The organism is Paraburkholderia lycopersici (assembly GCF_900096975.1).
Taxonomy (GTDB): Bacteria; Pseudomonadota; Gammaproteobacteria; order Burkholderiales; family Burkholderiaceae; genus Paraburkholderia; species Paraburkholderia lycopersici.
On sequence record NZ_FMYQ01000007.1, the window covers coordinates 1 to 57,671 of the forward strand.

General features: G+C 65.0%; 42 protein-coding genes (1 of these 42 running past the window's edge). 16 read left to right on the forward strand and 26 right to left on the reverse strand.

The features are described 5' to 3' along the window. From BLU17_RS33705 to BLU17_RS09800, 4 genes are all read right to left on the reverse strand, one after another. Positions 1 to 203: transposase (locus BLU17_RS33705; RefSeq protein ID WP_245746787.1), on the reverse strand; the 203-nt coding region annotated here is incomplete at its 3' end. A 166-nt stretch (positions 204 to 369) separates the two neighbouring features. Then, entirely contained in the window at positions 370 to 2,349 is a 1,980-nt protein-coding gene (gene rpoD, locus BLU17_RS09790) for an RNA polymerase sigma factor RpoD (RefSeq protein WP_091996534.1), read from the reverse strand. Between the two features lie 640 nt (positions 2,350 to 2,989). Next, a complete protein-coding gene (locus BLU17_RS09795; protein ID WP_425434080.1) occupies positions 2,990 to 3,454 on the reverse strand; it encodes a GFA family protein in 465 nt (154 codons plus the stop codon). A 239-nt stretch (positions 3,455 to 3,693) separates the two neighbouring features. After that, positions 3,694 to 4,035, reverse strand: coding sequence for a DNA-binding protein (locus BLU17_RS09800; RefSeq protein ID WP_091996719.1), 342 nt, complete (start codon positions 4,033 to 4,035; stop codon positions 3,694 to 3,696). A 79-nt stretch (positions 4,036 to 4,114) separates the two neighbouring features. On the opposite strand from BLU17_RS09800, the gene BLU17_RS09805 reads away from it, so the two are divergent. Continuing rightward, entirely contained in the window at positions 4,115 to 5,014 is a 900-nt protein-coding gene (locus tag BLU17_RS09805) for a hypothetical protein (protein WP_091996536.1), read from the forward strand. A 272-nt stretch (positions 5,015 to 5,286) separates the two neighbouring features. Here the strand turns inward: BLU17_RS09805 and bcsR are convergent, their stop codons facing one another. From bcsR to BLU17_RS09865, 12 genes are all read right to left on the reverse strand, one after another. Further along, a complete protein-coding gene (bcsR, locus tag BLU17_RS09810; RefSeq protein ID WP_245746788.1) occupies positions 5,287 to 5,496 on the reverse strand; it encodes a BcsR/BcsP family cellulose biosynthesis protein in 210 nt (69 codons plus the stop codon). Next, positions 5,496 to 7,082, reverse strand: coding sequence for a cellulose biosynthesis protein BcsG (gene bcsG, locus BLU17_RS09815; protein WP_091996537.1), 1,587 nt, complete (start codon positions 7,080 to 7,082; stop codon positions 5,496 to 5,498). The genes bcsR and bcsG overlap by 1 nt, the downstream gene beginning before the upstream one ends. A gap of 39 nt (positions 7,083 to 7,121) precedes the next feature. Continuing rightward, the gene (gene bcsA / locus BLU17_RS09820) at positions 7,122 to 9,713 is read right to left on the reverse strand and encodes a UDP-forming cellulose synthase catalytic subunit (RefSeq protein ID WP_091996538.1); all 2,592 of its coding nucleotides are present in this window, start codon (positions 9,711 to 9,713) and stop codon (positions 7,122 to 7,124) included. Then, positions 9,710 to 10,534, reverse strand: coding sequence for a cellulose biosynthesis protein BcsQ (gene bcsQ, locus BLU17_RS09825; RefSeq protein WP_091996539.1), 825 nt, complete (start codon positions 10,532 to 10,534; stop codon positions 9,710 to 9,712). Before bcsQ ends, bcsA begins: the two co-directional genes overlap by 4 nt. Then, positions 10,531 to 10,734, reverse strand: a complete 204-nt coding sequence (locus BLU17_RS09830; protein WP_091996540.1) for a hypothetical protein — start codon at positions 10,732 to 10,734, stop codon at positions 10,531 to 10,533. Before BLU17_RS09830 ends, bcsQ begins: the two co-directional genes overlap by 4 nt. A 9-nt stretch (positions 10,735 to 10,743) precedes the next feature. Continuing rightward, positions 10,744 to 12,555 (reverse strand): cellulose biosynthesis protein BcsE, encoded by a 1,812-nt coding sequence (bcsE, locus tag BLU17_RS09835; RefSeq protein ID WP_091996541.1) that lies wholly within the window; start codon positions 12,553 to 12,555, stop codon positions 10,744 to 10,746. A 71-nt stretch (positions 12,556 to 12,626) separates the two neighbouring features. Beyond that, positions 12,627 to 16,733 (reverse strand): cellulose synthase subunit BcsC-related outer membrane protein, encoded by a 4,107-nt coding sequence (locus BLU17_RS09840; protein ID WP_245746789.1) that lies wholly within the window; start codon positions 16,731 to 16,733, stop codon positions 12,627 to 12,629. Continuing rightward, positions 16,715 to 18,022 (reverse strand): cellulose synthase complex periplasmic endoglucanase BcsZ, encoded by a 1,308-nt coding sequence (bcsZ, locus tag BLU17_RS09845; RefSeq protein ID WP_091996542.1) that lies wholly within the window; start codon positions 18,020 to 18,022, stop codon positions 16,715 to 16,717. The genes BLU17_RS09840 and bcsZ overlap by 19 nt, the downstream gene beginning before the upstream one ends. Positions 18,023 to 18,024: 2 nt before the next feature. Then, on the reverse strand, positions 18,025 to 20,412 hold the full coding sequence (gene bcsB / locus BLU17_RS09850) for a cellulose biosynthesis cyclic di-GMP-binding regulatory protein BcsB (protein ID WP_091996543.1): 2,388 nt from the start codon (positions 20,410 to 20,412) through the stop codon (positions 18,025 to 18,027). 448 nt (positions 20,413 to 20,860) lie between these two features. After that, complete coding sequence (locus BLU17_RS09855) at positions 20,861 to 23,074, reverse strand: TonB-dependent receptor (protein WP_091996544.1); 2,214 nt, start codon at positions 23,072 to 23,074, stop codon at positions 20,861 to 20,863. Positions 23,075 to 23,651: 577 nt separating this feature from the next. Then, on the reverse strand, positions 23,652 to 24,911 hold the full coding sequence (locus tag BLU17_RS09860; RefSeq protein WP_091996545.1) for a LysR family transcriptional regulator: 1,260 nt from the start codon (positions 24,909 to 24,911) through the stop codon (positions 23,652 to 23,654). Positions 24,912 to 24,951: 40 nt separating this feature from the next. After that, positions 24,952 to 25,653 carry a GntR family transcriptional regulator gene (locus BLU17_RS09865; RefSeq protein ID WP_091996722.1) on the reverse strand — a complete coding sequence of 234 codons (702 nt, stop codon included), beginning with the start codon at positions 25,651 to 25,653 and terminating at the stop codon, positions 24,952 to 24,954. A 761-nt stretch (positions 25,654 to 26,414) separates the two neighbouring features. On the opposite strand from BLU17_RS09865, the gene BLU17_RS09870 reads away from it, so the two are divergent. Beyond that, a complete protein-coding gene (locus BLU17_RS09870) occupies positions 26,415 to 27,542 on the forward strand; it encodes an NAD(P)/FAD-dependent oxidoreductase (protein WP_091996546.1) in 1,128 nt (375 codons plus the stop codon). 39 nt (positions 27,543 to 27,581) lie between these two features. After that, positions 27,582 to 27,875, forward strand: coding sequence for an antibiotic biosynthesis monooxygenase family protein (locus tag BLU17_RS09875; RefSeq protein ID WP_176928994.1), 294 nt, complete (start codon positions 27,582 to 27,584; stop codon positions 27,873 to 27,875). 95 nt (positions 27,876 to 27,970) lie between these two features. Here BLU17_RS09875 and BLU17_RS09880 read toward each other — a convergent pair whose 3' ends face one another. Beyond that, a complete protein-coding gene (locus BLU17_RS09880) occupies positions 27,971 to 29,113 on the reverse strand; it encodes a CmpA/NrtA family ABC transporter substrate-binding protein (protein WP_091996547.1) in 1,143 nt (380 codons plus the stop codon). Beyond that, entirely contained in the window at positions 29,110 to 29,694 is a 585-nt protein-coding gene (locus BLU17_RS09885) for an ANTAR domain-containing response regulator (RefSeq protein WP_091996548.1), read from the reverse strand. The genes BLU17_RS09880 and BLU17_RS09885 overlap by 4 nt, the downstream gene beginning before the upstream one ends. A gap of 906 nt (positions 29,695 to 30,600) precedes the next feature. Between BLU17_RS09885 and BLU17_RS09890 the strand changes: the two genes are divergently transcribed. Then, complete coding sequence (locus tag BLU17_RS09890) at positions 30,601 to 33,747, forward strand: autotransporter family protein (RefSeq protein WP_091996549.1); 3,147 nt, start codon at positions 30,601 to 30,603, stop codon at positions 33,745 to 33,747. Positions 33,748 to 33,780: 33 nt separating this feature from the next. On the opposite strand, the gene BLU17_RS09895 is transcribed toward BLU17_RS09890, so the two are convergent. Next, positions 33,781 to 34,314, reverse strand: a complete 534-nt coding sequence (locus BLU17_RS09895) for a bacteriohemerythrin (protein ID WP_091996550.1) — start codon at positions 34,312 to 34,314, stop codon at positions 33,781 to 33,783. Between the two features lie 140 nt (positions 34,315 to 34,454). Beyond that, complete coding sequence (locus BLU17_RS09900; RefSeq protein WP_091996551.1) at positions 34,455 to 35,423, reverse strand: PDR/VanB family oxidoreductase; 969 nt, start codon at positions 35,421 to 35,423, stop codon at positions 34,455 to 34,457. Between the two features lie 225 nt (positions 35,424 to 35,648). On the opposite strand from BLU17_RS09900, the gene BLU17_RS09905 reads away from it, so the two are divergent. The 5 genes from BLU17_RS09905 (at position 35,649) to nadC (ending at position 40,862) form a co-directional block, all read left to right on the forward strand. Next, positions 35,649 to 36,983, forward strand: coding sequence for an MFS transporter (locus BLU17_RS09905; RefSeq protein ID WP_091996552.1), 1,335 nt, complete (start codon positions 35,649 to 35,651; stop codon positions 36,981 to 36,983). Positions 36,984 to 37,041: 58 nt separating this feature from the next. Further along, positions 37,042 to 38,034, forward strand: coding sequence for a PhnD/SsuA/transferrin family substrate-binding protein (locus tag BLU17_RS09910; RefSeq protein WP_091996553.1), 993 nt, complete (start codon positions 37,042 to 37,044; stop codon positions 38,032 to 38,034). Positions 38,035 to 38,134: 100 nt separating this feature from the next. Further along, positions 38,135 to 39,205: a porin gene (locus tag BLU17_RS09915; protein WP_091996554.1), complete on the forward strand. Its 1,071-nt coding sequence runs from the start codon at positions 38,135 to 38,137 to the stop codon at positions 39,203 to 39,205. A gap of 89 nt (positions 39,206 to 39,294) precedes the next feature. Continuing rightward, on the forward strand, positions 39,295 to 39,879 hold the full coding sequence (locus tag BLU17_RS09920; protein WP_091996555.1) for a MarR family winged helix-turn-helix transcriptional regulator: 585 nt from the start codon (positions 39,295 to 39,297) through the stop codon (positions 39,877 to 39,879). Between the two features lie 137 nt (positions 39,880 to 40,016). Beyond that, the gene (gene nadC / locus BLU17_RS09925; RefSeq protein ID WP_091996556.1) at positions 40,017 to 40,862 is read left to right on the forward strand and encodes a carboxylating nicotinate-nucleotide diphosphorylase; all 846 of its coding nucleotides are present in this window, start codon (positions 40,017 to 40,019) and stop codon (positions 40,860 to 40,862) included. Between the two features lie 171 nt (positions 40,863 to 41,033). Here nadC and BLU17_RS09930 read toward each other — a convergent pair whose 3' ends face one another. Beyond that, the gene (locus BLU17_RS09930) at positions 41,034 to 42,209 is read right to left on the reverse strand and encodes a Gfo/Idh/MocA family protein (RefSeq protein ID WP_091996557.1); all 1,176 of its coding nucleotides are present in this window, start codon (positions 42,207 to 42,209) and stop codon (positions 41,034 to 41,036) included. A gap of 15 nt (positions 42,210 to 42,224) precedes the next feature. Beyond that, a complete protein-coding gene (locus tag BLU17_RS09935; RefSeq protein ID WP_091996558.1) occupies positions 42,225 to 43,556 on the reverse strand; it encodes a Rieske 2Fe-2S domain-containing protein in 1,332 nt (443 codons plus the stop codon). Between the two features lie 289 nt (positions 43,557 to 43,845). Between BLU17_RS09935 and BLU17_RS09940 the strand changes: the two genes are divergently transcribed. Next, complete coding sequence (locus tag BLU17_RS09940; RefSeq protein ID WP_245746790.1) at positions 43,846 to 45,306, forward strand: methyl-accepting chemotaxis protein; 1,461 nt, start codon at positions 43,846 to 43,848, stop codon at positions 45,304 to 45,306. Positions 45,307 to 45,435: 129 nt separating this feature from the next. Here the strand turns inward: BLU17_RS09940 and BLU17_RS09945 are convergent, their stop codons facing one another. Beyond that, on the reverse strand, positions 45,436 to 46,611 hold the full coding sequence (locus BLU17_RS09945; RefSeq protein WP_245746791.1) for a porin: 1,176 nt from the start codon (positions 46,609 to 46,611) through the stop codon (positions 45,436 to 45,438). 476 nt (positions 46,612 to 47,087) lie between these two features. Between BLU17_RS09945 and BLU17_RS09950 the strand changes: the two genes are divergently transcribed. Further along, entirely contained in the window at positions 47,088 to 48,236 is a 1,149-nt protein-coding gene (locus tag BLU17_RS09950) for a branched-chain amino acid ABC transporter substrate-binding protein (protein WP_091996560.1), read from the forward strand. Positions 48,237 to 48,584: 348 nt separating this feature from the next. Continuing rightward, positions 48,585 to 50,360, forward strand: coding sequence for a SulP family inorganic anion transporter (locus tag BLU17_RS09955; RefSeq protein ID WP_091996561.1), 1,776 nt, complete (start codon positions 48,585 to 48,587; stop codon positions 50,358 to 50,360). Between the two features lie 46 nt (positions 50,361 to 50,406). On the opposite strand, the gene BLU17_RS09960 is transcribed toward BLU17_RS09955, so the two are convergent. Continuing rightward, the gene (locus tag BLU17_RS09960; RefSeq protein WP_091996562.1) at positions 50,407 to 51,426 is read right to left on the reverse strand and encodes an alcohol dehydrogenase; all 1,020 of its coding nucleotides are present in this window, start codon (positions 51,424 to 51,426) and stop codon (positions 50,407 to 50,409) included. A gap of 1,004 nt (positions 51,427 to 52,430) precedes the next feature. Then, on the reverse strand, positions 52,431 to 52,754 hold the full coding sequence (locus BLU17_RS34520) for a helix-turn-helix domain-containing protein (protein ID WP_091996563.1): 324 nt from the start codon (positions 52,752 to 52,754) through the stop codon (positions 52,431 to 52,433). A 322-nt stretch (positions 52,755 to 53,076) separates the two neighbouring features. Between BLU17_RS34520 and BLU17_RS32270 the strand changes: the two genes are divergently transcribed. After that, on the forward strand, positions 53,077 to 53,676 hold the full coding sequence (locus BLU17_RS32270) for an HAD domain-containing protein (protein WP_143189207.1): 600 nt from the start codon (positions 53,077 to 53,079) through the stop codon (positions 53,674 to 53,676). Between the two features lie 94 nt (positions 53,677 to 53,770). Here BLU17_RS32270 and BLU17_RS33075 read toward each other — a convergent pair whose 3' ends face one another. After that, entirely contained in the window at positions 53,771 to 53,926 is a 156-nt protein-coding gene (locus BLU17_RS33075) for a hypothetical protein (RefSeq protein ID WP_176928996.1), read from the reverse strand. Between the two features lie 1,865 nt (positions 53,927 to 55,791). Here BLU17_RS33075 and BLU17_RS09975 point away from each other — a divergent pair. The 3 genes from BLU17_RS09975 to BLU17_RS33080 form a co-directional block, all read left to right on the forward strand. Beyond that, entirely contained in the window at positions 55,792 to 56,313 is a 522-nt protein-coding gene (locus tag BLU17_RS09975) for an HAD domain-containing protein (protein WP_091996565.1), read from the forward strand. Positions 56,314 to 56,337: 24 nt separating this feature from the next. Continuing rightward, positions 56,338 to 56,850 (forward strand): HAD domain-containing protein, encoded by a 513-nt coding sequence (locus BLU17_RS09980; RefSeq protein WP_091996566.1) that lies wholly within the window; start codon positions 56,338 to 56,340, stop codon positions 56,848 to 56,850. A 282-nt stretch (positions 56,851 to 57,132) separates the two neighbouring features. Further along, on the forward strand, positions 57,133 to 57,671 hold the 5' portion of the coding sequence (locus BLU17_RS33080; protein ID WP_176928998.1) for a hypothetical protein. Its footprint extends 79 nt past the window's final position; only the first 539 of its 618 coding nucleotides appear in the window; the start codon lies at positions 57,133 to 57,135; its stop codon lies off the right edge, out of view.

Here is a 57,671-nt window from a genome sequence, read left to right on the forward strand (position 1 = left end):
CGCTGGGCGATGCCCTGACGCCGGATATATGTACGCAATCGACTTCCGTGTTCGTCAATTCCGTTTGCTTTTGAGAGCAGTCCATATATGTAGTAGGTCGCTTCCGAGATGCCGTGCTTGCGGCACAGCTCTGCTGGCTTCAGGCCCGCCTCGCCTTCCTTCAGCACGCCAATAATCTGTTCTTCGGTGAATCGCTTTTTCATGACCGCTCCTTGTCGGAACGGACTCTACACCGTCAGCGTACTAAAACCGGGGGCAGGTCAGGAAGAAAACGCCCGCACTACTTTGACCGCCCAACAAAAAGCCCGTCACATACGTGACGGGCTTTTTTCATTCCAGCGCCGAAAGCGAGCGCAGCGATACAACCGCTTAACGCTCCAGGAACGGCCGTAGCTTGTCCGCGCGGCTGGGGTGCATCAGCTTGCGCATCGCCTTGCTTTCGATCTGGCGGATACGCTCGCGCGTCACGTCAAACTGCTTGCCCACTTCTTCGAGCGTGTGGTCCGACGTCGTGTCGATGCCGTAGCGCATGCGCAGCACCTTCGCCTCGCGCGGCGAGAGCGCCTTGAGCGCCTCGTCGATGGCGGCGCGCATGTTTGCGTGGATCGCGGCATCGGCCGGCGATGCCGAGCCTGCGTCCTCGATCATGTCGCCGAGCGTCGCGTCGCCGTCGTCGCCCACCGGGCTTTCGAGCGAGACAGGCTGCTTGGCGATCTTGAGGATGCCGCGCACCTTTTCTTCGGTCATGCCCATGCGCGCGGCGAGGTCCGCAGGATGCGCTTCCATGCCCGTCTGCTGCAGGATCTCGCGCGAGATGCGGTTGAGCTTGTTGATCGTTTCGATCATGTGCACCGGCACGCGGATCGTACGCGCCTGGTCGGCCAGCGCACGCGTCACGGCCTGACGCACCCACCACGTCGCGTACGTCGAGAACTTCCAGCCGCGGCGATATTCGAACTTGTCCACCGCCTTCATCAGGCCGATGTTGCCTTCCTGGATGAGGTCGAGGAACTGCATGCCGCGGTTCACGTACTTCTTCGCGATCGAGATCACGAGACGCAGGTTGGCCTTGACCATCTCGCCCTTTGCCTGACGCATCTTCGACTCGGCGACGGTCATGCGGCGGTTGATCGCCTTGATCTGCTGCAGCGAAAGCGACGCAGCCGCCTCGATCTCGGCGAGCTTGCGCTGCTCGGCCTGGATGGCCGGCAGGCTGCGCTCGATCGAGGGACCGTATTTGCTCGACGCGGCTGCGACGCGCACGCCCCAGTCGAGATCGGTTTCGTGGCCCGGGAACTGCTCGACAAACGCTTCGCGCGGCATGCCGCAGCGATCGACGACGATGGCGAGCACGTTGCGCTCGATCGCGCGGATCTGCGTGACCTGCTCGTGCAGCAGCGTGCACAGGCGGTCGATGGTGCGGGCCGTGAACCGGATCGGCGCAAGCTCGGTCTGGATGTCGGCGCAGATCTTCATTTCCGCGGCCGACGCGCGCGCGTTGGCGTCCGTCGTGCATGCCATCTGTTCGAACAGCGTGCGAACGCGCGCGAAGATCGCGAGGCTGTCCGCCTTCAGTTGCGCGAGCTGGGCTTCGTTAGCCTTGCTGTTGTCGCCGTCGCTGTCTTCGTCGTCGCTAGAGTCGTCCGACTCTTCTTCGTCCGACGCTTGGGCTTCGACTTCTTCGTCCGCGTCAGCGTCGGCCATGGCCGGTTCCTGCGCGGCTTCGTCGCTGCCGATGCCATCGACGAGTTCGTCGATGCGCATTTCTTCCGCGGCGACGCGGTCGGCGTCGGCGAGGATCGTCGCGACGATCGACGGGCACGCCGCGATCGCCTGGATCATTTCCTGAAGGCCGTCTTCGATGCGCTTGGCGACTTCGATTTCGCCGGCGCGCGTGAGCAGCTCGCTCGAACCCATTTCGCGCATGTACATGCGCACGGGGTCGGTGGTGCGGCCGAATTCGGAGTCGACCGTCGAGAGCGCGACTTCGACTTCTTCGTCGGCTTCGTCGTCGGCCTGCTGGTCGGCACGGGTTTCGTCGTTCAGGAGCAGCGTGTCGGCGTCGGGCGCCTGCTCGTAGACCTGCACGCCCATGTCGTTGAACGTGGCGACGATGGTCTCGAGCGCGGCCGTCTGCGCGAAGTTGTCGGGCAGATGGTCGTTGATGTCCGCATGGGTCAGGTAACCGCGTTCGCGGCCTAGCTTGATGAGCGCCCGCATTTGATGCTGACGTTTTTCGAGTTGCGAGCCTGCGTCCATCGGCGTCGTATCGCCGGTCTTGTCTTTTGACGAACGGCGTGCGGGGCGGGCAGACGAGGGCAGCGCGTCGTCCCGGTCATGGCTTGTCAATACATTCTCCTCGAAGGGATAGCCCGACAAGGGCAAAAAGGGTCACGCGCCAGCGGCGTGGCGTGGCGTCCTGGCGATGACGAAATTGCAGGGGAGTGGGCGGGGGCGCAGGCCGGTCCCGCCAAGCGAGCGCCAAACGCCCAAAGGCGTGGCAGCCTGGATTTTCGTGCAATGCAGAAAGACCGCGTATGGTAGTGCGTTACGGCATGCGAGGCAACCCGAATCGTCGTGTTTGCGGCACATTGACCGCCTTCAGGGTCGAATCGCTTGCTAACGCGGCGGCTTGCGCATTTTCCACGTGATTGCATTAGACCATTTTTTGCGCGAATGGTTCGCGGCTTCCACCCACAGAATACGTGGCGCGACATCGTTCCCTTTACCCGACAGCGCGTTCTGCATTCGCTCGCACATGCCGTATCTCACGTACGAATTGCAACCCTATATTGAACGCGTTTGCCGAAGGACTGGTTGACGCCCGACTCGCCGCGCGTGAAGGTCAAAATCGTCATGAAGTCCATATGAGGCTCTGAGTGCGTGTGAACAAGAGTAAGGATGCGAAACCGGCCAGCGGGCGCAATGGCTGGCAGGAACGCGGCGCGTCCGCATGACGGTATCGCGGCTCGCTTGGGGCGGCGTGGCGCTACGGCGGAAATTCGTCGTACCGAGGCAGCGAATCGACGATTTCGACCCACGGTGCCCGGGATCCCACGAACATGTGCGCGGCGGGGCGGATGTCGGGCGTATCGATCAGCGTGCCGAGGGTCACATGGACATAAGCGCCTTCGCGCACGACTGAATAGAGCAGCGAGCCGCAACGGCCGCAGTGCACGTCGTGGGCGGCTTGCGGGTCGCCGTAGATCATCGTCTGCGCGTTGCCGGCGGTGAGGTGCAGCGCTTCGATTTCGATGCCCGCGAACGGCTTGAATGCGGAACCGGTGGCGCGGCGGCACCGCGAACAATGGCAGTTGAACGCATAACGAAATGCATTCGCGACGGTATAGCGCACGGCGCCGCACAGGCATTGGCCGCGCAGCGTGGCAGGCGAGTTCGTGGGGGCGTGCTGGTCGATCGGCATGATGGGGGGCGCGGTGCTGAGGCAGGCCATGTCAAACGTCGCGACGCGCCGGGCCTGCGAGCGGGCGGCCGTCGCGCTGGCGTGACCATCTTACGCATCCGCGCCACGCGGCGCAGGGAATTCCGAAGGTCACCAGATATGGGGATTGCGCCGTCAACCATGACCTCCAGACGGTTCGCGAGGCCCCATCGCCCCCCGACTGTGCGGCGAATTTCCCATAGGCGGCTACCTTTCGCTGCCCCGCGAGCAGGAGACACCGGTGCGCCCGATCAAACGTGCCGTTCCCTTAGTTCCTTCAATCCCTTGATGACGACGAGCAGCGCGCGGCCATGCTCTTCCGAGCCGTCCCACGCCTCGACGATCGCGTTGCGCAGCAATTCGTTATAAGCGCCCGCTGGCCGGCTCGAAGACGGAGTCTTCATGCCGTAGAAACTGCATAGCTTATTGAATGATGCACTCCGGCGTACCCGCCGGCCGTTAGACGTGCGAAGACGCGAAACCGTAGGCTGACTCACCCCGGAAAGCCTCGCGATTTCACTGGCAGAGCGCGTGTCGTCCGATAACCGCCGCAGCAGTTCCTGCACGGGGAATTTGGTGTCTGGGGCTTCCATGTCATGCATTATACCTATACAGTAACGGTTATTGAATTGCCCGCCAAAATCGGCGGGCGGCTGCATTCCGAGGAAGTCGATGGCACTCAAACACCTACCGCCCACGTTTTGCTGGTCCCGCATCGGGCCGGAGGCCGGCGTGGATCTCCCCACCCTCGTCCTGCGCAAGGAGTGGGAGCGCCGGCAGGGTGGCGGGCGGTTTCTATGGGGCATCAGCCAGTCGCTCGGCAGCAGCGCGCAGGTTGCCGCGCTGCGCACCGGCTCGCTTCTCGCGCTGTTTTCCCCGGCGGCAACCCGGCCGCGTGCGGCGCAGGACAAGCGCGGCAAGCGTGCGGAGGTGCTCGTCTGGAACGCGTGGATCGACGCGAGCGGCCAGGTGCGCCAGCTTCCGCAGCATGTGTTCGTCACGAGCGGCGCCAGGCTGCCCTCGGGCGCCGCGCGCGAGCATCACTACGCGCTCGTCTGCGTTTCTCCTGCCGAACTCAGTGTCGGCAGCTCGCTGCGCGTGTACCCGGAGCGGCTGCGCAGCGTTGCCACGGCGAAGCCGCCTGGCCGCTCGCAGCGCACGGCGGTGGTGGATTGCGTCGAGCGTGCTTCCGAAGCGGGCGGCAAAAGTCATCCGCTCGTGTTCACGGCGGAGCTGGAGGCGCCGTACTTCGTGCGCCTCACGCAGCCCACGCTCGTGAGAGCGCGCGATCTCGCGGCCATCCACGAGGCGTCGCGCCTCGGCGACTTCGACGCCTACGCCGACCTGACGAAGCGTGTGCGCAACGAGGCATGCGCGCAGCAGGCGCGCGGTGTGACGCGCGATCTCTTCGACGTGCCGCCTGCCGAGCACATTCCGTCGTCGCGGCATGGCGGCGGCGCCCGCGCACGTCATGTTTCCCGGGCGGGAGACTGGACGCAGCTCACCATGGAACTCTTCCACGGCGACCCCCACCCGTTCGGCCGAAGCCGAGGCCGCGCAACGCTTTTTTGAGGCGAGCCGGCGCGTAAGGCATTGTTCGATTCGTCACCGGCGCATGGCCGCGCGCCGGCGAGGCTCATCGGAATCGCCGGCAGACTGGCGCGGACGACCGCGCGTGGCAGCACACACGCCGCTCAATTTCCTCGCGACAGCCGCGCCAGGCAGCGGGCTCGCCCTGATCTGCGCGCAAGAGCGGAGCGCAATAGCCGCCGCACACCGCCCGCCGGCTCAGCGAGAAGCGTGGCGTACTGAACGGCGCAGCGCCGCCGCGGCCGGCTCGTGGCTCAACCTTTTTGCTCCTCGACCGTCAGTTCCAGCACCGCCGCCACCAGCGGCCAGCGCTTCGCGGCCGCTTGCCAGGCGTCCTCGGCCTGGACGTCGAGATAGCGGTCGCGATCCACGCCCTCGACCAGCCGTGCAAGCGCGTCGATATCGCTCGGCAGCGCGGGACCGCTGCGCGCGCGCCGCACGGACCTCCACAGGCGCATCGCCATTACTTGCCCTCCACCCACACGCCGTCCGGCGTATGGATCACGTAGCCGGTGGGCGTCGTCATCGTCACGGTTCCTTCGTTTTCGCCCACCATGCGCGTTTGCGGCAGGTTGTTCGCGTACTGTGCGAGCGGCGGTGCGCCCGTGGCGAACGGGCTGTGTCCGATCAGATTCGAGAGCAGTTGCGCGAGCGCGAGATAGCTCGTCGGCGTGTCGATCGTCGTCACGCCGCCGGTGTGCTCGCTGCCGGCGGGCAGGCCGACCACCTTCACGCCGACCGGCACGTGAACGATGTTCGGCGTCGGAATCTCGCGCATGCCGGCAATCTGGTTCTCTTCGCCGCGCAGCGCCGCGCCGTGCTCCGGCACGAACACGATCACGGCCCGGCGCCCCGATTGCGCGATGAGATCGATCAGCCTGTCGACGTCGCCGAGCAGCGCCTGCAGGCGAATGGGGTAGGACTGCAGGCTCGTGAGAGCGTTGTTCGGGGCAGGCAGGCGGTTGCCGTCGTGCATCGAGACGGTGTTGTAGTACAGCGCGACCGGGCCGCCGCCCGAGGCGACGCGCTGCTTGTACCAGTGCGCGAGCACGTCGTAGTCGCCGATGAGCGGCGAGCCGTCGAACTCCCTCATCGCGACGGGCAGGCCGTCGTTCGGGGGAATCGTTACGCCCGGCACGCCGATTTCCTTGATCACCGTGCTGCGGAAGTCGTCGAAGCGGCCGTTGTGGTTGAGCAGCGCCTGCGGCGTATAGCCCGCCTGCGCGAGCTGCGCGAACAAGTGGCACTCGGGCGGCGCAGGGTCGTAGAGCGCCTTGTGCGCTTCCTGTCCGCAGGTCGCACGCAGCACGCGAATCGCGGCCGGCCCGCTGTAGCTCGCGCCCGAGCTGAAGTTCTGGAAGATGTAGTCGAAGCGCGAGAAGAGCGGGTTGGTGCGCATCTTCACGACATCGAGGTCGTCCCACGAGAGCGAGCAGATATGCACCACGATGATGTCGAACTGCGCGTTCGCATCGGTCGTGAGCGGCGTGAAGTTCACATGGCGGCCTTCCTCGTTGGAACGGAACGCCGCGAGCTGCTGGTCGTAGCTGCCCGACTGCTCGTCGCGCTTCTTGCCCGTGCCGCTGTCTTCGTCGCCGCTGCTGGCGAGCGAGGCGTTGGCCGTGGCGTTCGCGATGAACGAGCCCACGCCCTGCCACACCGGCATGACGACGAGCGCGATCACCACGAGCGTCGTTACGCGCACCCAGCGGTTGAGGAGGAAGTAGAGCAGCACCGCGATCACGGCGGCGACGAGCATCGAGAGCGAGACCACGCGCCGCGTCAGCTCGAACATGTACGAGGGCGTGAACGTGAAGAGCACGGGGATCTGCGAGATCGCGCGGCCGATGTCGGGCATGCTCGACTCGTGGTAAGCGATGGCGATGCCGGCGATCACCGCGATCACGTTGCGCGAGACGCGCAGCCAGCGCCTCGGCAGCGGCGCGAGCAGCAGGATCACGAAGGCGAAGTTCATCCACCACTGGGGCTTGAGCGTGCCGATCGAGTAAAGGTACAGCTTGGCGAGGAAGTAGAGGTTCCAGAGACCCATGATGGTTCGCGTTCCAGGGTGGGGCGGCGGTTCCGGTTTTCAGGGCTGGCTGGCCTGGCCCGGCCGGCGTCGCGTGAAGAAGTTTTCGATTGCGTCGAAGAACGCGTCGATGAGGCGCATGTAGCCCTGCCAGCTCAGCTCGATCAACTGGACGAGGCCGTGCAGCGGCGCGTCGGCGGGCGGCACGTCTTCCCATTCGAGCCAGGCGTCGGCGCGGCCGAACGTGCATTCCACGAGCTTGCGCTCCGTTTCCACGGTCATGTCGACGAAGCGTACGCCCAGATGCCGGTCGGCAACGCGCGCGACCACGGCCGGGAAGTCGTGCTCCAGCACGCCGCGCGCAAGCATCACGTTGATGTGCCCGCCGGCTTCGAGCTTCGGCGCGTCGGCGGGCAGCACGAGGCCGAGGCCGCCCATCGAATAGTTTTCGGTCTTGCAGGCGAGCGTGCGGCCGTCGGGCAGCGTGAGCATGGCGGGCACGCGCAGCGGTATGCGGTGCGCCACGCGCACCTGCGTCGCTTCCTTGGCCACGCCGAGCGCGAGCCCGAGCACCGTGAGATTCACGCCGGCCCAGAAGAGGTTCATGAACACGGTGGCGGGCTCGTCGGTCGGCCAGATCGTGAGGCGGGCAACGCCTGCGAGCATGGCGCACACGTTGATCGCGAGCAGCACGAGATAGGGCGTCGAGATAGTCCAGTCGAGATACTCGTGCTCGATGTGGCCGCCCTTCGAGGTCACGTTGAACTTGCCGAGTTTCGGGTTGATGAAGGCCATGGTCGTGGGCAGCACGATGTACCACGCGAGCACCGACTCGTAGGCCTCGGCCCAGAAGGAATGCCGGTAGCGCCCCTGGATGCGCGAGTTGGCGATCGCGGCGATGATGAGATACGGCACCACGTAGGCGAGGATCACGGGCGCGGGCGTGTTGATGACATGCAGTCCGAAATACAGGTACGCGCCCGGCATCACGAGGAAGATGAGGCGCGGGAAGCCGTAGAAGAAGTGCAGCATGGCGTTGCTGTAGCACATGCGCTGGAAGAACGAGAGCCCCTTGCCGACCCACGGGTTGTCGATGCGGAAGATCTGCGTCATGCCGCGCGCCCAGCGAATGCGCTGGCCGATGTGGTCGGCGAGGCTGTCGGTGGCGAGGCCGGCGGCCTGCACGGTGCGCAGGTAAGCCGAGGTGTAGCCGTGGCGGTGCAGACGCAGCGAGGTGTGGGCGTCCTCGGTGACGGTCTCGGTCGCGATCCCGCCGATGTGCTCGAGCGCCGCGCGCTTGATGACCGCGCACGAGCCGCAGAAGAATGTGGCGTCCCAGAAGTCGTTGCCGTCCTGGATCAGGCCGTAGAAGAGGCTGCCTTCGTTGGGCACGCGATGGAACGTGTCGAAATTGCGCTCGAACGGGTCGGGGGAGAAGAAGTGGTGCGGCGTCTGCACCATCGCGCATTTCTTGTCGGCGAGAAAGACGCCTACGGTCGTTTGCAGGAACGAGCGCGTGGGGATGTGGTCGCAGTCGAAGATCGCGATGTACTCGCCCTGGGTGAGCGGCATCGCGTGATTGATGTTGCCGGCCTTCGCGTGCGTGTGCTCCTCGCGCCGCAGGTAGCCCACGCCCGCCTCGCGCGCGAAGTCGCGGAACGCGTCGCGGTCGCCGTCGTCGAGAATGTAGACGCGCAGCTTGTCGCGCGGCCAGTCGATCGAGCTTGCGGCGAACACGGTGGGGCGCACGACGGAAAGCGGCTCATTGTAGGTGGGAATGTAGATGTCGACGGTGGGCCAGTCGGCGGGATCGTCGGGCAGCGGCTGCGGCTTGCGGCGCAGCGGCCACGCGGTCTGCACGTAGCCGAAGATCAGCACGATCCACGTGTAAAGCTCGGCCGCATAGAGGATGTAGCCGACGATCGCCTCCGCGGGGCTCGCGAGATGCAGCGTCTGCGTCGTGCGCCACCAGACGTAGCGGCCCGTCATGAGGATCGAAAGCATCACCATGAGCATGGTGGCGAGGCGTCCGGGCAGGCGGCGCGCGACCATCACCACGGCGTACACGAGCAGGAACAGCAGCACCTGCCCGCCGAACGGCAGCGGCGTCGTGCACACGGCGATGGCCGCGATGAAGGCGAGCCACAGCAGGCACTGGCGCAGGAACGGCACGCCGTCGAGCGTAGCCGAGAGCTTTTCGAGGTGCTGTTCGGCGGCCTGCCAGGGCACCTCGGGCAAACGGCTGCCGAGGGCCGAGCCCGCGCGCGAGACGCCGCGATACACGGGTTCGAGCAGGCGGCCGAGCCGCGCGCGCAGCGTGAGGCGATGGCGGCCTTGCGGCGTCTTGTGGAGTTTGCGCAGATCGGCGGCAAGGCGCTGGCGTGCGCGGCGCGGGCGCAGGAAGAGGCGCAGCAGCCATGCGCTCGCGGAGCGGTCGCGGCCCATGTTCAGGCGATGGCCGGTGTCTCTCGCGAGCCACGCGAGGGCCAGTGCGGGCACGTCGCGCCGGCCGGGGGGCGGCGGCCGGAAGAAGGCGCGCAGGAGCCACTGGGCGCCCGTGGCGTCCGCCGCGAGATCGAGCTCGGGCGCGCCCAGGCGCCGCAGCGACGCCCAGAGCGCGGTCCGCAGCGCGGCGATGCGCTCGCGGATCATGGCGTGCCTCCATGCGCAGCTTGCTGCGCGAGCAGTTCGTCGGGTGCGTCGAGGCTCGCGCCGGCGCTCCAGTGCGAGATCCACGAGGCGATGCCGTTGAGGTCGTGCGCGGTCTGCGAACTCGGCGCGCTCAGACAGAAGTTTTCGCCGGCTGCGAGCGCCGCGGGGACGCCGCTGTCGGCATGCACGAGATAGGGCAGCATGGCTGCGCCGAGGCGCGCGCGCAGCAGCGAGACCACGTCCATGTGCAACTGGCGCGCGGGTACGACCGCATTGGCGACGAACACGCTGCGCTTTTGCGCGCCCGCGAGCGCGGCGGCGAAGCGCGGCAGCGTCGCGCACGCCGTGGCGCAGGGCGTGAGAACGCCGAGCACGAGATCGGCGGCGTCGATGGCCTGGCGCGCGTGCGGCGAGGGCCACGTGCCCGCGTCGACCAGGGCGAGCGCGGGCTGCGGCAGGTCCACGCGGGCGAGCCGTTCGCGCAGCCAGCCTGGGTGCGCGTCGAGCCGGCTGCTGGCGTCGTCGCCGCCGGTTTCGTGCCCGTCTGCGAGGCGCCCCCACGGCAGCACGAACACGCCGTCGTCGCTTTGCAGCGCAGCGCGCGACCAGGCGTCGCCGGAGTCGGCGCCGCCCGCCAGATCCGCGACGAGGCCTTCGCGCGGGCTCTCGCGCAGCCCGAAATGCAGCGCGAGCACGTTGCTCGGATCGCATTCCACGGCGAGCGCGGCATGCTCGCGCGCGGCGAGCAGCCCGGCGAGCGCGGCCGTGAGCGTGGTGCGGCCCGCGCCGCCGACGGCGGAGACGATGGCGAGGGTTTTCATCGGCGCGGCCCCGTCTGGTCGAAGCGGCGCTGGCCGCGAATCAGCAGCGGGTCGAGCTGCGCCGGCAACTGGAGCGGGCGCGAACGCGCGGGACGCAGCCACACCGGCACGAAGCGCGCAAGACGCAGGCGCCAGCCGATCCAGTAGAGCGGCACGGCGAGTACCAGGCCCCAGACAAAGTAACCGAGGAAGAAGCTCATGTCGCGCTCCTATGCTTTGAGCGGCAGCGGCGCGCGGCGCGGTGCGGCGCGCGGTTTTGCGCTGTCATGGCGGGCAGCGGTTTCGAGCGCGGGCAGCAGGCCGCCGGCGATGGGCGCCGCAGGTTCCGGCGACCCCGCCGGCGTATCCGGTGCGTCAGGCACAGCGGCCACCGGTTGCGCGGTCGGGCCGTTCGCCCGCCCCGGCGCCGCAGCCGGTTGCTCCGCGTTGATCGCGAGCCAGCCCGAATAGTCGGGCGGCGGCGTGGTTTCGATCTCGTCGGCGAGCGCGTCGAGCGCGTCGGTGATCGTGCGGCCGTCGCCGTAGCGTTCCTCGCCCTGGAACAGTTCGGCGAGCGGGCGCTGGAATACGCGCTGGCAAACGGCGTCGGCGTCGCTCAGGCGGCACGCGAAGAAAAACACATAAAGGCTGTCGCCGCTCGCCGTCACGATGTCTCCCGCGCGGCGCAGATGGCAGTCCTTGAGCGCGTCCACGTGCGCGACCTCGGGCATCAGCGCGAGGCGGATCAGCACGCTCGGTAGCTGGATCACGCGGCTGCGCTCCACCGCCGAGCGCACGAGCTCGACGAAGTGCGCCGAGCTCACGTAGCCAGTTTCCTCGCCATGCACCACGGCGGCCAGCGCCGTGCGGTAGTCGGCGGGCATGGGCCGCGAATATACCTGGCCCTGCAGGCTCTCGACGATCGCCTCGACCTGCGCGAGCGACGTCTGGCGTGCGATCACGCGATTCGCGCCGAGGTTGAGCATGAGCGACTCGTAGCGCATGGCCACGGCATCCTCGCGCACGATGATCTTGAGCGCCTCGCCGCATTGCAGCCGCAGCGTGTGCACCTGCCCGGCGAGCGTTTCGAGGTCGCGGTTCACGCTGAAGTCGAGGATCACCGTGGCCGCGATCGAAGTGCGCGCGGCGGCCACGGCGGCCTCGTTGTTGTCGACGACCTGCCAGGCGGGCGGCAGCACGCGCTCGTGCAGCATGGCGTCGCGCGAAACGATCACGCGGCCTTCGTCGGGCGCGAGCAGGCCCGCCTCGCCGATCTCGCTCTCGAACGTTCCGCCCGAAACCGTGAGGCGGTGATCGGCCGCGGAAAAGCGCAGCGGCAGCGTCTGGCTGCCGTGCACGGCGTCCCCCGCGCGCCAGAACGCCACCTCCCAGTGATACTGGCCCCGTACCTGGTGCAGTTGCGCCGCACCCGCGAAGCGCGCCTGGAACGCGGCCAGTTCAGGGTGCTCCCGGTCGTCGCCGAGACCGGGCGGCGCCGTGACCATCAGCACACCGTAACGGTGCTGCGCGCACCAGCCGGCGAGCCGCGCGCCCTGGCCCGCGAGCGCGGCGGCGTCCTGCCAGTTGAAGAATGCCTCCGCGCCCTCGATGAAGAACTGGCTCTCGGGCGCCGCGCACTGGTGGGCGAGCGCGTCGAGCGCCTCGATGAGCACCTGCGCGCCGTCGCGATCGGCGACCGGACGCAGCGCGCACACGTTTGCCCACGCGTGCGTGGAGCCGGGCCTGTCGATGTCGACGCCATGATCGCGCAGCGTGGCGGCAAGGCTCGCGGCGTCGCGCGTGGAGAGCACGGTGGCGGGGCCCGCGAGCGCGGCGGCGGCGGTTTGCCAGAAGAACGCGTCGCGCGCGGGCGAGGCGCTCGCGTAGACCACGTGCATCTGGCCCGCGCCGAGGGTGGCGAGCGTGGCCGGCAGGCCGTCGATGGCGAGCGGCTCGCGGCGCGCGAGGCGCGAGAACAGCGAGCGTCGCGTATCGCGTCCGGCGCCGGCGGGCGCGGCGGGGAGTATGGCGGGATCGTTCATCGTCTTGCTCGGGTCGCGGGGTTCGTCGTCATCATGCGCGCTTGCTCGGTTATCCGGATCGGCTGGCGAGGTCAATAAGCCGAATAAGGCGTGACCGGCCGCGGCGGGAACGGCACCTGACCTTTCTGCGGGGAGAAGAAGTAACGCATGTAGAGCACTCCCACGTTCGGCGCGTAGTCGCGCGACCGGTCGATCGAAAAGCGCCCGCCGACCACGAAATGCGGCGTCACGCGATATTCGAGCGCCGCTTCGAGCGTATAGCTGAAGCCGCCGCCCGAGCCGCCGCCGAAGTAGGGCGAGCCGAGGTCGTTGGCGTTCATGAAGGCGAGCGCCTGGGCCTGCAGGCCGGGCCGCGTCGGGAAGAACGGCGACTCGTCCTCGTTGGTGAACGACATGCCCACCGATCCGTCGATTTCCCACGAAAGCTTCTTGTAGCGGCCGGTCCAGTCGAGCGGGATGCCGACCGAAAAATAGCTCTGCGGGCTGTAGTAGCCGCCGTTTCCGAACGTGTAGTTGTGCTCGTTCTTCGAGTACTTCCAGTAATTGAGTGTCAGGCCGCTCGACACGACCTGGTCGGGCCGCCTGAACACCGACCAGTCGTAGCCGCTGCGGATCTTGAACTCCTGATTGGTCTGCACGTTCTTGCCGGTCAGCAGGCCGAAGCCGATGCTCGTGAATATCGTGCCGGGCCCGAAGTCCTGCGCGCCGCGCACGGTGAAGCCGTTGCGCACCACGCCGCCCCACAGCTCGCCGGTCACGGGATCGCGCCCGCCCGCATAGGAAACGAGGCTTGCGGTGACGGACCGCCGCGAGACGTCGAACGAAAGCGACGCGTGCCGGAAATCGTGCCGGTACTGAATGCCGCCCAGCACGCTCTGGATCGGAAAGCCCACGGGCGTGCTGCCGATGTCGGCGCGCCAGCTGTTGTTCGCGCCGCTGAACTCGTAACCCGCTGCGAGCGCGACGCCCGTCGCCATTTCGTTGACGGGCGAGAGCCCGGCGTTGCCGAGCGCGGCGATCTTGCCATACCTGTCCGCGGTATCGAGGTCGTTGGCGGGCAGCGTGCCGGCGTTCAGATAGACCGTGTCCGCGTGGAAGAAATAGTGGCCCGTATAGCCGTCGGGAATGCGCACGTAAACTGGCGCTTCGGTGGCGTGCAGCTCCGAGATGCCGGCGTCTCCGGAGAGATTCGACTGATACCAGCCGGTCGCGACCTGCCCCTGCTTGCGGTCTTCGAGGCCTTGCAGCGCGCGGCCCGCCGACGTCGTGCCGTCGGCGTCGGGCTGCGTGCCCGCGGCCTGCTCCTGCGCGCGCGAGGCGCGGTAGAGGTTCGCGGCTTCGTTGTACTCGCCGCGCGCCTGGGCGACGCGTCCCGCCTGGATCGTGATATCGGGGTTGTCGGGATACTGCTCGCGCAACGGCTCGACGACGGCCGAAGCCTCGTCGTCGAGCCCGAGCGCCGTGAAGCGCCGCGCCACGGCAAGGCGCGTGTCGACGTCGTTGTCGGCGGTATCGGCCAGCACTGCACGCACCATCTCCGCAGCCTCCCGGTCTCGGCCCATGCGCTCCAGCATACGCGCAACGGCGAGGCGTGCGTCGGCGTCGTCGGGTTGCGCGGCAAGCACCTTCCGCGCCGAGGCTATCGCGTCCCTGTAGTCGCCCTTCGCTTCGAGCAGGTCGACTTCCGCGAGCAGCCAGCGCCGGTTCGACTTGAGTCGGCCGGGCACCGCGTCGAGCGTATGGCGCGCGCCTGTCAGGTCGCCCGCTTCGATCTGGCGGTCGGTTTCTCGCACGGCGAGGCGCAGCTCCTGGTCGTCGAGACTGGCCAGCTGCTCCCCGGTGATGCCGGGCTGATCGCGGGTCGCGTCGATCCAGTTCGCCCAGGCGTCGTCGCGGTTGGCCGCCGCGAGCAGTTCGCCGTAGCGCACGCGCGCGCCGTTCGCCGCCGGGTCGTCGGGGTGCGCGGCGAGCCAGTCCTGCACGAGCTTCAGGCCCCGGTCCGTCTCGCCGATCGCGATCCACTCGCGCCCGACCGAAGCGAGCATCTGCGGATCGTTGGCCGCATTGGCGTCGTCGGCAGCCGAGTCGAGCAGCGCGCGCGCCTCGTCTTCCTTGCCCTGCGCGATGAGCTGGCGGGCCTGCGCGAGCTTTCTTTGCGCGGCGAGGTTGCCCATCAGCTCGCGCATGCCTTCGCTGCGCTCGGCGGCGGGCACGGCGTCGAGCTGCGCGGCGGCCGCGTCGACGTCGTCCACGGAATTCAGATAGAGCGCCGTGGCGTAGCGCATGTCGGGCGAGGGCGAAACGCGCAGGCCGTCTTCCATCACCTCGCGGCCGAGCGCGGGCAGGCCGAGGTCGCGATACTGGCGCGCGAGCGTGAAGCGCGTCCAGGCGTCGTCGGGCGTGAGCCGCACGGCCTCTTCGAGTGCCGCGATGGCCGGGCTTTTGCGGTTGTCGGCGAGCAGCTGGTCGGCCTGGATCGACAGCAGTTCGGCGTGCAGCCGCTTGAGCTCGGCGCTCGAACCGCTCACGCGCGGCGTGGTCGCGGCGATGAGCGGGCCGACCTCGGCTTCGCGACGGGTTTCGCGCAGCACCGTCACGAGGCCGCGCAGCGCGTCCATGTCGGGCTTGGGCGCGTCGACGAGCGGACGCAGCACGGCTTCGGCTTCCGGCCACTTCTTCTGCGCGATGAGCGCGTTGCCCAGGATGTCGGTGGCGCTCGTGTTGCCCGGATCGAGCCTGAGCGCCTCGCGCGCGAGCGCTTCGGCCTCTGCGGGCTTGCCTTGGGAATTGGCCTCGCGCGCCTTCGCGATGGTGCCCCAGATGGCGGCCGTTTTTTCGAGGCTGCGCCACTTGCCGGCGTTGTCCGGGTCGAGCTTGAGCGCGCGGGCGAACAGTTCGCGCGCCTCGTCGTGGCGGCCTTCACGCAGCCGCACGAGGCCGAGCGCGCCGATCGTCTCGCCGTCGTTGGGGTTGGCGCGCTGGGCGCTTTGCAGCGAGGTTTCGGCGTCTTTCAGATCGCCGCGATCGAGCTGCGCGAGACCGCGCGCGCGGTCGGCGGCGCCGGGGCCGGGGCGGGCGCGGGCCTGGGCGGCCCCGCCGCCGCCGGGCGCGCGCGAGGGCGCCGGCGCCGTGATGACGGCCGACGGGTTCTGCGCCTCGGCAAGCGCCTGCGCCTGTCCTTTCGCCCCGACTAGCTTGCCGAGATCGGCCACGGTTTGGCGGGCGTCGGTATCGTCGGGCACCTCCTGCAGATAACGCAGATACCACACGTAATAGGCGGGATCGTCGTGACCCGCGCTCGCCAGCGCGCGCCGCCACAGTTCGAGCGCGAGCGCGCGGTTGCTGTCCTGGCGACGGTACACGCGATAGATCAGGTTGAGGCCTTCCATGCGCGTGTCGGCGCGGTCGGTGAGCAGGTCGCCGAGGATCAGCGCGAGGCGCGGGTCGTCGGGATTCTGCCGCACGCGCGCGCGCAGTTCGCCGATCGCGCGCGCGCGGCCTTCGGTCGTGCCCGCGAGGATGCGGTAGTAGTCGCGCGCGAGATCGCCCGCCGGCGCGCCGTTCGGAAACAGCTTGAGCAGGCGCGCCGAGGCTTCGTCGCTTTTCCCCGCCGCCGAGAGCAGGCGAATTTGCGCCATCTCCATCTTGCCGCTCGTGGCGACGCGGTAGGCGTCATTGAGCTCCTTCGTGGCGCTCGCGTTCGGGGCGATCTTCCTGAGCCGCGCGAGGATCTTCGCGGCTTCGGCGGGACGGTTCGAGCGCAGCTCGATCTGGCCGAGCAGCGCGAGCGCGTCGGGTTGCTGAGGGTCGAACAGCAGCGCCTTCTGCACGAGGCCGCGCGCGACGTCCGGCCGGTCCTTGCCTTCCCACATGCGCGCGGCCGAGAGCAGTTGCGCGGCCTGGGCGGCGGGCGTCGCGGCGCTGGTGCCGACGTTGGTGCCGGGTTGGGTGCCGGGTCTGGGTCCCGCCTGCGCGCAGGCGAGGTACGGCGAGGCCGCGAAGACCAGCGCGACGAGGCGCGCCATGTTCGGCGACAAGGCCGGCCACGGGCGCGGCGGCAAGCCTGGACCGGCCGCGCCCGGCGAGGCGCGTGCGCCCGCGCGCCGCGCCGCGCGGCGCGCGCTGCGCCCACGGACGGCGCCGGCGTGCGCGGGGGCGTTCAGCGCGGCGTGGGGCATGCGCTCGTCCATGCTGGGGCGACGCGGCCTTGCGCGTCGAAACGGTAGAACCCGTCGAGATAGCCGAGGCCGAAGAGCATCAGCACGCTGCTGTAGTAGCCGGGCGGCGACTGCTGTGCGAGCGTGCGGCTTCTCTGGACCTGGGTGCTCGCGAGATCGGCGCGGCCGAGCGCGGCCAGATACGGCGCAACGGCTGCGGAAAAACCGCCGTTGCCCGCGTTCGGCCCGGGGGTGCCGGTGCGCGTATCGACGCGTTCGGGCGCAAACCCGCGTGCGCCGACAAAGTCCGCGAGCGGCCTGAAGGTGGTCAGCGTGCCGGCGCGCAGCGGGTCGTCACTGGCGAGCATGCCTGCCCACAGGTACACGCGGATCGCGTTGTAGGCGCTTTCGGCCTGGGTTTGCGCGTCGGGCGCGAAACCGCCGCTCGCGTGGTATTCGACCCAGTCGGGCGAGTAGCCCTTGGGCGCGGTGTCGTTGACGAGCCGCGTCGACGAGACAAGCAGCGCCTTCCATTCGCTCGACTGCGGCTGATCGAGCAAGAAGCGGCGCATCACCTGCAGCGGCACGTAGCTCGGATTCAGGCGCCAGCCGTCCTTGCCGATCGTGAAGCCGACCGGCCCCGGCAGCACCGTGCGCCCGAGGCCCGGCAGCACGGCGGTTTCCTCGCGCACGATGTTGCGCGCCATCACGGTCCCGAGCGCCGTATAGCGCCGCTCGTTCCATAGACGTCCCGCTTCGAGCAGCGTGTAGGCGATCCAGAGGTCGGCGTCGCTGGCGGAGTTGCCGTCGATCACGCCCCACTGCGGCTCGCCGGCCTGCGCGGCGCCCGCTGCGGCGGCGGCCGACGCCCCCGAACTCCCAGACGCCGCCGCAGCCGCGACCGGCTTTCCGTCCTCGCCGATGTCGCGCCGCCCCCAGACCCACGCGGGCAGATGCGAGGCGAGATCGCCCTGCGCGAGATTGTTCTCGGTCCACGCGAGGACTTTCTCGAAGCTCGCGCGGTCATTCGCGACGAGCGCGAAGAAGAGCGCGTAGGACTGCCCTTCGGAGACGGTCACCTGGCGCGGCGTGCTCGCGTCGATCACGCGCCCGTCCGCGCTCAGCAGGGTGCTGCGAAACGCGCTCCATGCGGGCCACGCGCAGGCGGTGGCGGTGCCGGGCGCGGCCGCCCGTGCCGCGCCGGCCGGCGGCAGCAGGGCCAGCGGCGCGCATGCGAGCGCACCGGCCGCGAGCCAGCGCGCGAGGCGTGGCGCCAGAACGGGCGCGAGCGAGGCCAGGCCCGGACGCATCGTCAGGTCCCGCTGCGGCGGGAGGCCATGCGGCCCAGCGCCCAGAACACCGTGAGCGCGACGATCAGGCCGGCGAGTATGCCCGCGAGCGCCATCAGCGAGGGGTAGCGCGAGATGTGCACCCACGCTCGCGCATACCACGGCAGGTCGCCGACGAAGTAGCGCGCGCCCACGCGCAGCCCCTCCACCTGGCCCTGGCGCACGAGCGTGAGGTCGCCGTGCATCTGCGAGATCTTGCCGCCGTCCTGGAGCGCGTCGAGCACGTCGCCAAGCTGCGCCGACGAGGTGGTGGCGAGCGCCACCACGCTCTTGCCGCTCCTGAGCGGCGACTCGAAGGCGATCAGTGCGGCCATCGGGCCGCCGAGCGTGACGATCGAGCGACCCGACGGCGTCGAATCCTGATCCTCGATGCCGCCGAGCCAGCCGGGCCAGCCGCTTCGCTGGTCGCGCGTCGTCACTTCGGTCTTGCCGCGCGCGATCAGGAGCGGCAGATCCTTGCCCCACTTCGCGAGCAGTTGCGCGCCCGAGCCCGAGCCGATCACGAGCAGGTCGCGCTCGCGCACGCTGTCCACCTCGCTTGCGGGCACGATCGTCACGCGCAGCGAGGGCAGGCCCGTCCATTGACCCATGTGGCCGAGCATCGTGAGCACGGCTTCCTGGTCTTTCGCGTCGGGCGCGTCAGGAATCACGATGGCCGTCTCCGAGAGGTCGGCCATGCGCGTGAACGGATAGCCGCTGTTCGCGAAGTAGGCGAGGTTCGGCAGCGCCGTGTAGTGCGCGAAGCCGCTGAAGTCGATCACGGAGTCGGGGTCGACGGCCGCACGCGCGACGTCGGCGGCCGTGGAGGTGCACAGGCCCGTCTTCTGCGAATCGATATGAAACTGGAACTGGAACTGGTTGTCGCTGCCCACGCGGAACGCGGGAATCTCCAGATTGGTCGAGGCGCGCGTATCGGGGCCAGAAAGCAGCGGCACGTTGATGCGCGCCTCGTCGGACGCGCGCGTGACGGGCCGCAAATGCTGCGAGCGCACGAGCTGGTCGTTGATGCTCACGTTGAGCACGGAATCGTTCCACGCCGAAGGCGCCGTGTAGCGGTAGCGGATGTCGAGCGGCACGTTGCCGCGCGCCCAGGCGTAGAGATCGGCGGGCACGCGCAGGTTCACGCGGATCGCGGGCGGGTTGTAGCCCGATACCTGCAACTGCTGCGGGTCGCTCACGAGTTCGCGGAACAGCACCGGCCGGTCGGTGGGCACCCAGTTCGGCGCGTCATAGGGCTTGCGGGCCGGGCCGGGATCGACCGACTGCACCATCACGCTGCTGCCCGTCATGCCGGCCTGGCCGAGCACGAGCGCGTAGGCGGCCTTCTGCAGTTCTTCGGGCGTGCGGCCCGCGAGCACGAGGAGCTTGCGGCCCGACTGAGGATCGGCGGCCGGGTTCGGCATGACCGAGATCGTGGGGCCCTTGATTTCCGCCAGCTTGAGCCCTTCGGGCACCTGGTTCGGCAACGCGAGCGCGATGGCGTTGGCGTCGGGCGGCGCGGTGCGCGTGACCGGGAAGCGCGCACCGCGATAGCTCGCCAGCGCGCCAAGCCACGACGACACCATGCCGGCCGCGCGCAGCACGGGCACGCCCGCGTTGGCGGCCAGCACGAAGGGCACGCGCACGAGGCGGTTGTCGTGGCGGTCGAAGAACGGCACGGGCAGCAGCGCGAGGTCGTCGGGCAGCACGATGCCCGCCGTGTCGAGCTTGAGCGACGTTTCGGGACTCACGTCGGCCCAGAGGCTCGAATGATAGGCGTCCTCGCAGTGGTCGAGCGTGTAGTGCGCGATCATCTGCACGGTGATGCGGTTGAAGTCCGTGAAAAGGCGCGGGTCGAGATCGATCTCGCTCGTGACGAGTTGCCCTGCCGTTTCCTTGACGAGTGGAATGGTCGCGACGACTTCGCCGTTCACGAACACTTTCAGATGCGAAAGCGCCCAGACGAGCGACGGCGAGTAGGTGTAGACGAGCTTGAGCCTGGCGCCGGTCACGACTTCGTCGGTGCGGACGTCGACGTTCATGCTGGCGGTGGGATCGAGGCCGCGCAGCGCGATCGGCCCGTACACACCCATCTGGCGCAGCGTGAACGTGCGCGAGCGCGGCTGCCCGAGCGGCGCGGGCGCCGCGGCCTCGGGCAGCACGGCGCCGGGCGCGGTCTGGATGACAGGCGGTCCGGCGACGGCCGCGGAAGCCGCGCCTGGCCCAGACGCGGCGCCGGCGTTGGCCGCTGCCCTCGCCGTCTTCGCCGCGAGCGTGGCCGCAACGGCCGACTTGTCCGCCGCGAAAAGGCTCGATCCCACCAGTAATCCGGCGACGAGTGCGCCGAGCCCAATTTGAACGGTTAGTCGCATCGGAACAGCCCTTTATCTTCGCGGTGCCCGCCTTTATCCAGTAAAGGCATCTACCAGGGATATAGGCGGACTTGCTCCGCCAGCCGTTATCTCTCGAAACCGCCTCGATGTGGAATGAGTTTAGCGGACAGACAAGGACCGCGCCCTATGGGTGCGCGCGTTTATGCGCCTCGCGTAATCTGCGAGGATGACGGGCTGGCGGTCGATGTGACATTTGCATGCGGCACGCGGGTTTTGTTGCGCGCACCGTCAGGATGATAAGGATGCCGCATCATTCGCCGGTATTCGATCGCGCGCCGTGCGCAGCAAAGCGTGGGATGGGTTTGCGTCTTACGGTGGCGGGCCGCGAAGGAATCGACGCCTTGCGCATACCGGCCAGCAACGAAAGGGCCAGGCAGTTCATCCGCCGGGCCCTTTGTTCGCGTCGCTACGCGCGGACGACGACCGCTCAGAAGTCCGTCGTCATCGAGAACAACACCGTGCGTGGCGCGCCCATCGTTAGATAACCGCCATTGGTCGACGACCAGTAAGCCTTGTTCGCGAGGTTGTACACATTGGCGCGGAACGTGGTGGGACGGCCGAACACGCTCGTCGAGTAGCGCGCGCCGAGATCGACGGTGTCCCACGCCTGGATCGACATGGTATTGGCGGCGTCGAAATACTGCGGACCCGTGTGGGTCCAGCGCGCGGAGAGCGTGAGGCCCTGCACCCAGGGCACGTCGTATTCGGCGCCCAGGTTGACGAGGAAGCTCGGCACGCCCACCGGCTTCTTGCCGTCGGTCGCGCCGCCATCGGTGCCGCGCTGCTCGGCGTTGAGGTAAGTTGCGCCCGCAATCAGACGCACGCCCTTGTACACCTCGCCGAACACCGACGCCTCCACGCCGCGATGCCGCTCGTTGCCATTGGCCACGAACACGCGCGCAGTATTGGTGTAGGTCTGCGGCTTTTCGAGCTGGAACAGCGCGAGCTGCGCACCGTACCTGCCGTTGTCGTACTTGGCGCCCACTTCGTACTGCTTCGTGCGCTCGGGCGCGAGCTGATCGCCGTAGTTCAGCGTGTTCTGCGGGGCAATGCCGCCCGCCGAAAGCGACTCGCTACGGTTCGCGTAGATCGACACGTTTTCCCAAGGCTTGACGACGAGGCCGAAAAGCGGCGTCGTGATCGAGTCGTTGTAGTTCGAGGTCTGCAGCAGCGTCGAGGACGAGTAGCCGTTCGAGAGAATTTCCTGATGACGCACGCCCACCGTGAACAGCACGCGGTCGTGGAAGAAGCCGAGCGTGTCCGATGCCGAGACGCTTCGCAGCAGGTTCAGCGCCGTGATCGGCGGGTTGCCGTTCGTGCCGGCGGAGGAGTTCGTCGGCGGATACGGCACCTGCGCCGTGTCGTAGAGATCGGTCGCGAACGGACCGCCGTAGGTCCAGCCCGATTGCGTCTCCACGCGCACGATCGAGGCGCCCGCGGTCACGAAGTGGCTCACCGGGCCCGTGTCGAAGCGGCCGCGCACGCCGGCTTCCGCCGACGTCGCGCCTTCCTTGCGCACCACGCCGAGCCGCGAGCCGGAGGTGTTCGCAGGGTCGGTGTAATAGGGCGAGAAGTATTCGCCGTGCTCGTTCGTGTGGCGCACGCCGCCCGTCACGTAGGCCGTCCAGCCGGGCAGGAAGTCGTACTCGGCGCGCAGGATGCCGACCGTGTCTTCCGCGTCGCTATAAGACCAGGTTTGCGCATAGTTATGGGTGGCCGAAGGCACGGCCGGGATCTCGTCGCCCGAGACGTAGACGACCGGACGGCCGTCCGAGACGTGCTGGCGCTGGTAAAGAAAGTCGCCTTCGAGGCGCAGCTTCTCGCCGCGCCAGTCGAGCGTCACGGCCGTCTGGTTGTTGCGGCGCATTTCGTCGTCGATGCTCGTTTCGCCGTCGCGGTTCGACTGATTCACGCGAATGCCGAACTGGTCGTTCTCGCCGAAGCGGCGGCCGACGTCGATATGCGTGCCGAACTCGCCCGACGCGCTGCCTTCGAGCGTCACGCGCGTGAGCGGCTTGTCGTCGGCGCGTTTGAGCTGCAGGTTCACGCTGCCGCCGATCGCGCTGCCGTTGGGCGACGTACCATTCACGAACGCGCTCGCGCCCTTGAAGATGTCCACGCGCTCGAGCGCGGCCGTCTCGACGAGCTGGCGCGGCGTGATGCCGTAGAGGCCGTTCAGCGAGATGTCGTCGCTGTCGAGCGTGAAGCCGCGAATGACGTAGATCTCCTGAAAGTTGCCGTAGCCGTAGGCCGTGCGCACGGCGGGGTCGTTGGAGAGCACGTCGCCGATGGTGCGCGCCTGCTGGTCTTCTATCAGCTTCGCGGTGTAGGTCGTCATGCTGAACGGCATGTCGATGTTCTTCTGCGAGCCGAGCACGCCGAAGTCGCCGCCGCGCGCCACGTGGCCGCCGCCGAAGGTCGGCTGCAGGTCGCCCGGCAGCGGTTCCTGTGCCGCTTGCACCTTCACCGCGGGTAACGTGGCGTTGTCGGCGTCGCCGGTTGCGGCGGTCGATGTCGCGGCCGCCTGCGCGAACGCCGCGGCTGGCAGGCTGAAGGCGGTGATGGCCGCGACGATGGCGGCGCGGGACGTCGAAAAGGTCGAAGGCGGATTGAAAGGCGCGTGAAAACGGGGTGCGGACATAAAAAGTTCGAAGCGATAGTGGCGCGGGCGCCCTTGGTGCCTGTGATGCCCCGAGGCCCCTGGGCGAATGGTTTTGCTCGTCGGCTGGACGGGTGCGTCAGGGCGTACTCCGTCGGCTCCGGCAAAAGTATGCGGATTGTATTACAAATGAGAATGATTGTTATTTATTCGATCACCGCGAATGAGTGTATTCAGCGTTTACGCAACAACTTCGGTCTCACGAAGCCGATGCAGACGCAACGAAAGCCCGATTCGTTGGGGGGTAGGGAGGGGGATAGGCGAGTCGGCTGTGGCTAGCACTTTCGCCATGTTGCGCGCTCAACCAACGCGTTGGCCGACCGGTTCGCACGGCGCTCCCGAATTCGCGCCAGTGCCCGTCAATAAGCAGATTCGATGCGCTCGCGCAGTCCTTTCTCAGGTTCGCGCAATGTGCGCAAACCTGCGATGGGGCATCGTGACGATCGACGTATGGTGGACCGGAAATGACTGAAAAATCGCTGCCGTGGCGAGTGCGCGCAGCGCGGATTGCGTCTGGCGCGCGGGCGGTGCTCGTTTCGCTTCTATGCGGCGCCCCCGCTCAACCTGCGCGCCGTCCTTCCACCACGCGCGCGGCCGGCGCCATGTCCATCACCGCAAGACGGATCGCGTCGATCAGCGCGCGAGCCGCAGGCGAGGGCGAGCCCTGCGCGCGCAGCGTGAGGCCGATATCGCGGCGCGTGTGCTGCAACGGCACGTCGAGAATCGCGAGCTGGTGCGACTCGATTTCATAGTGCAGTTGCTGCGCGCAAAGCGCCGTGATCATGTCCGTGCCGAGCAGCAGGCCGCGAATCACGGCGAGATCGGCGGTTTCGACGATGGGCATGGGCGGCTTGAGCTTCACGCGCCGGAACTGCGCTTCGAGCAGCCCGCGCGACGGCGAATGCGCGCGCGAAAGAATCCACCGGGCGTCGCGCAGGTCGTGCAGCGTGAGGCCATGCCGGTTCGCCAGCGGATGATCGCGCCGCGCGAGCACGACCATGTCCTCGGACATCAGCCGTTCGCTGGCGAGGCCGCTGGCCGTGTCGTTTTCGCGCAGCGCGCCGAGCACGAAGTCGACGTCGCCCGCGCGCAGGCCGGCCACCAGCAGTTCGTAGGCGCTTTCGTCTGTCACGACGCGCACGCCCGGATGCTGCGCGCAAAGGCGCGCGATGGCGGCCGGCAGAATCAACGTGCGTCCCAGCGGCAGCGCTCCCACCGTCACCGCGCCCTGGATGTTGCCGCGCAGCGCCGCGATGTCGTCGGGCACGTGGCGCAGTTCGTTGAGCGCGCGCCGCACGTGCAGCACGAAGGTTTCGCCCTCGGCCGTGAGCAGCACGCCGCGCGGCCCGCGATGAAAGAGCGTCACGCCCGAACCGCTTTCGAGCACGCGCATGGCGCTGCTCACCGCGGGCTGGCTGATGCCGAACGCATGGGCCGTGCTCGGCATGTGGCGGTGCCGCGCGAGCGCGACCAGGAGTTGCAGCCGCCGCGTGTTGAGGAGGTAGGCGGGCAGCGCGCCTTCGCTCAGCGTACGGCGGCGCGCCTGGCGCGCGGCGCACCACTGGGCGAGGTCTTCGAGTTCGCTGAAAATGCGCCCGCAACGTTCGAGCACCGCGCGGCCGGCGGCCGTGAGCAGCATGCCCGAAGGCTTGCGCTCGAAGAGCGGCGAGCCGAGCGCCGTCTCCAGTTCCTGCACCGAGCGCGTGACGGCCGATTGCGCGCGATAAAGCGCCGAAGCGGCGCGCGTCGCGCTGCCGGTATCGGCAACGAGGCGGAAAGCGCGCAGATGCGCGAGGTTCAGGAGTTCGGGCTGGCTCACGGCTCGATGATCTCGTTCTGGGGTGGGATCCTGCCGTGTCTCATGCGGCGCGTGCGATCAGAGGCAGGCGGTCGACCGAGAGATTGAGGCTTTCCTTGGAAATATGGGTGTGCTCTTTCATCAGCGCCTCGACGCGCGCACCCTCGCCGTTCACGAGCGCGCCGACGATAGCGTGATGCTGGCGGTGCGCGTACGAAAGCATCGTGGACTGGCGCTCTTGCGCGGACTTGTCGAACACCACCGTGCCCGGCGAAACGAACGGAATCTTGTCGTTGAGCCCGAGCGCCGCGCTCACCGCGAGATTGTGCGCTGCTTCCACGATCAGTGCGTGGAAGCGGCCGTTCATCGCCGCGTAGCGCGTCTGCGCTTCGCTGTCGAGCGCGCCGTCCGCGAAGATCGCGTCGCCTTCGCGCAGGCAATCTTCGAGCGCGCGCACAAGCGCCGCATCCACGCCGCGTTCGGCCACCGAGCGCGCCGCGAGCCCTTCGAGCACGCCGCGCACGTCGATGGCGTTGAGCACGTCGGTCACGGAAAAGCGCCGCACGACATAGCCGCGTGCGCCCGAACGCTCGACGAGGCCTTCGGTGGCGAGCACGCTCAACGCATAGCGCAGCGGCGTGCGCGAAATGCCGAGGCGTCCGGCGAGCTGCGCCTCGACGAGCCGCTCGCCGGGCGCGAGCTCGCCGGAGAGGATGCGCGTGCGTAGCGCCTGCACGATGGTTTGCTGGGTCGTTCCGTTCATGTCATGCGTGAATTGCAGTTGGTGCAAGCGCGCCCGGCAGCGCGCGGCCTTGCGAGCTTGTTCTTCGATATCTGTTTCGTTTATGAGAGGACTGCCGAGGCGGATTTCCCGCGCCTCTTGCAACGAGGATTCAGGATACCAAAAACCGTTGCGGCCCACGGGCTTGAGGGATCGGCCCGCTAGCGAAACGAGCATGGAAGCCCGCGATTTACGAGGGAAAACGAAAATCGTCGGTTTAACTCTTACCCGCGGCCGGAACGGCATTTCTGTCATTTCGTATCCCAATTGAGGAATCGAGGGTGCCGAGGACGTATCCGGCCATGCGGTGCGCGCGCGCCGCATGGCCGGCAGCAGACGGCGAAATCATGGCGGGAATAATGAGCGGCATCGGCTACCCGCACGTGCCGACAATCGGCATGGCATGCGGCGCAACGCGAATTCGCCGACGGAGGCGCAGGCAAACTTCCACTGCCTGACATCGCCAGCTACCGCGATCTCGCGATCCATCCTGCCGGGCCGTCCATGAACGACGGGTTCGACCTCACGGTCTTCAGGACAAGCCGCTCGGCCACGGCTGCAACTCGCCGCTTTCGCTCATGCTGCCGCATGAAGGCCGCTGGCCCGCCGGACCGCTTTTCTCTCCGTACGACCGCTGCGGTTGTTCACGCCGGCCCGGCTCGCGACCATGGCACGCAAGGCACGCGAATTGGGCAAAATAGCGGCAATCGAAACAGGACTCGCGTGACGAGAAAGGAAGTTTCATGACGGACACGGTGGATTGCGTCGTGATCGGTGCCGGCGTGGTCGGTCTCGCGGTTGCGCGCGCGTGTGCGCAGCAGGGCTGGGAGACCGTCCTCGTCGAGGCGGAGAACGCCATTGGCACGGGCACGAGTTCGCGCAACAGCGAAGTGATTCACGCGGGCATCTACTATCCGCAGGGCTCGCTGAAGGCGCGCCTGTGCGTGCAAGGCAAGCACAAGCTTTACGCCTGCTGCGAAGAGAAGGGCGTGGAATACAGCCGTTGCGGCAAGCTCATCGTCGCGACGCACGAAGGTCAGCTCGACGCGCTGCGGGCCATTGGCGCCGCGGCGGCGGCCAACGGCGTGGACGACCTGCGCTGGCTGGAGCGCGACGAGGCGCGCGCAAAGGAGCCGGCGCTCGATTGCGTGGCCGCGCTCGAATCGCCGTCCACGGGCATTGTCGACAGCCACGGCTTGATGCTCGCGCTGCAGGGCGACTTCGAAGCGGCGGGCGGCATGCTCGCGTTGCGCTCGCCGGTCACGGGCGGCGCGGTGAGGCCGGGTGAACCGACGCTGCTCGAGGTCGGCGGCGACGAACCGATGGAACTGCTCGCAAAGCGCGTGGTGAACAGCGCAGGCCTCTATGCGCAGCAGGTGGCGGCATCGATCGAGGGCGTGCCCTCGGAGTCGATCGCGCCGGGCCGCTATGCGAAGGGCAATTACTATTCGCTGGCCGGCGCGGCGCCGTTTGCGCGGCTCATCTATCCGGTTCCCGAAGAGGGCGGGCTGGGCGTGCATCTGACGATCGACCTCGGACGCCAGGCGCGCTTCGGTCCCGACGTGGAATGGATCGACACGATCGATTACACCGTCGACCCGGGCCGCGCGGCGACATTTTACGAGGCAATTCGCCGTTACTGGCCCGCACTGCCTGACGGCGCGCTGCAACCGGGTTATGCTGGCATCCGCCCGAAGCTTGCCGCCGGCGGCAGGCGCGGCGACGGGCATGGCGACGGCGACTTCATGATCCAGGACGCGCGCGGGCACGGCGTGAGCGGGCTCGTGAACCTCTACGGCATCGAGTCACCAGGGCTGACGGCTTCGCTCGCGATCGCGGACGAGGTGGTCGAACGCCTGAACATGAACTGAACGCATTGACGGATCGAAGCGAATCACAAGGAGAACAGGATGGTCTACGAAATGGCGCATATCACGGTGAGCGTGGGCAAGAACGCCGAATTCGAAGCGGGCGTTGCGCAGGCGCTGCCGCTATTTCACCGCGCGCGCGGCTGCCGCGGCGTGGAGCTGCAGCGCGGCGTGGAAGAGCCGAACCAGTATGTGCTCGTGGTGCAGTGGGATACCGTCGAGGACCACATGGTGCACTTTCGCGAGTCGGCGGACTTCCAGGAGTGGCGGCGCCTCGTCGGCCCGTATTTCGAAAAGCCGCCTGTGGTCGGGCATACGCAGGTCGTCGTGAAGTAACGCGCTGAGCGGGGCCGGCTGCGCTGCACCGCCAATAGCGATGACGCACGCAGCCTGGCCCGCCTGCGCCGGCCGCACGCGCGAGCGGCGCCAGGCTACGCCTTGATGGCGAACCCTTCCAGATACCCCGCCACGTCCTGCCCGTCCCAGATGCGGCCATCGACGAACGGCGCGCTGGGCGCCTCGCCCGGCACGGCTATCCCCATCGCTTCCGCCGCTTCGCGATATGACGCCGTCTGGTTCAGCCCCTGTGCAATCTCGCGATAGTCGTCGCGGCGCGCGAGCATGCCCCATCGTTCGAACTGCGTAAGAAACCACACGCCCTCCGACGCTCGCGGATAGTTCACCGCGCCTTCCTCGAAGAACTTCATGCCCGGCGCGCCCGGACCGGCTTCGGCTTCGAGGCACGCGGCGATCAATCCGGCATCGACGCCCAGCATTTCCGGCCGCGCGAGCCACTGGGCGATCTCCCGGCGATTGCCCTCGCCGTCGAGCCAGCGGCACGCTTCGAGCATCGTCTGCACGAGCGCGCGCGCCGTCTGCGGATAGCGCGACACGAAATCGCGTCGGCACGCGAGCACCTTCTCTGGATGATCGGGCCAGATTTCGCCGCTGCGGACGATCGTGCGTCCCACGCCGCGCTGCTGGGCGAGTCCCGGCCACGGCTCGCCTGCGCACAGGCCGTCGAGGCGGTCTTCGGCGAGCGCGGCCACCATTTGCGGCGGCGGAATGACCACGCTCTCGATGTCATGCAACGGATGCACGCCTTGCGAGGCGAGCCAGTAGTACAGCCACATCGCGTGCGTGCCGGTGGGAAACGTCTGCGCGAACACGGGCTTGCGATCCAGCGTCGCGAGCGCGCGCGGCAGCGTGCCGTGCTTCGCGAGCGCATCGGCGAGACGGTTCGAGAGCGAAATCGCCTGGCCGTTGCGGTTGAGCACCATCAGCACGGCCATGTCGGTTTGCGGGCCTCCGAGGCCGAGCTGCACGCCATAGACGAGCCCGTAGAGCGAATGTGCGGCGTCCAGCTCGCCGGCAAGCAGCTTGTCGCGCAGCGCGGCCCACGAGGGCTGGCGCGAGAGTTCGAGCGTGAGCCCGTGCGCATGGCCGAATTCGAGCAGCTTCGCGGCGACGAGCGGCGCGGCGTCGGCGAGCGGCACGAAGCCGATCTTCAGATGGGTCTTCTCGGGCGCGGCGAAAGTGGCGGTGTTCATGTTCGGCGCATCGTTCGTGCTCATTCGTTTCGCTCCTCGGCAGCGCTGGCCGCGACGATCTGGCGGGCGACCTCGGCGAGCTTCAGGCTCTGGTTCATCGCGCGCTTGCGCAGCGCCGCGTAGGCGGCGGGCTCGGTCATCTTCTGCTGCTCCATCAGCAGGCGCTTCGCGCGGTCGATCAGCTTGCGCTCGGCCAGTTCGTTTTCGGCCTGCGTGAGGCGCTCGCGCAACTGCGCCTCCTGTGCGAAGCGCGCGAGCGCGACTTCGAGAATCGGCGCGATGCGTTCGCTCGCGAGCCCTTCCACGAGATAAGCGGTCACGCCTGCGTTGACGGCCGAGCGGATCAACTGCTGGTTGGCGTCGTGGCTGAACATGAGCACGGGGCGCGGCGCGGTCGCGTTCATCACCGCGAGCTGTTCGAGCGTGTCGCGCGAGGGTGATTCGGTGTCGATGATGATGACGTCCGGCCGCTCGCGCTCGACCACGCGATGCAGCGCCTGCGGCGTGGCAGGCTCGGCGAGCATGCCGTAGCCGAGCTTCGCGAGCGCGTCGCGCAGGTCGCCGATGGGTTTGTCGGTGTCGGTTACGAGCAATACGCGCAGCATGGGGATTCGGTGATCGTCGGCATGCAGTCTTCGACGGTTGATCGGTTCTTTGTGGTCGAGCCCGGCGTCTGCGCGCCGGACTGGAGGGCGGCATGCTGCCCTCCGGTGCGTTGCGCGCCATAGCTGCGCATGGTGATTCAGCAAGCTATGTGCCAGTTTCCGCGCCGGGCGCGAAGCCTTGCTGGAAGGGGATGTCGGCGCACCGAGGGAACGCGCGGCGCGCACCGCGTGGCGCACCGCGGCAGTGCGGGGGCGGACGCGGCGCACCCTGGTGGCGCAGCGCTTGGCGGGCGTTGCACGAAACCGTGCGGCGGCTAACCGGCGTGATCGGCGCTGAAGCCAGCAAGGGAGCGCAGTCGTCCGCGAAGACGAATTGCTGGAGGGCCACTCGGCGCGCCTGGCTTCAACCCCGTCCAAAGCCTATTCCGACGCATCCGCATTGACGCAAGGTACGGCTTCCCGACCATTGGCTTGTGCGCTCACGTAGAGGAAAAACATATCGGCACCACTGCGCTCACAACGCCGACGAGTGTTTGAGCAGTTGCTCGCGCGACTGATCAAGAGCGCGCGGGAATGCCTGTGCTACCTCGGGAAACGGCCCTGGTCGGTCAGCGTAACGCATGGCCGGGAGGGGCGGCTACGGTCCGATGCGGAACGATCGATGGCGGTCCACACCGGCGGGCAGGGGCGGCCAAAGCGACAGGCACCGACAGCCCATGAACGGCCGTTTTCAGCGCCGAAGCGGCAATTGAAAGATGTTTGCGCGCGCCCGGCGGCGGCAACGATTCGCAACACTTTGTAATCACTTTCCGCCTCACCTATAGTGGTCGTCGTCACAGAACATGCATGGGACCAAGATGACGTAGGTGTTTTCCTGCAAGCTGCGTGTACGGAGGCGGTGAACTCATGACGTACTGGGCGATTGACGGTAATTCACCACAACAGCAATGTGTTTGGGGAGTCGCGGCCATACTGGTCGTTGTTCTCCTTTTACTGCCCGGCAAGCAGGCGTTTGCGCAATGCGCGGCCACCGACGCCAGCACGGTGAGCTGTTCGGGCAGTTCCACCGGCCTGACCATCGTGCCTCCGCCGCCCCCGGGGCCGAACGTGACTGTCACCGTTCAGCCTGGCGCAACAATCAACGGGCCAGTGGTCATCGACAACCTGACGACGCTCAGCTTCCAGAACAACGGCCAGATCAACGGCAACATTACTGTCACCCGCAATGGCGATTTCACGTTCGACCAGAACGGTACGTTTGGCGGAACCGCCCTGTCGGTTACAGGGACCGGGTCCAACAACCTGATTGTCCGCGCCGGGCGCTCGGTCAACAACGTAACCATGTCGGGCGCCACGAACCAGGTCGACAACTCCGGTGTGCTCAACACTTCCGTCACACTGAATGCGACGACGTCGAACACGGTCATCAACCGGACGGGCGCGGCGATCAACCAGCTAACGCTCTCCGGACCCACCAACACCGTCGACAACGACGGGCTGTTCAATCAGGGGCTTGCGTTCTCCAACGGGCATACGGCGTCCAACCAGTACGACAACACGATCACCAACCGGGTCAACGGCGTCATCAATGGCGTCAACAGCACTGGCAACGCGTACAACAGCATCGACAACGCCGGCGTAATCAACGGCGCCGTCAATCTCGGGGCCGGTAACGACCTGTTTGCCAACCGGGCGCAGACCAATGGCGCCGTCAACATGGGCGGCGGCAACGACATATTCGCCATGTTCGGCGGCACCATCTGCTGTACGGTCAACCTCGGCGACGGCAACGATCTCGCGGTCATATTTGGCGGCACGATCAGTTCGGACTTTCAGGCAGGCGCAGGCAATGACACCCTCGCCTGGCAAGGCGGCAAGATCGTGGCGGGTGTCCGGATGGGCGACGGTAACGACTATGCGTTGCTCACCAATCTGACTTCGGCCAACTTGGTCCCTGGACTGCTTGTCGATGGTGGACCAGGCACCGACCGCCTCGTTTTTCAAAACTCGCAAAATGGTAATGACGGCCTCGACGTGTCCCAACTCACCCAGTGGGAAAGCATCGCGCTCAACTTTCATTCGCAACTGACGTTCAAGAACTACGCCGCGCTGACCCTCGGTGACGCTGGAACGGGAACGGGCACGCTTTCCATCGACGGCAGCAGCACCGTATTTTCAGGGAACGGCACACAATCCGTCCGGCCGTGGAACCCGAGCGCGCTTGTCAGCGTCGCCAACGCGGGGACTATCGACCTGACCAACGGTCCGGCGACGGCAACCGACCGGTTCGTGATTTACGGCAACTACACCGGGCAGAACGGGAATCTCAACCTGCAAACGGTGCTCGGTACCGACAACTCACCGTCCGATCAGCTCGTCATCCAGAAGAATTCGACGGCGACAGCCGTGCCGACAGCGTCGGGATCAACGACGCTGAACGTAACCAATCTGAACGGTCTCGGCGCCATGACCACGAGCGATGGTATCCGGGTGGTGGACGCTGTTGACGGCGCTGCAACAACGTCCGGCGCGTTTACGCTCGGTAGCCGCGTGGCGGCCGGCGCATACGAATATCAGCTGTTTCGTGGCGGCGTGACCGCCAACGCCGCCAATGACAACGACTGGTTCCTCCGTTCGAGCGTACCAAATCCGGCGGTGCCAATAACGACGTTGCCGGCGCCGGCCCCGCCGCCCCCACCGGTCCCCGCTGTCACATTGCCTGCGCCGGTTCCGGCCGTTCCTGCCGTGCCGCTTCTGCCTGCGCCCGCGCCGCCGTCCCCGGTAACCACGCTGCCGGCTCCGCTGCCGTCGGCGCCAGCCATTCCGACGCCCCCGCTGCCGGCGCCGCCGCCGCCCGCTCCACCGCCCATTGATCCGCCGCCGGTGTCGCCGCCGGGGGGGACGCCCCCGCCTGGACAGACGCCCCCGCCTGAGCAAACAACCTCGCCGGGACAAACAACGCCACCGGGGCAGACCACTCCTCCGGGGCAGACCACTCCGCCAGGGGAAACACCTCCGGGCAGCGGGCAGCCGCCTGCCGGCACTCCACCAGTGGAGAACGCATCGCCGCCCGTCACACCGCTGATTCGCCCCGAAATCCCGGGTTACGTCCTCATGCCCGGCATAGCGCAGCAGATGGGTCTGGACACCATCGGCACGTTCCACGAACGCCGCGGCGATCAGGCTCTGCTGGATGGCTATGGAAATCCCGGCAGTGTATGGGTACGGGCACTGGGCGACGGACGTGACCAGCGATGGCGTTCAACGATCTCCGGCATCGGCTACCAGTTGTCCCCGCAGATCAGCAGCAACATGTGGGGAGTGCAGGTGGGTACCGATGCGTACACCCGCCACGACGACCGGGGCAACGAGGATCGCGCGGGCCTGTTCTACGCGCACACCGAGACGCATGGGACGGTGTACGGCAACACGCTGGCAATCGAAGGCAACCGCTCAGGCACCCTCGATCTCCAGGGAGACAGTCTCGGTCTTTACTGGACCCACATGGGGCCGAACCGCTGGTACCTGGATGCCGTGGCGATGTACACGCGGCTCAAGGGGAATGCCGAATCGAATATGGGAACAGGTGCGGGAACTGACGGCAATGCGTTTGCAGTGTCGCTCGAAAGCGGTATTCCGTTCCGCCTCAACGATAGCTGGGCCCTCGAACCGCAGGGGCAGATTGTCTGGCAGCACATCAACTTCGACAATACCGCCGACCAGTATTCGTCGATCGACTATCGCAATTTCGACGCGTTCACCGGCCGCCTGGGGCTAAGACTGGAGAACAACACGCTCATCCACGGTATGCCGTGGCAATCGTTCATCAGTGCCGATGTCTGGCATAACTTTACGGCGACCTCAAACGTGGCGTTCGACGGCACGAACCTCGCCACGTCGCTTGGCAGTACGTCGCTCGAACTGCGCGGTGGCGTAACAACAAAGTGGACAAAGAATATTGCCACTTATCTGTCGGTAAGCTACGTCACGAAACTTGGCGGGCAGACGGATCACGGCGTCGGCGGAATTGGCGGCGTCCGTATTCGGTGGTAGCGACCTCGCATGGCCGACGACTGCTACCGGGATTTAATGATCGGCCGCCGGGGAATCCGTATCGATCAGATTTGAAAGAGATCGCCTGAACACGACAGGCTTGCCGCCCATCGTCTGCTTCGTCATCCATGCTGCCAGCGCCGAGTCCAGGTAGTCCGCGTGACCGGGAAACCACTCGAAAAGGCGCAGGCCCAGATCTCGTGCGAGTTGCGCGCCGGCCCGTCCTTCTGCGACCGCGGTCTTCACATCACAGACCGACTTCAGCACTGCCGCATGTTCTTCGATGTGGCAGTTGCGCGGCGGGAAGTTCGTCGCTCGCATCCACTCGTCTTCCTGCTCGAAATGGCTAACTGCATGCTGTTCGAACTGGTCTAGCGCTGTTGCGGCCGTCGTGTCCGTGCACGTCACCAGCCGCAGCGCGGCTGTATAGAACTCCTTGTGAACGTCGTCCATCGGCGTGAAGCCGAGTAGTCGAGCGTCGCTCCAGACAAGGCTGTTGTCGCTGAGCGGAGCCGGGGCACCGGTGTCTCTTGCCGGTGGCGTTCGGGGAGCAGTTTGGTCGGTCATGTTCAATTACTCCTGCTGTTTCGGCATGCCGCCCGGTGAGCAAAACCATGGGTGGTCGTACTGCGGCACGAAAGCCCAGCATCGTGCTCGACGCTTTTTTTGCTTTCGCGATCGATGCACTCGCGCCCGCCTTTGCGAACTCAAAGATCGAGAACCAGCTCCGCCGATCTGGCGCGCGACACGCAGACCATGATCTGCGTTTCTTTCTCGTCGTCGCGCAGCACGAGATCCCGATGATCCGCCTCCCCTGAGCACAAGGCTGTCTTGCACGAGCCGCAGGTGCCGCTTTCGCACGAACTCGGCACGCGCACGTTCGCGTCGCGCAGCACCTCGAGGATCGAGCGATCGGCGGGAATGTCGAACGACGTGCCGCTGCGCGAAAGCCGCACAGTAAACGGCGTATTTTCGCGCGCATTCGCATGGCCGGCACCGAAGCTCTCGAAGTGAACGGTGCCCGAAGGCCAGTGGCCGGTCATGTCCCGCACGGTGTCCATCAGCGCCTGCGGGCCGCAGCAGTACACGTGTTGTGCCGGCTTCGACTTCTCGAACACGGGCCAGAAGTCGAATGCTTTCGACGGGTCGCCGTAATCGTGATGAATCTTCACGTCCGGATGCCATGCATCGCTGCCCAGTTCGTCGAAGAACGCCGTGCCTTCCGGATCGCGGGCGAGGTAGTACAGCTTGAACGTGCGCAGGCCCTCTGCTCGCAACTGCCGCGCCATGGACAGCATCGGCGTGATACCGATACCGCCTGCAACGAGAATGAACGACTTTGCGCGCTCATCGAGGGGAAACTCGTTGCGGGGCAAGGAGACATCCACGTCGTCGCCCACGGCCGTATCGTCGATGAAACTCATCGAGCCGCCGCGTCCGCTGCTGTCACGCTTGACCGCGATGACGTAGCGATTGCGCTCCTGCGAGTCATTGCACAGCGAATAACTGCGTCGCGAGCCGTTGGGCGTCACGACGGTCAAATTCGCGCCCGCGTCGAATGGCGGCAACGGCGCGCCTTGCGGGTCGGTCAGTTCAAAGCACCAGATGTCACGGGCGATCTTCTCCTTGTTCGAGATCTTCAAACGAAGAAAACCGTCTTCCTGGGGGGGCGCCATCTCTATCTCCTTCCGGCGATCCGGTTTTGTGTTGTGTCATATGGACCGCATGTTATTACTAGATATCTAATGACGCAAGTCAAGAAAAGCGATTTGCTCTCGGTATAAACCCGTGCTTGTCAGCGACATAAAGCCGCCGTAACCTGAATATTAGAGCTCTAATTATGCGGTTAGAGGAACCCTGTTCCGGCCGGTATCCAGAGTGAAATTCGGAGACATTCAGTCATGGCACATTCAACGTTGCACTCCGGGGATCTATCCCTGTCCGCCGTAGCCGGCTCGGAGGCGGAGGAGGCGACTTATCGCAAGATCACGCTCAGGTTAATGAGCTTTCTCTTCCTTTGCTGGGTCCTCAATTATCTCGATCGAGTCAACGTCAGCTTCGCGCAGCTGCAGCTCAAGCACGATCTCGGGTTGAGCGACGCGGCGTACGGGCTCGGCGTAAGTCTGTTTTTTATCGGCTACATCCTGCTCGAAGTGCCGAGCACGCTGTTGCTGCGGCGCATTGGCGCGCGCAAGACCGTCACGCGGATCATGCTGCTGTGGGGCGCCATCTCCACCGCCATGGCGTTCATGACCGCTCCATGGCAGTTCTATCTCGCCCGGACGCTCCTCGGCGCGGCCGAAGCAGGCTTTTGGCCCGGCATTATCCTCTATCTCTCGTACTGGTATCCATCGAAGCGCCGCGCTCGTATCACGTCGCGGTTCCTGCTGGCGATCGCGGTTGCGGGGATCGTCGGCGGCCCGCTTTCCGGGTACATCCTGCAAAACTTCATGGGCGTCTGGGGCTTTCGCAACTGGCAGTGGCTGTTCTTCCTGGAAGGCGTGCCGGCCGTGATTGCCGGTGTCGTCGCTTACTTCTATCTGGTCGACCGGCCGCAAGACGCGAGGTGGCTGACCGAGGATCAAAAGCGCATTGTCGTTGGCGCGCTGGACGAGGAAGGCCGCAGCAAGCCGCATAACTCGCCGGGCACGCTGCTCGCCGCGCTGCGCGACCCGCGCGTGTACGTGATCGCTGCGGGCTGGGCCACGGTGCCCATTTGCGGAACCATCCTTAACTACTGGACGCCCACGATCATCAAACAGGCCGGCGTTTCCAACCTGTTGCAGATCGGCTTCCTGTCCGCGCTGCCATATATCGTCGGCGCCGTTGCCATGCTGCTGATCGCGCGCAGTTCCGACCTGCGGCTCGAGCGCCGCTGGCACTTCGTGCTGTCGACGACAGCCGGCGCAACGGGCGCGGTGCTCCTGACGGTTCTGACGCACAACTCCGTTGCCGCCATCGCGTGCCTGAGTCTCGTTGCGCTTAGCTATTTCGCGGCTGCGGCCATTATCTGGACCATTCCGCCGAGCTACCTCAAGGGCGCGGCCGCCGCCGGCGGCATCGGCGTGATCAGCAGTCTCGGCCAGGTGGGCGCCTTCTTCGCGCCAATCGTCCTCGGCTGGGTGAAGAGCGTGACCGGCAGCTTCTCGGCCGGCATCCTGCTGGTCGCGGCGCTCGTTTTCATCGGCGGCGTTGCCGTCTTCTTCGGCGTGCCGCGCGAGCGGCAGGCACAGTAGTCCGGCGCGTGACGACGCACGCGCCGGACGGCATTTCGATAGTCAAACAGGAGCAGGAATGAGCAAGCTTCAACTTTCCATCGCCGTGGGCAACTACGACCGGATGCGGCCGCTGATCGACGGCGACGTCCAGATCGACGGCGTCGATCCCGTATTCATGCTGCAGGACCCCGAGGAGATTTTCTTTCGCGCCTTCCGGCACGCGGACTACGATATTTGCGAGCTTTCGCTCAGCAGCTATTCGGTGAAGACGGCTGCGGGAACGTCGCCCTACATTGCCGTGCCGGTGTTCCCCTCGCGCGCGTTCCGGCACAGCTCCATCTACGTGCGTTCCGACCGGGGGATCGACCGGCCCGAGGACCTGAAGGGCAAACGCATCGGCGTGCCGGAATACCAGCTTACGGCCAATGTATGGGTGCGGCTCTTTCTCGAAGAGGAATACGGCGTGAAGGCGTCGGATATCCGCTGGGTACGGGGCGGCTACGAGGACCCGACGCGCGTGGAGAAGATCGCGCTCAAGCTGCCCGAAGGTGTCGTGCTGGAAAACGCCCCCGAAGGGCAGACGATCTCCAGCCTGCTGGCCGACGGCGAGATCGACGGCGTGATCGGGCCGCGCGCGCCGTCGTGCTTCGAGCGCGGGCATCCCCAGGTCAAGTACCTCTTCGACGATCCGCAACAGCGCGCGGCCGAATGGTACGAGCGCAGAAAGCTCTTTCCGATCATGCACACGCTGGGCATCCGCAGGACGCTGGCGGAGCAGCATCCGTGGCTGCCCGGCGCGATCGCGAAGGCGTTCGAGCAATCGAAAGAAGTGGCGCTGGCCCGTTTGAGCGACACGTCGGCGACCAAGGTGACGCTGCCGTTCATCGAGGACCAGTTACGCAATGCGCGGCGTCTGATGGGACACGACTTCTGGTCTTACGGATTCGCGAACAACGAGCACGTGATCGACCGCTTCCTCGCGCAGCACTATGCCGAGGGCTTGTCGAGCCGTCGCCTGCAGCCTGCCGAACTGTTCCACCCGGCCAGCCTCGAGCGATTCAAGATCTGACCTTTTGCGGCGGTCGTTCGTGCCGTCGCGCATCCGGCGCCTGCCGGATGCGCGAAAGAGATAACAATACATCCAATATAATTAGTAATACCAAATACAGATGAAAATGAAGAGACACACACTGCCGCTCGCCTGCTGCGGGTTGCTGACGCTCGCCTGCACGGCGGCCCATGCACAAAGTTCGATCACGCTCTACGGCATCGTCGACGCGGGCGTCGAGTATGTCAACCGCGTGCCCCAGGGTACGCAGACGGGTTCGGTGATCCGGGAACAGTCGGGCAATCTCGCCGGATCGCGCTGGGGGCTCAAGGGCACGGAGGATCTCGGCGGCGGCTACAAGGCCGTGTTTACGCTGGAGGGCGGGTTCAACGTGAACACCGGTGCGCTCGGCCAGAGCGGGCGGCTGTTCGGCCGCAAGGCATTCGTTGGTCTCGCGACGCCGTACGGCACGCTCACGCTCGGACGTCACCAGAACCTGTTCTACGAGCTGATGTACAAGTATGACGCGCTGACCTTCAACCCGAGCTATTCCGCGCAAAGCATGGACAGCCAGTTCGTGAACCGCGCGGACAACTCGGTGCGCTATGGCGTGCACCTCGGCGACGTGACATTCGCGGCCCTGTACAGCACCGGGTTTGACGCGACGATTCCGAACGGCGGGAGCGTGCCCGGCGCAACGAAGGTGGGCCGCGAAATGAGCGCGGCGATCCTGTATGATCGCGGGCCGTTCAGCATCGGCTTGACGTACGACCAGTTGCAGGGCACCTCGATCGCGACGCAGAGCAACGCACAGCAGCGCGCATTGCTCGGCGTGTCGTACGACCTCGGGCCGGTCACGACGCTGGCCGGCCTGCGCTGGCTGAACACGCGCAACACGGATGTGCCGCCGAGCTCGCTGCTCTATTGGGGCGGCGTGACCTGGAGGGTGAATGCGCCGCTTGCCGTATCCGCGAGCGTTTATCACACGCAGTTTCGCAATCCGCACGGCGGCCCGACGATGGGGGTATTGCTCGTCGACTACTCGCTCTCCAAACGCACCGACGTGTACGCGGAAGGCGCATATGTCGCCAATCGTTCGTTTTCCGATGTCGGCATTCGGGGCACGGGCGTGGACATCGCGCCTGGCATGGACCAGACGGGCGTGACCGTGGGCATTCGTCACGCTTTCTGAGCTGCCCGGGCGCTGCGGCCCAGCGCCTCTCGCTCCGTCTAAAGCGCTATGATTGTCACCAGTCTGGTCACAATAACGGCGAGGAAGGTATGGCAGCAGCACGTACTTCGGGCAAGGGCGGGGTCGCGAGCGAGGACCCCATCCTGCGGCACTGGCGCGAGGCGGTGCCGGACGATCGTCTTGCTCACCTGGTCAAGGATGCGGGCCGCGCGATGATTCGCGGTCTGCAAATGCGTCTGGCGCAGCATGAAGTCTCGTTCGGCCACTGGGCGTTTCTGCGCGTGCTGTGGGTCAACGACGGACTCACGCAGAAGGAACTCAGCGACGAGACCGGCACCACCACGCCCACCACGTTTAGCGCGGTGTCGGCAATGGAAAAGCTCGGGTACGTCGAGCGCCGCTATGCGCCCGGCAATCGCAAGAACACGCACGTCTATCTCACGCCGCGCGGCCGGAGCCTGAAAAACAAGCTCGTCCCGCTCGCGGAAGAAGTCAACGAAATCAGCGTCAGGGGCCTGAAAGCCACCGAGATCAACGTCGCGCGGAAGGTTCTGCTGACGATCATCGAGAACATGGCACGCGACGAATCCGAGTCGGACGACCCGGCGCTGCGCATCCCTTCGACGCGGGAAGTGGGCCATCTGATCGCGGCGCGCGGAGAAGAAATCGATTGAGGCACGGCGTTCCAGATCATTCCCGAATGGAAATTTAATTAAAGATCTAATAATATTGGCGGGCGTGCCGTTCCACGGCAGGCACGACAGCATGCAATGGCCTGCTGCTTTCCCCGCTCAAAAAATACGGATCTGGAATGGATGGAATGACCCGCGCGGCGATGACGCGCAACGTCCGCGATGCGCTCGCGGAAGATGTCGGCGAGGCCGACTGGACGTCGCTGCTGATCGACCCCGGCACGTCGGCCGAAGCGCTCTTGACCGTGCGCGAGCCTGCCCTGCTGTGCGGCAGGCCGTGGTTCGACGAAACACTCCGGCAGGTCGACCCGCGCATCACGATTGAATGGTTTGTCGGCGAAGGCGAACCGATGCGCGAAGGACAGGCCGTCTGCCGGATCGCTGGCCCGGCGCGCGGGATGCTCACCGCCGAGCGCACCGCACTCAACTTCATTCAGTTGCTTTCCGGCGTTGCCACCGAAACCCGCGCGATGACGCGGATCGTGGAAGGCACGTCCGCACGGATTCTCGACACGCGAAAAACGCTTCCCGGCTTGCGCCTCGCGCAAAAGTACGCAGTGCGTATCGGCGGCGGGGAAAACCATCGTCGCGGGCTGTACGACGGCATCCTCATCAAGGAAAACCACATCGCGGCAGGCGGCGGCATTGCATCGACGCTTCACGCCGCTCGAGCCTTGGGCGCTGGTGTGCCCGTGCAGGTCGAGGTGGAGACGCTCGCTGAATTGAACGAAGCGTTGGCGGCGGGCGCCACGGCGATTCTGCTCGACAATTTCCCGGTCGAGGCGATGCGCGAGGCTGTCCGTGTCACTGCGGGGCGCGCCGAGCTGGAAGTCTCGGGCGGCGTGACCGACGAGACGCTGCGAACCATTGCCGATACTGGCGTGGACCGTATTTCGTTAGGTAAGCTGACCAAGAACGTCACGGCAATCGATTTTTCGCTGCGCTTCGCAGCATTCGCCGGGTGACGGGAGCGGGGCGCGTGATGCGCCCCGTAGAAGCCGGTGAATTGCCTGCTGGCAAGCTTTCCCGATGGGTCCAGCTTGCCGGAGGCGCCGATAAAAGCGCCCTCGTTCCGGCCGTACGTGGCTCAGTCCATCACGGAAGGTCGCGAGGGCTTTTCGGCCTGCGTCGGACTATCAAAGCGCGACATCTGCGCCGGTTTCGCTCGACTCCAGAATGGCGAGGCAGATTTCCAGCGTGCCCTTCGCCCATTCGCCGTCGTGTAGCGGCTGACGTCCGTCGACGACCGCGCCATACAACTCGTCGATGACTTCGGCGCGCGGCACGGCGGGTGCAGCCAGCGGCAGCGTTTGGCGTAGCTCGTCGCCGTAGACGACGATCGAATCGGGCAGCGGGCGCAGGTCCGCATGTTCGCAAGACACGATGACCGGGCCGAAATGCTGATGAAATCGCTGTGGCTCGTCCGCGGCGGCCGACGGCGGCTTGTATGCCGATCCGCCGTAGGTGCCGGCCGCCTTGAGCCTCGCCTCGTCGCCCGAGGACGCGAGCGTTTCCAGACGGCGGCGGGCGCTGCCGTACGCGTCGGGGTTCGTGCGATCGCCCATTTCGCCGATCCAGCCGCTCCATTCGTCGGTGTTGAAGTGGCCGTAGCCGTTGTACGAGAGCGAAGCATAGGCGCCGTTCTGGAACCAGATCAGCGCCGAATAGGCGCCTTCGGTCGGGCGTGACGGATCCCACCGGCCGACGCTCGCGCGCAGCCTCGTCGCGCGCGAGCCGGCGAGCATTCGCACGATGTCGACCTGGTGCGCCGCCTGGCTGAAGACGGCGCCGCCGCCTTCGGCTGTCGCCAGTTCCTCGGGCCGGCGCGGACGGTACAGGTAGTCGGTGTAATTGACGGCCTGGATCATCTTCACCGCGCCGAAATCGCCGAGGTCGATCAGTTCGCGCGCACGCAGGTACGGCGTGTCGAAACTGTGGCAATGGCCGACGATCAGATGCACGTTCGCCGCCCGGCATGCCGCGATCATGCGATCGCAGTCCGCGGCGGCGAGCGCCATCGGCTTTTCAACCAGCACGTGTTTGCCTTTCGCCGCGGCAATTTCCGTGTGCCGCGCGTGGAACTGGTGCGGGCTCGCAACGTAGACGATCTCGACGTTCGGGTCGTCCGCCAGTTCCGCCGCGTCCGCATAGGTGGGCGCGGCGAAGTCGGCGGCGAACTGCCGCCGCGCTGCCTCACGCGGATCGCACGCAGCGACGAGCTGGACTCTGGGGTCGCGCAGGAAGGTCGGCAGCATCAGCGAGAATGCCCGTCCCAGTCCTGCGACCCCGATGCGCAAACGGCGCTGCTCCATGGCCGCGGGCCTCCCTTATTGTCCGACCTGATAGTCCGTTGCCAGCGCGTGCGGCTGGTCGGCCGGTTCCGGGTTCTTCTTGCTGACGTAACGCGCGGCATACGTGCGCCAGTCGATTTCCTTCGGCACGACAGCCTGGTACGAGCACACGTCCTGGGCAATCGCCTTCGCGCCGGTGCCAATTGCTTCGCCATCCTGCTCGAATTCGGCGAGCGCGTCGAGCATGCGGCGCCGGAATTCGACGATCGCGAGATCGCTTGCGCCGAGACGCTCGTCCGAGCGGTTCGCAATCGGGCCCATCGTGACCCACATCGCGATGTCCTGGTTCGGGAAGCCCGAGATGCCCGTGAAATTGCCGGCCTTCATCGCCTGGCGGTCCTGCCAGAAGCGGTTGTCGTGATTGCGCAGCGGACGATAGTACGCGTCGAGATCGACACCGACCTGCTGACGCAGGAACTTGCGCCAGGTTTCGTTTTCCGGCGTCGTCTCCGGATCGCCCCAGGCGACGAAGTAGAACGCCGTGTTCGTATCGTCCATCGGCACGTTGATGTTCGCGACGTTGTAGAGATTGTTAGGCGGAATCAGCACCGTGGCGGGCGCCACGAACACCGTCGAGCGCACGTAGTCGTGCGTGCCGGCGTTGAAGATCGGGCGGCGCAGCGCGGCGTAACGGAAGCCGTAGTCGGTGCGCTCGACCTGCAGGCGCGGGGCCTTGTCGGTGGACGGGCGCAGCCAGTTCTTGCCGGTCGCCTCGGCGCCGCCGACGCGCGCCGGCACGAAGTCCGACGAATGCAGGCTCGAGCTGTGCGCGGAATCGATCGCGCCTTCGAGAATCTGCGCCCAGTTGCACGGCAGCAGCGCCTTCGCGATGCTTACCCGGGTGTCGGCGGTCGGCGCCCAAGCTGGCGGCACGAACGCGGGGACGGCGTCTTGCGGGCCCATGTACGCCCACACCAAGCCGCCCCATTCCTGCACCGGATAGGCCTTGTGCTTGACCTTGTCGGTCATGCAGCTCGATGCCGGCTCGGACACCATTTCGAGCACGTTGCCCGCGACGTCGAACTTCCAGCCGTGATACAGGCAGCGCAAGCCGGCATCTTCGTTGCGGCCGTAGACGAGCGACGCGCGACGGTGCGGGCAGTACTCGTCCAGCACGCCGACGCGGCCTTCCGAGTCCCGGAATACGACGAGGTCCTCGCCAAATACGCGCGCTTTTACCGGCGCGCCATCGGGCTCGCTCACTTCCTCGATCAGGCAGACGGGGGTCCAGTGGCGGCGCATCAACTGCCCCATCGGGGCATCGCCTTCGACGCGGCACAGCAGTTCATTTTCTTGGTGGGTCAGCATGTTTGTCTCCCGGCGAGAGGTCGCCTTCATTACAGGTGTCGCTCAACTATATTAGATATCTAGTTAAATTGGCAAGGACCTTTCAGGATGTCCGGGAAAGTACGGATGCCGGAAGTGCTATCCGCGAAAATATTAGATCCCTAATATAAAGAAACGGAATTCGTCGCCGATAGATGCGGTAAGTAAAAAAATAGAGATCTAATGTATGAGACGAATCACTTTTTTTCAGAGGCTCTGGATCCCGCTTGCGATTTCCCTGGTATGCATCGCGGCGATTGCGGCGTTCGGCGTGTTTCAGGACAAACGGGACGGCATTGCGGAGCGGGAGCGCACACTGCGCGAGATTGCCGATATCGCCGGGACCACGGTGTCGCGTTATCAGCAGCTCGTCGCCTCCGGCCAGTTGAGGCCCGAGGACGGCAAGCGCGAGGCGCTGGCTGCGCTTCGTGCGATGCGCTTCGGCAGCGACGGCTACGTTGTCGTCATCGATCCGGAGATGCATGCGGTGATGAATCCCTCGAAACCGGAAACCGAGGGCAAGTTCCTCGGTGACTACACCGACGCGAAAGGGGCGTACGTCTATCGTCAAATGACGGCGGTCGCGAACGGCAGTGGCGGGGGCTTCGTCGACTACTACACGCACCGGCCCGGTGAAACCGACCAGGTCAGAAAGCGCAGCTTTGTCATACGCTCATCGGCATGGAACTGGATATTCGTTACCGGAGAGTACGTGGACGATATCGATTCCGCGTTCTGGCGCTCCGTGTATGAAGCGCTGGCTTTTGTCGCGGCAATCAGCATTGTGCTCGGTGTCATGGTCTTTCTCGTCAACCGCTCCTTGATTCGCGCTCTCGGTGGTTCTCCCGAGTACGCGAAGACCGTCGTACGGGCAACGGCGAGCGGCGACCTGTCCTGTCCGATTGACTCCCGTGCCGCCGAGGACAGCCTGGTCGGGCAAATCCGCGTGATGCAAACGCACTTGCGCGCGGCTGTTTCGGAGATCTTGCGCGGCGCCACGACTATCACGCTGGCGATGGAGGAGGTTGCGACCGGAAACGTGGATCTGTCGCAACGAACGGAAGAACAGGCGGCGGCGCTCCAGCAGACCGCCGCGAGTCTCGCGCAGTTCAAGTCGGCTGTCGCCGATAACTCGGCGAACGCAACGACCGCTTCGCGCCGCGCCGCGGACGCGCTGAATTCAGCCCGGCAAGGTTATGAAGCGGTTAGCGCGGTGGGCGGGGCAATGGACAACATCGCGGCCAGCTCCGCGGAGGTCAACAGCATCCTGGGCATGATCCAGAGCGTGTCCTTCCAGACCAATATCCTTGCGCTGAACGCGGCTGTCGAGGCGGCGCGCGCCCAGGAGCACGGGCGCGGCTTTGCCGTCGTGGCGTCGGAAGTGCGGGCGCTTGCGCAACGGTCATCTACCGCGTCGCGGGACATCGAAACGCTGATCGGCACGTCCGATGGGCACGTCCGGCAGGGCGCGAAACAGGCGGGCGTGGCGGGCGAGCGCGTCGAAGAGATACTCGATACCGTTCGACAGGTCGATGGCGTGTTGCGGGAGATCGCGTCCGCGTCCGAGGAGCAGCGCAACGGCGTCGAAGAGTTGTCGCGCGCGTTGTCGCAGATCGACGACGTCACGCAACACAACGCAGCCCTCGTGGAGGAATCCGCTGCGGCGACCGAAGCGGTGCGAGATCAGGCCAGGAAGCTTCTGGAAAGCGTTTCGAGTTTCAGGCTGGCATAGGAGCACAGGCCGGGCGATTGATCGCGTAGTTCGCGCCCTGGGTCAAATGATGGGGTGACTCGCTTCAATCTCGCCGGACCGCACGGTCCTCATGTCGAGGACCGTGCGGGGACAACGAAGCCGCGTGTCCTAGAAGCCGTGAATCACAGCAATGCGATACACCATCTGGTTTTGCCCCGATGAGACATCCGCCGAGCCGGGAATGTTCGCGTAGTCGAACTGGGTGCCCGTGTTCGCGGACACGGCTCGCTGGTACGCGCCTTCGAGATACAGCGACGTGCGCGCCGAAACATCGTAGTTGAGCTTCAGGCTCAATTGATGCCACTTCGGATTGTAGCTGCCGGTACTCGCGCTCAGGCGGGCCTGCGTGTACGTATAAGCGCCGCCGAGATAGAGCGCCGGCGTGAAGTGGTACAGCGCGCTGACTTCGAAGTTGTCGAACTTCCACGCATGCCATACGCCGCCCACCGGCTGCGTGTTCCCGCCATCAGCGGTGAAGTAGGCGTTGGCGGTCGGATCATAGATGTCCACGTGCGAATACGCGAAGCCCAGCAGCCAGTTGGAAAACGTGTAGTTCACGCCCACGCCGATATTCTGCTGCGATTTCGCGTTGAACGTATTGTCGGTGGTGACGGCGCCCGACGAATTCGCGCCCGCGCTCGTTGCATTGCTCGCGTTGTTCAGCTTCAGGTACGAAGCGGCCAGAGAGAGGCCGCCATTGACATATTGCGCGGCGAAGCCATAGAGGCGGTTATTGGAAAAGCCGCCTGCCTCGTTACTGAAGCCGTACATCGCCTCGCCGGTGAACCCGCGATAAGTGGGCGACACGTATTTGACCGAGTTGTTCACCCGAAACGAGTAGTCGGTGTTGTCGTTGTCGTAGGGGTGCGCGAAGATGTAGCCGGTCCAGTTGCCGTTGGCCGTCATCGGCGAGAACATGTCCACGCTCGGATCGTACTGGCGGCCCAGCGTGAGCGTGCCGAAGCGATCGGATGAAAGACCGACCCAGGCCTGGCGGCCGAACTCGCGGCCTCCTTGCCCGTTCTGCCCCGTGTTCACGTCGAAGCCATTCTCGAGCTGGAATTGCGCGTGCACGCCACCACCGAGATCTTCCGTGCCCTTCAAGCCCCAGCGGCTACCGTAGTCGTAGCCGCTTTCGAGTTGCCACGCCGAGTTCCCCCGCGCATTGCTCGTGAAATCGAGCCCGTCTTCGATCTTCCCATAGAGCGTGACGCTGCTCTGCGCATAGGCCGCGCTGCTGCCGATCAGTGTCACGAGCAGGCATCCCCCCAGCTTTACGTTCAATTCTGTTCTCCCGTAGATGCAAATTCGCGGCGTTTCGCCGCTCCCGTTTCGCTTATGCAACTCGCCGGTCGAGCCGGGAGCCGATAAGCGTGTTGTCTTGCACGGCGAGTTTCAAACACCGAAAATTTGCGACTAAGTCCCTTTTCCGTAACGCACTCTTCCTGACCCGAGCGGAATCGGCGCTGCGGGGGCGCCCCCCGACAGCCGGGGCGCAAAGCGCAGCCGCGTTCGAACCGCTGTGCAGAAATGCGCATGAAAATCGTCGGAAACGGTCAAGACGGACCCTTATTGGCTTCCTATAGTCGCCTTCAGTATTCGCCCCGGCGCATCTCATTCGGAGCGGTTCGATCGAGACCACGCCTTGACAAGGAGCCCCACACGCAGTCGATTCGAACAAGCGCCGTGCACCGGCTGCCCTGCAAAGCCGGCACGTACGCCATAGCAGTGAACTCATGCTTGCCGACAAAGGAAACCCCATGCGTTTTGCGAAGACTCTCGCCCCCGGCGCCGTTGCAGTTGGAGCCCTTCTCGCTGCCGCGCCGCTCGTTTCTCGTGCGGATACCGTCGTGAAGATCGGCTTTGCCGCGCCGCTCAGCGGTCCTAACGCCAGTTACGGCAAAGACCTGGAAAGCGGCGTCAAGATGGCCCTTGACGACGCCAAGGCGCAAGGCGTCAAGATCAACGGTCAGCCCGTCTCGTTCGAACTCGTCGCCGAAGACGATCAGGCCGATCCGCGCGTCGGTGTGCAAGTCGCGCAAAAACTCGTGGACGAAGGCGTGGCGGTCGTGGTCGGCCACTTCAACTCGGGCACCACGATCCCCGCTTCCGATCTCTATGAAAAGGCGGGCCTGCCCGACATCGATCCGGCCGCCACCAACCCGGTCATCAGCGGCCGCGGCTTCAAGAACGTCTTCATGGTGATTTCGAGCGACGCGCAAAACGCGGGCACCGCGGGCGCCTATGCGGTCACGACGACCAAGGCCAGGCGCATCGCCGTGATCGACGACCGCACGGCGTTCGGCCAGGGCGAAGCCGACGAGTTCGTCAAGGCGGTCAAGGCGCATGGCGGTGACGTCATCGATCGCGAATACACGTCGAACCAGGCGACCGACTTCAAGACGCAGCTCACGACCATCAAGAGCAAGAACCCCGATCTGATTTTCGTGGGCGCGCTCAATCCGCAGGCCGCCGGCATCATGAAGCAGATGAGCCAGCTCGGCATCAAGGCGCAGTACGTGGGCGGCGGCGGGGTGCGCGATATCGACTTCATCAAGCTCGCGGGCGATGTGTCCGAAGGCGCGATGGCGTGGGAATACGGCCGCCCGCTCGACAGCACGCCGGTAGGCGCGAAGTTCGCCGAGCGCTTCAAGCAGAAGTTCGGCGAAGACGTGCTCTCGTACGCGCCGTTCGGCTACGATGCGGCGTGGGCCGCCATCAAGGCGATGCAGGCGGCCAATTCCACGAAGCCCGACGACTATCGCGCGAAGCTGCAAAGCATCAGCTTTGACGGCATTACCGGCCATATCGAGTACAACGCGAACGGGTCGCTCAAGAACGGCTCATCCACCGTTTACCAGGTGAAGAACGGCCAGTGGGTGACGGTCAAGACGGTAAGCGGCCTTTGATCGCTGGCGGCTTCCGGGCATATGCCGGACGTGCTCGCGCCGCGTGCGTCGCGGGGCTGGGGCCGCGGTACTCGCAACTTGCGCAGTCAGGGTAGCGGCCGGTTATGCGCGGAAGGCCGCCGCTGCTTTCCCCTGTTCCAGTCACTATCGAGCCAGTCCGGGATTTCGCCGATGCAACGAAGTGCGACGATTGGCAATCGTACGCAGCCTTTACCCGCGCCCGGTTCGTTGGCATCCTGTCTAAAAACGATAACTTCCCGCTCGCAGTTCACATGAACTATTCTTTTTATCGCCGCCTGTCGGCTCCACGATCCCGGCGCCAGCATTCTCACGACGAATAACAGGCCCATGGAAACGGAAAGACCCGTCTCCCCTCCCGCACGACGGCCCGCAAGCGCGAATGCAAGCCGGGCATGGCTGCGCTGGCTGCCGGGCATCACCGCGCTCAAGACCTATCAAGGCGCCTGGCTGCTCAACGATCTGGCGGCGGGGCTGGTGCTGACCACCATGCTCGTGCCGGTCGGCATTGCGTATGCGGCGGCGTCCGGCGTGCCTGGCGTCTACGGCCTTTACGCCACGATCGTTCCGCTGCTGGCTTACGCCGTTTTCGGGCCCAGCCGCATTCTCGTGCTCGGCCCCGATTCCGCGCTCGCCGCGCCCATTCTCGCCGTCGTGATGGAGGTGGCGGGCGGCGATCCCGCGCGCGCCATCGGCGTGGCGAGCATGATGGCGCTCGTTTCCGGTTTTGTCTGCGTCGTCATGGGACTGTTGCGCCTCGGCTTCATCACGGAGCTGCTGTCCAAGCCCATTCGATACGGCTATATGAACGGCATTGCGCTGGCAGTGCTCATCAGCCAGTTGCCGAAGCTCTTCGCGATCTCCATCGACGAGCGGGGGCCGCTCAGGGACCTGCTGAGCCTGGGCCGGGCCGTCGCGCGCGGCGAAGCCAACGCGTACAGCTTTGCCGTTGGCGCGGGAAGTCTCGTGCTGATCCTGCTGCTCAAGCGCTTCGACAAGGTGCCCGGCATATTGATCGCGGTGGTCGCGGCCACGCTTTCGGTCAGTTTCTTCCACCTCGATGGCCTCGGCGTGAAAGTGCTTGGCACGATTCCCCAGGGCTTGCCGGCGCCTTCGCTGCCGTGGGTCGCCGACGCCGACCTCGTCAAGATCGGCCTTGGCGGCGCGGCGGTCGCGTTGATCGCCTTCGCCGATACGAGCGTGCTTTCGCGAACCTACGCCGCGCGCTTTCGTGCGCGCGTCGACCCCAATCAGGAGATGGTGGGCCTCGGCGTCGCCAATCTCGCGGCCGGCCTGTTTCAGGGCTTTCCGGTCAGCAGCAGTGCATCGCGCACGCCGGTTGCCGAAGCCGCGGGCGCGCGCACGCAGCTCACCGGCGTGGTGGGCGCGCTCGCGGTGGCGGCGCTGCTTCTTTTCGCGCCGAATCTGCTGCGCTACCTGCCCAACAGCGCGCTCGCGGCCGTGGTCATCGCGGCCGCGCTCGGGCTGTTCGAAATCGCGGACCTCAAGCGCATCTACCGCATTCAGCAGTGGGAGTTCTGGCTTTCGATCGGATGCTTCGTGGCCGTAGCGGTTTTCGGGGCGATTCCGGGCATCGGCCTTGCCGTGGTGATCGCCGTGATCGAATTCCTCTGGGACGGCTGGCGGCCGCATTTCGCGGTGCTCGGCCGCGTGCAGGGTGTGCGCGGCTATCACGATATCGAACGTTATCCGCAGGCGGTGCGCACGCCGGGGCTCGTGCTCTTTCGCTGGGATGCGCCGCTGTTCTTCGCGAACGCCGAGCAGTTTTCGCAGCGCCTGATGGAGGCGGTGGCGGCGTCGCCTACGCCGGTGCGCCGCGTCGTGGTGGCGGCGGAGCCCGTGACGAGCGTCGATGTGACGTCCGCCGACATGCTGCGCGAGCTGACGCAGGCGTTGAGCGAGCGCGGCATCGCGCTGCATTTCGCGGAGATGAAGGACCCGGTTCGCGACAAGCTCAAGCGCTTCGGGCTGCTCGAACTCATCGGGCCCGACCGCTTCGATCCGACCGTAAGCAGTGCCGTCGATCGCTATGTCGACGAAACCGGCCTCGCGAAGGACGAAGCCGGTCCGCCAGAGGAGCGGTAGCGCATGGATCGAGCGCGTCGGGCGCCGCCTCGGGTCATGCCGACGATCAGGCGCCAGGCTTGAGCACGACGCGAAAGCGCGCCTTGCCGCTCATCATCCGCTCGTAGGCCGCTGCCGCCTGCGAAAGCGGATATTCCTCGATCATCGGCTTCACGCCCGAGAGCGCGCTGAATGCCAGCGTGTCCTGCGAATCCGCCGCGGTGCCCGACGGCCAGCCCTGCACCGAATGGCGGCCCATGATGAACTGCGTGATCGGCACTTCCACGGGCTCCTCGGACACGCCGACCATGATGAGCTTGCCGTTCAGGCCGAGGCCGCCCAGCGCCGCGCTCATGGCCTTGCCGCTCGTGGCCGTGGCGAGTATCACGCGCGCGCCGCCCAGCGCGAGCAAGGCCTCGGCGACGTTCTGCGAAGCGCTGTCGATGTAATGATGCGCGCCGAGCTGCTTCGCGAGCGGCGCCTTGTCCTGCCCGCGCGCGATGGCCACGGTGACGAAGCCCATCTTTCGCGCGTATTGCACGCCGAGATGACCCAGTCCGCCGACGCCGAGTATCGCCACGACGTCGCCTGCGCGCGCGCCGCTGTGGCGCAGCGCGTTGAACGTGGTGATGCCCGCGCACAGCAGCGGCGCGGCGTCGACGTCGGAGAGGTCGTCGGGCATGCGCGCGAGCGCTTCCTGGGGCGCCACCATGTATTCGGCATAGCCGCCGTCGTAGCTGATGCCGGGAATCCGGCCATTTTTGCAGAGCACGAAGTCGCCGTGCCGGCAGTGCTCGCAATGACCGCAGTGGCCGCCGTGCCAGCCCACGCCGACGCGCTGCCCGATGCGCCACTCGTCGACGCGCGCGCCGAGCTTTTCGATCACGCCCGCGATCTCGTGACCGGGCACGCGCGGAAACTGCAGGCCGGGCCAATGGCCTTCCTTCGTGAGCGAATCGCTATGGCAGATCCCGCAGGCCTGCACCTTGACGAGGATATGTCCTTCGGGCGGCTCAGGCACATCGCGCTCGACCAGCTCGAGAGGGCCGCCCGGTTTCGCTACCTGCACTACGTGCATCGTTGGCATCGTCTGCTCCTTGGAAGGGGAGTCGCCGTGCGGCACGCCGCACGCGCAAGAACGGTACAGTGTTCCCGCGGCCATCGCCGTGGGAACGCGCGACCACCGCCACATTGTAGGACGCGGATCCGTGCGTTTCCCGCGCCGCTCCCGAAGCGGCTTCGCGCGGCTCCCCGAAATTTTTCGCGCCGATGTCACACGCGGCGCGCGCTGTCTCGTCATGTCATGGCAACCCCACCGAAAGGAGATGAAACCATGACAGTAGTACCCCGATGTTGCCTACCAATGGACGGCATCTAATGCATTGTTTTAACGGTATTTTTTCGTTTCGAGGAATGTCCATGCATCAAGCACTAAATGACGTCAATTCGGGGCGCGCATGTCCATACCTCGTTGCGAGTAGCCGAATCCAGCCGAAGAAACCGTCGTGGAGCATTGCCCGAATCGTTGGCAATTTGAACTGGGCCAAGCGGGCGATACAAAGGCGGCGCCAATACGCGCCATGACATCTGCACCAAACGTTGCGAACTGAGCGCTTGGTGGGACGCGCCAGGTTTGAGCGTGTGCTACTTCCGAGCCGCTAGTAGGTCGGCGGCGCACAGGCTTCTCCTTTGTTCAGGGGAGTTGTGCACACGGGAAAGCAGCATTGCGTCTCGTGGACCACGGAGAAGCCAGTAAAACCGTTCGAAAACAAACCCGGCCGCCGGCGCGACTTCAATGTTTAAGGTCGTGTGCTACACAGTGCATGACATCAACAGAAGCCCCGTCGCATTGCACATACCTCGACGAGCATGAACTGGCCCAAGTCTTGGGCCTAACTGCTGCCACAATCCGCCTGCGCGCGAGGTGGCGACCGTGGCTCCTTCCGCAGCGTGCTCTCTTGTACGACCACGAGCTGCTTCGTTGGCGTCAGGACGTCATTGACAATTGGCTACTTAGTCGGAGTTGAAGGTAAGGAAGCGCCGGGAGGTCTGGGAAGCATGCATTTACGCTCCCAGTTCAAATTGCGTTTGCTACTTCGCTTTCCTGTGACGTCTCGCCTCTACTGTCTCAGTTTGAGCTTTTAAGGGCCGCCCCGCCTTTAGGTTTGTCACTTCGCCCGGCGAGATGAAAAAGAGCTCTGCTAGTTCAACTTTCAGCGTATTCGCAAGAAGTGTCAGGGTGTCCACGGTTGCATTCGCGACCTCGCGCTCGATTTGACTTACAAACGTTCGATGCAGCCCACATAGGTCGGCAAATCGCTCTTGCGAGAGGCCTTGTGCCTTTCGAATGCGCTTTAGGTTTGCCGACAAGAGGTGTCGTGCAGATTTCTGTTGGTCAGTGAAGTCGTCGGCCATAGCGGAAGCATCGCCTACCAGGCCCTAAATTTCCACAGACTAACAATCCACAGACTAACAATCCACAGCCTATACATCTCGTATTTATTCGACTAAACTTGAGACATGCCTAGGGAGCGGGTGCGGTTGCACCGAAGACGAAGCCGGTGCGCCGAGCTCCGTTACCGACACGTAACGCTTCTACTGTGGGAGCGTTGAGCTAGCAGACGACGGAGAATGTCTTGTGGACGGGCTTGGCATGAGGGTCGTCCACCGCGGCTAGCACGTTGGCCTACGACTTCTGTGCGGACGATTTCTTTTCAATTCCGTCGTCGGAGCGACTGTGGTCTATGTTTTTTTCTGTATGAATGGTGAGCTGGGGCCATTGCGCGACTACCCGTCGCCGACGACGCGAGAAGGCTGCGTTCCGGCCAAACGCCACCTTGCGGTCGATGTTTCGCAGCTGGCAGAAACACTTGCCGGCTATCCCGGTGCAGTTGTTGTAATCGGGAACAGCTGGCCTCTTTACTACGATGTGAAACGTATGCGTGAAGCCTGCGGTGAACTGGGGATGCGAATTGTCAACGCAGTGAACACATTTGGTGGGACACGGGAGCAGGCTGTACTTGATTTCATGGAGAACCGCACCGAATCGTTCGTCATCCTGGCGTCTGCCGAGTTCGAATTCTCCGACCTTACGTCATCACGGCGCGTGAATGTTAATCCCGAAGCCGGCATCGACGAGGCGGTTCGTAGAGTCCTCGTGAAGCAGCTTCGCGAATTCGGAGCACTTGCCACTCGCCCGGTGTCTGACGATGAAATGTTGCGCGCGACAGTGGCGGGCCACGCTTTACGACGTGCTAAACGATTCATCTCGCAAATGCGAGCACGCAATGATATGCAGTTCCAACGGAGACTTCGTTCGCTTGTTGGGCAAATCTGAAGAGGTGGCGAGAAGGATTGTTGCACAACTGAGCCTATTACGCTTAGGACTGCTATGGGAAACCTTGGAAACTGATGCATTCGCTGACATGAGTTCACACGGCCATTCCATCGAGCCCGGAGAGACTGACGACGAATCGAACGTGTTGGTGACTCTTCTTGCGCTGGGTCAGCACGCAATAGAGGCTGGCGACTACTGTGACATAAGTGATTTCCTTGCCGAGATGGCTGAGGAAAACCACCGTTAACATGGTGAAACCTTCCGCTGTACCGAAAGCGCGCGGAGGAGACCTTGAGAGTCTCTGAACTTATAGCAAAACTGGTGACGGCCGACCCAGACAGTGTTGTTCTCTTTCTCGACTCATGTGCTGACGTAGAAGAGTCGGACGAGATTTGCGAAGTCCTGGTGAGTGCGAGCTTGTGGACACACGAGAAGGGTGTTCGCCATGGTGAAAGCTATGAAAAGCGATATCCATATGGCCCCCGGTTATCCGACGGGGCGGGTCATGAGGTAATCAGTCAGTCAGTCGAGCGTGTTGTCGTATTGTCAAGCGGGCCAACGAATCTCCGATACGTTACGCCATTCCAGTCAAACAAGCGTTAGCAGGTGCTCATCGACCGTGCGCTAGACAGTCACCGTTGGGCGCAGGCGTTCGGTCGTAACGCACCATCACGATTGGTCCGCAAGTGGAGCAGCGAAAATCCGATTCGGTCCAGTGAAGGTAGTCGTGCCCAGCGTAAAAGACGAGGATTTTTGGTGGTTTCCAAATACCGTATCAGCAATGCCTCTATCTATCCGGCGAGTCCGTGTTGTAGGGCGACGTAAGAAGGTTGTACGTTCAACGAAATGCTGTGGCTGCTGCTTTCGCGGGGCGGACAAGTGCTGGACTATGTTGCTCGACGTTCCCTATGGAATTGGCTAGCCATCGACGACTGAGTCGTCCGATTCGAGTTCTGCCGTGACCGACTCGGGTGTTGTCAAACAGAGGTCGCATAGGCGACCCTGCAGTCATCGAACTGTCTCGCCGGCGTTTGCGATTATCCTTCCGAGAAGCACCCATACATGACACCAGAGGATAAACCGGACGAGCTCGAAGAACTCTCGCTTGACGCCGCCGCGCGGCTATTGGGCGTTCCGCGCATAGTCGTCAGGAAGCTTGTCGAGGACAACGTGCTCCCGAGTCGCATCGTCAAGACAGGTTGCCGACGATTACGACGGATACCGACGGTGGCCGTACGGGCGCATCGAGAGAAAATGCGCGCAATACACAATGCGGGACTGCGCCGACTCATGGACATCGGGGCGTGCGGGCCTCTTCGACGCAGTGAATGAGGACCTCCCGAAGCACATGTAGTCTGAGGGAGAGAAGGAATCAAGAGTGGTTGCTTTATCTCCGCTTACTAGAAAGGCCGCGCGGGCTGGTGAAAAAGTGCGGTGCCGCCCGGGGACCCGGGTCCCACCTGGAGTGGGAGTTCTTTAGTTACAGATAGAGAGTCCAGCACTACGGCGACCAGCGTTTGCTGGTCGCCGGCCTCATTCGCATCTTACGCACAGCAACACTAACGTGTGCGGCCGGACAGGATGACTATGCCTACCTTCAACGATGAAAGAGTTCAATCGATGGAACAGACGGAACAAGGTGGCGTTACTGGGCAGCGCGCGACCATGACACAGCGAAGTCTGTTGCCCGTTAGAGTATCAGATGGCGCTTTTTTCCATGTGCGCTACGGCGGAAAAGCCGATGACGCCTCGGAGGACGCCTTTATTGCACACACTCTCGGTAGCGTTCGAAGCTTGCTGACGACAGCGAATTCCGCTACACCCGCCGTGTATCTTTGTTCAAAGACAGTTGGCGGGGACATGGCAGTCCGGCGCATAACTCTCGTTAGAAGAATCCCACACACCGACTTGTGCATCCTTGAATTCGAAGACGGGCGAGGCGTGCTTTGGGATGAGAGCAGGTATCTTGGGGCGGTGAGCTGTTACGTCGAAATAGACGCGCCGATGAGCGTGAGGCAATTGGCAACCATTGCCGTGCGTGTAGCTAGCACCAGCAACGCCGAATGCGAACCCAATGACGCGAGTCAAGACGGGGGCTGATATTCAGTTGCCGGTATGAATGGAGGAAGCGACAGCCTGGGGAAGGTGGAGTTGAGTCGACAGGTCCTATTTCTCGATTTTGACGGTGTCCTTCACAGGCTCGGCGCCGTTCGGACGCGGAAAGGCATTACCAGTACCTCTCCGTCCATTCGGCTATTCGAATTTGCCCCGATTCTTATGGACTGTCTTGCCCCCTACGACAGGGTAGAAATTATTCTTTCCACGTCGTGGGTGCATCATTTGGGCTACCAGCGAGCGAAGAACGCGTTGCCTGTGGCGCTCAGCGAGCGCGTAGTCGGCGCAACGTTTCACTCGAAGTATTTCGACGCTGGGACATGGGCGTCGAAGCCCCGTGGGGCTCAGGTTCTGCGCTATGTCCAGACGCATCGGCTCATGAGGTGGCTCGCAATCGACGACGAAATTCTTGGTTTTGGTGACCATGTCTCTCACGTCGTCAGGTGCGATGAAAAATTAGGTTTGGGCGACGCGAAGACTCAGATGGTACTCTGCACTCGACTCGCAGAGCAGTTCGGATGACAAAAGTTCAAGGCAGGAAGACAAATGCGACGTGTGCTCTTTCTTGATATCGATGGAGTGCTTCATCGGGGTATCGCTCGGCGCTCTGGAAATCGTGTAATGAGCAGTGCGCCTAACATTACGCTGTTTGAATATGCCGCTGTGCTTGATAACTTGCTAAGTCCATATCCTGACGTCGAAATTGTGCTCTCAAGTGACTGGTCGGTGGTCTTCGGGACGGAGTTGACGCGCAACGCAATTCCATCTCCAAGTCTGCGGGACCGCATCGTAGGCGCGACGTTCGATGGCTGCACAATCAATCCGCTTGTTTGGCCGGTGCTTACACGTGGTGCGCAGGTCCTCGACTACGTCGGAAGGAATAAACCGCTGAGATGGTTGGCTGTTGACGACCGTGCGGACGGGTTCGAAGCGCATCGGCAGAGGCTCGTGCAATGTCAAACCGACGTGGGCTTAGGAGACTCTGCGGTCGTCGAGCAATTCCGCGAGCGTCTACAGCAATGCTTCACGGATGCACCAAATTATGGTTCCGAGGACTGACACGCATACGAAAGCTAGGATGCGTCGCGAAAGCACTAGCTCCGAATCTAAGGCAAAACTGGGTCGACGGGTTGAGAAACAACTTTCCAAAGCAATCGACCATGGTCTTGCTCTTATCATAGGAGAGCTGACTCCGCGCCGCTACGTAGAGTGGATGACAACATCGAGCGCCGAGATTGGTCGAGCACTCAAGCAAGCCATTCTAGACGAACAGTTTGAGCAACGACGAAAGGCCAGGTCAAGGGTTGGTTCGTAGTTGGGAACAACGCTGAAGGAGAAAGAATGCCTATCTACTTGCGTCAAGGTGAGCAGGGCGCCGAAATCGTCTGGCTCGCGCATTGGTCGATACGCGAAACCTCTGAGGGTGCGAGGCATTTTGTTGGTTACAGTATGGAAACGTCTAGCGGACGCGTCAGCTCAAAAATCTTTCACCTCGATAGGGCGACACGTACCGCGCAGACATTAAGTGGGCGAATCTACCAACTCGTTGGTCCGAGCGGGCATAGCGTCGATGCCGAGTATGTGTTCAACACTGTCGCGAAGGATATCGGCAATGGCAAGCCTTGGAGGGATGTGACGGCAGAGCTGATTCCTGACTGTCAGGAGCGCAAAGCCGTGACGGCCGACTGTGAAGAGATGACGCTCGAAGCCGCTGCACGCCTGCTCACCCTTTCGCGCGCATATGTGAAGTCACTTATCAGTGACGACAAAATTCCAAGTCGAGTGGGCGATGGCGGTGTTCAATGGATTCCGATTGCCGCTCTGACGGAGTACCGTACCAAGATGCGTGCCGAACTGGAAACGGTACTCGAAGCCATAAT

What these genes read in the sequence shown, in the direction of transcription:
- BLU17_RS09795 (WP_425434080.1), bottom strand. Translation starts at nt 3,454, where the DNA reads ATGGCCTGCCTCAGCACCGCGCCCCCCATCATGCCGATCGACCAGCAC.
- BLU17_RS09800 (WP_091996719.1), bottom strand. Translation starts at nt 4,035, where the DNA reads ATGGAAGCCCCAGACACCAAATTCCCCGTGCAGGAACTGCTGCGGCGG.
- BLU17_RS09805 (WP_091996536.1), top strand. Translation starts at nt 4,115, where the DNA reads ATGGCACTCAAACACCTACCGCCCACGTTTTGCTGGTCCCGCATCGGG.
- bcsR (WP_245746788.1), bottom strand. Translation starts at nt 5,496, where the DNA reads ATGGCGATGCGCCTGTGGAGGTCCGTGCGGCGCGCGCGCAGCGGTCCC.
- bcsG (WP_091996537.1), bottom strand. Translation starts at nt 7,082, where the DNA reads ATGGGTCTCTGGAACCTCTACTTCCTCGCCAAGCTGTACCTTTACTCG.
- bcsA (WP_091996538.1), bottom strand. Translation starts at nt 9,713, where the DNA reads ATGATCCGCGAGCGCATCGCCGCGCTGCGGACCGCGCTCTGGGCGTCG.
- bcsQ (WP_091996539.1), bottom strand. Translation starts at nt 10,534, where the DNA reads ATGAAAACCCTCGCCATCGTCTCCGCCGTCGGCGGCGCGGGCCGCACC.
- BLU17_RS09830 (WP_091996540.1), bottom strand. Translation starts at nt 10,734, where the DNA reads ATGAGCTTCTTCCTCGGTTACTTTGTCTGGGGCCTGGTACTCGCCGTG.
- bcsE (WP_091996541.1), bottom strand. Translation starts at nt 12,555, where the DNA reads ATGAACGATCCCGCCATACTCCCCGCCGCGCCCGCCGGCGCCGGACGC.
- BLU17_RS09840 (WP_245746789.1), bottom strand. Translation starts at nt 16,733, where the DNA reads ATGCCCCACGCCGCGCTGAACGCCCCCGCGCACGCCGGCGCCGTCCGT.
- bcsZ (WP_091996542.1), bottom strand. Translation starts at nt 18,022, where the DNA reads ATGCGTCCGGGCCTGGCCTCGCTCGCGCCCGTTCTGGCGCCACGCCTC.
- bcsB (WP_091996543.1), bottom strand. Translation starts at nt 20,412, where the DNA reads ATGCGACTAACCGTTCAAATTGGGCTCGGCGCACTCGTCGCCGGATTA.
- BLU17_RS09855 (WP_091996544.1), bottom strand. Translation starts at nt 23,074, where the DNA reads ATGTCCGCACCCCGTTTTCACGCGCCTTTCAATCCGCCTTCGACCTTT.
- BLU17_RS09865 (WP_091996722.1), bottom strand. Translation starts at nt 25,653, where the DNA reads ATGAACGGAACGACCCAGCAAACCATCGTGCAGGCGCTACGCACGCGC.
- BLU17_RS09870 (WP_091996546.1), top strand. Translation starts at nt 26,415, where the DNA reads ATGACGGACACGGTGGATTGCGTCGTGATCGGTGCCGGCGTGGTCGGT.
- BLU17_RS09875 (WP_176928994.1), top strand. Translation starts at nt 27,582, where the DNA reads ATGGTCTACGAAATGGCGCATATCACGGTGAGCGTGGGCAAGAACGCC.
- BLU17_RS09880 (WP_091996547.1), bottom strand. Translation starts at nt 29,113, where the DNA reads ATGAGCACGAACGATGCGCCGAACATGAACACCGCCACTTTCGCCGCG.
- BLU17_RS09885 (WP_091996548.1), bottom strand. Translation starts at nt 29,694, where the DNA reads ATGCTGCGCGTATTGCTCGTAACCGACACCGACAAACCCATCGGCGAC.
- BLU17_RS09890 (WP_091996549.1), top strand. Translation starts at nt 30,601, where the DNA reads ATGACGTACTGGGCGATTGACGGTAATTCACCACAACAGCAATGTGTT.
- BLU17_RS09895 (WP_091996550.1), bottom strand. Translation starts at nt 34,314, where the DNA reads ATGACCGACCAAACTGCTCCCCGAACGCCACCGGCAAGAGACACCGGT.
- BLU17_RS09900 (WP_091996551.1), bottom strand. Translation starts at nt 35,423, where the DNA reads ATGGCGCCCCCCCAGGAAGACGGTTTTCTTCGTTTGAAGATCTCGAAC.
- BLU17_RS09905 (WP_091996552.1), top strand. Translation starts at nt 35,649, where the DNA reads ATGGCACATTCAACGTTGCACTCCGGGGATCTATCCCTGTCCGCCGTA.
- BLU17_RS09910 (WP_091996553.1), top strand. Translation starts at nt 37,042, where the DNA reads ATGAGCAAGCTTCAACTTTCCATCGCCGTGGGCAACTACGACCGGATG.
- BLU17_RS09915 (WP_091996554.1), top strand. Translation starts at nt 38,135, where the DNA reads ATGAAAATGAAGAGACACACACTGCCGCTCGCCTGCTGCGGGTTGCTG.
- BLU17_RS09920 (WP_091996555.1), top strand. Translation starts at nt 39,295, where the DNA reads ATGGCAGCAGCACGTACTTCGGGCAAGGGCGGGGTCGCGAGCGAGGAC.
- nadC (WP_091996556.1), top strand. Translation starts at nt 40,017, where the DNA reads ATGGATGGAATGACCCGCGCGGCGATGACGCGCAACGTCCGCGATGCG.
- BLU17_RS09930 (WP_091996557.1), bottom strand. Translation starts at nt 42,209, where the DNA reads ATGGAGCAGCGCCGTTTGCGCATCGGGGTCGCAGGACTGGGACGGGCA.
- BLU17_RS09935 (WP_091996558.1), bottom strand. Translation starts at nt 43,556, where the DNA reads ATGCTGACCCACCAAGAAAATGAACTGCTGTGCCGCGTCGAAGGCGAT.
- BLU17_RS09950 (WP_091996560.1), top strand. Translation starts at nt 47,088, where the DNA reads ATGCGTTTTGCGAAGACTCTCGCCCCCGGCGCCGTTGCAGTTGGAGCC.
- BLU17_RS09955 (WP_091996561.1), top strand. Translation starts at nt 48,585, where the DNA reads ATGGAAACGGAAAGACCCGTCTCCCCTCCCGCACGACGGCCCGCAAGC.
- BLU17_RS09960 (WP_091996562.1), bottom strand. Translation starts at nt 51,426, where the DNA reads ATGCCAACGATGCACGTAGTGCAGGTAGCGAAACCGGGCGGCCCTCTC.
- BLU17_RS34520 (WP_091996563.1), bottom strand. Translation starts at nt 52,754, where the DNA reads ATGGCCGACGACTTCACTGACCAACAGAAATCTGCACGACACCTCTTG.
- BLU17_RS33075 (WP_176928996.1), bottom strand. Translation starts at nt 53,926, where the DNA reads ATGTTAACGGTGGTTTTCCTCAGCCATCTCGGCAAGGAAATCACTTAT.
- BLU17_RS09975 (WP_091996565.1), top strand. Translation starts at nt 55,792, where the DNA reads ATGAATGGAGGAAGCGACAGCCTGGGGAAGGTGGAGTTGAGTCGACAG.
- BLU17_RS09980 (WP_091996566.1), top strand. Translation starts at nt 56,338, where the DNA reads ATGCGACGTGTGCTCTTTCTTGATATCGATGGAGTGCTTCATCGGGGT.